Raw genomic sequence first — 53854 nt, forward strand, 5'->3', positions numbered from 1 at the left:
CCGTCACCAAGTACCGGCAGATGCTGAAGATTGATGCGGTGGACAGGCGACGCCGCGTGGCCTGACGTCGCGGCGCGTCAGCGCGGCGCCACTCTCCAGACCACGTTGCCGACGTCGTCGGCCACCAGCAGCGCGCCCTTGGCGTCGATGGCCACGCCCACCGGCCGGCCGCGGGCTTCGCCCTCAGGGCCGAGGAAGCCGGTCAGCACGTCGACCGGCAGGCCCTGTGGCCGGCCGTCCGCAAAGCGGACGTAGACAACCTTGTAGCCCGAGGCCGGCTTGCGGTTCCACGAGCCGTGCATGCCGATGAAGACGCCGCCCGGTGCCGCGCCCGCCAGTGCCGCCGGCAGCGGGCTGTTGCCCGCCGCAGCCAGGCCCAGCGCGGCCACGTGCGCGCCCAGCGCGTAGTCCGGCGCGAGCGCGCGGGCGACCAGGTCCGGCCGCTGCGGCTCGACCCGTGTGTCCACATGCGGGCCGTACCAGCTGTAGGGCCAGCCGTAGAAGGCGCCGTCGTGCACGGCGGTCAGGTAGTCGGGCACGAGGTCGCTGCCGATCTCGTCGCGCTCGTTGGCCACCGTCCACAGCAAGGTGGGGTTGTGGCTGCCAGGCCCGGGCAGCCAGGCCATGCCGTTGGGGTTGCGCAGGCCGGTGGCGAAGAGGCGCTTGGCTCCGGTGGCACGGTCGATCTCCCAGATGGCCGCGCGGCCTTCCTCGGCTTCCATGCCGTTCTCGGCCACGTTGCTGTTGGAGCCCACCGTCGCGTAGAGCTTGCGGCCATCGGGGCTGGCGATGAGGCTCTTGGTCCAGTGGTGGTTGCGGGTGCCGGCCGGCAGGTCGGTCAGCTTGCGGCCCGGGCCTGCGAGCCGGGTCTGCCCGGCGACGTAGGCGTACTCCAGCACCGCGTCGGTGTTGGCGACGTAGAAGCGGTCTCCCACCACGGCCATGCCAAAGGGCGAGTTGAGGCCCTGCACGAAGACCTCGCGCACCTCGGCGCGGCCATCGCCGTCGGCATCGCGCAGCAACGTGATGCGGTTGGCGCTGGGCGTCGCGGCGCCGGCGCGCTTCATGAACTGCTTCTGCACCCAGGCCTTGATGCCCTGGCCGTCATCCGGCCGCGGCGGCGCGTTGGTCTCGGCCACGAGCACGTCGCCGTTGGGCAGTACTTGCAGCCAGCGCGGGTGGTCGAGCCCGGTGGCGAAGGCCTGTACCTGCAGGCCGGCAGCGGGCAAGGGCGCCTGGGCATCCTTCCAAGGGCTGGGCTTGGCGACGTTGACAGTGGGCAGGAGCGACCGCTCCGGCTCCACCAGCGTGGGTCGGGGGCCGACATCGGCGTTGGCCGGCAGGCGGGCGCTGCCGCCGCAACCGGCGAGCGCGGCAAGAAGGGCGAGGATGATCGGAGCGTGAGGGTGCATGAGGGCGCCAAGGCAAGGGGCGTGCCCGCTTCATGTGGGATGCCGGGCACACCGTTTGCTGGTCCGACACCAAGCACCCTGCACGCAACGCCTTGGACAACACTGGCACCTGGCAGGTGTGGCTGACAAGAAAACCAAGGGCACCCGATGACCGAAGACCGCATCAATCAGGCCGGCTTGCACGGCCTGAGCCCATCGGAGACCCGCCAGCACGAAAGCGCCGCGACCCTGCAGGCCCTGCTGCACGGCGTCCGCGACTACGCCATCTACACCATCAACCCGCAGGGGCTCATCAGCTCCTGGCACCGCGGCGCCGAGCTGCTGAAGGGTTACTCCGCCGACGAGGCCGTGGGCATGCCCTTCGCCGCCCTCTTCACCGCCGAGGACCGCGAGTGCGGCCAGCCGGCGCTGGAACTGCGCGTGGCCGCCGAGCGTGGCGAGTACAAGGGCGAGGGTCAGCGCCTGCGCAAGGACGGCAGCCGCATCGACGTGGCCGTGGTGCTGACCGCGCTGCGCGGCCCGCACGGCGAGCTGCTGGGCTTCCTGAAGCTGACGCAGAACATCACCGCGCGCCGCGCCGAGGAGCGCGCCCGTGAGGAGGCGCTGCGCGCCTCGCAGGTGGCGCAGGCGGACGCCGAACGGGCCAGTCACCTCAAGGGCGAGTTCCTGGCCACGCTGTCGCACGAACTGCGCACGCCGCTGTCGGCCATCCTCGGCTGGGCGCATGTGCTGGAGCGCGGCGTGTTTGACGCTGACACGCTCAAGCACGGGTTGGATGCCATCTCGCGCAATGCTCGGCTGCAAGTGCAGCTGATCGAGGACCTGCTGGACATGACGCGCATCGAGTCCGGCCAGCTCCGCCTGGACAGCCAGCGCATCGAACTCGACGGCGTGCTCGCCACGGCCATCGACTCGGCTTTGCCCACCGTCACCGCGCGCGGTCTGGTGCTGAGCACCAGCTTCGGTGCCAGGAGCGGCTGCTGGGTCATGGGCGACGCCGCACGGCTGCAGCAGATCATTGCCAACCTGCTGGACAACGCCATCAAGTTCACGCCGCGCGGCGGGCGCATCGACGTATCGCTCAGCATTGTTGAGGGACAGGCCGTCATCACCGTCAGCGACAGCGGCAAGGGCATTGCGGCCGACTTCCTGCCCCACCTGTTCGAGCGCTTCCAGCAGCATGACGCGACGACGACGCGCCGCCACGGTGGCCTGGGCATCGGCCTGGCCATCGTGCGACAGCTGGTGCTGCTGCACGGCGGCGACGTGGTGGCCCGCAGCGGCGGCGAGGGGCAGGGCGCCACCTTCACGGTCAGGCTGCCCCTGCTGGCTGGGCTCGAGGCCGTTGCGCCGGCCCCTGCGCCTGGCGTGTCACTCAGTCGGCCGGGCGACACGGCGCTGGCCGGCGTGCATGTGCTGCTCATCGACGACGAGGCCGACGTGCGCGCCATCACCGCGCACATGCTGCGTGGGGCGGGCGCACGCGTGACCATGGCGTCCAACGCCGAGGACGGCCTGCAGCTGCTTCAGCAGGAGCCGCCCGCCGTGTTGCTGAGCGACATCGGCATGCCGGGGCAGGACGGCTACGAGCTGATCCGCCGCGTGCGCGCCTTGACGGCCGAGGCCGGTGGCCACACGCCCGCCGCCGCCTTCACGGCCTATGCGAGCCGGGAGGACAGCGAACTCGCACTGAGCGCCGGCTATCAGATCCACCTGGCCAAGCCGGTGGCGCCGCACACGCTGGTGGCCGCCGTCGCGCAACTCGCGGCAACGGCCACCTAGGGCCTGTTCAGGCCCTGGCTCAGTGGAAGAACAGATAGACCAGCAGCAACACGATGCCCGGAACGCCGAGCAGCCACGCGAGGAAGTACTTGCCCATGGTGAATCTCCTGAAAAAGTGGTGATGACTCAAGCATCGGTGCGACCGATGTGCACGGGGAGCAGACGATGCCCGGCGACCGCGTAGGACGGTCGGCATTGAGATGCGCCGTAGGACTTCACCCACCGTCTGATGGGGCACGCTCCGGCGCTGCCGGCGCTAAGCCGGGCCTACGCTGAAGTCAGACCGTTAGGCATCCCGCCTTGACGGCAAGCGCATAGGAGCACGACATGAACAGCGACCAAGTGAAGGGCAGCGTCAAGGACGTCGCCGGCAAGGTGCAACGCAAGGTGGGCGAAGCCATCGGCAGCACCGATCAGCAGGTCAAGGGCGCCGCCACGCAGATCGAAGGCAAGGCCCAGAAGGCCGTGGGCAATGTCAAGGAAGCCTTCAAGGACACGCACGCGACGACTCGCAAGATCTGACCCTGCCACCCCTGGCCATCCCAAGGCCGCCGCAGCCCGCCCCGGGCCGGCGGCTTTTTCCATACCGACTTCTCCATCCGGAGGCCCGCATGAATACCACCCCCTCTTCTTCCCTTCGCCGCGTCGGCGTCGTGGCGCTTGCCGCCGCGCTCGCCTTCACGGCCGGCTGTTCGTCCATGAGCGAGCGTGAGCGCGGCACCGCCCAGGGCGCCGGTGCCGGCGCCGTGGCCGGTGCCGTCATCGGCTCCATGACTGGCGGCAGCACGGGTCGCAGCGCGGCCATCGGTGGTGTCGTCGGCGCGGTGGCCGGCAACCTGTGGTCCAAGCACATGGAGGACAAGCGCGAAGCGCTGGCCCGCGCCAGCCAGGGCACCGGCGTTGAGGTCGCACGCACCGACGACAACCGTCTCAAGCTCAATGTGCCCAGCGATGTGTCGTTCGACACCGGTCGCGCGGACATCCGGCCGCAGATGCGCCCCGTGCTGGATGAGATTGGCCGCAACCTCGACGCCAACGTGCGCGTGACCGTGGTCGGCCACACCGACAGCACGGGCAGCGACCAGATCAACGACCCGCTGTCGCGCGAACGCGCGCTGGCCGTACGCGACTATCTCGGCGCCCGCGGCGTCTCGTCCTCGCGCGTCAGCATCACGGGGCGCGGCTCGCACGAGCCGGTGGCGAGCAACGACACCGACGCCGGCCGCGCGGCCAACCGACGCGTGGAGATCTTTCTGTCGGAGCCCGGCACCTCGGGCTGATGCCCTGAGCGGGGATTCCTAGGATGCGCAGTTGGCTGCGCCGAGATACAAAGGTCTCGGGCATCTCACAGGAATCTCCATGCGCAAGCTCGCTGCAATCGTCGTTGCCGGACTGGTGTCCGGCGCGCTGGACATCGTCGCGGCGTTTGCCAGCTATGCCTCCCAGGGCGCCACGCCGGAAGGCATCCTGAAGTACATCGCCAGCGGGGTGCTCGGTGCCGCTGCGATGCAGGGCGGCGTGGGGATGGCGGGGCTGGGCCTGCTGTTCCACTTTGCGCTGACCACGGGCATGGCGGCCGTCTTCCTGGCCGCGGCGTTGAAGTTGCCCGCGCTGGCCGCCCGCCCCTGGCTGTGGGGCAGCGTCTACGGCGTCCTCACCTGGGTGGCCATGGTCTATGTCATCGTGCCGCTGTCTGCGGTGCCCGGCTGGAAGCTGCCGCAGGGATGGAACATCGTCAGCGGCCTGCTGGCACACATCTTCTACGTCGGCGTTCCCATCGCCTTCATCACGCAGTACGGCTTGCGTGACGGGAAGCGGGTTTACGGCTGATTGAAGGTTGCCATCCGGCCGCACCTTCGCGCGTGTTGCTGTGGCGTGGGCAGCCTAGTCGAGCGACGCCGCCACCGCCAGCGCCTGCACAGCGGCGCGGTCGGGGAACTGCCTGACCCGGTAGCGCGCGGGGACGTGATCCGTGGGCTCCATCAGGTGGCCGAACTGTTCCTGCACCGTCGCCCACGCCAGCCGCGTATGCCAGTTGTCCTCGCCGTCGCGGTGGAGCAGCACGATGCTCTGGGCCTGGGGCAGCAGCGTGTCGACGCCGTCCGACCAGACCGAGTAGCTCGTCAGCGGCCCGCCGTCCTTCTGCATCAGCGTGTAGCTGGCGACGAAGAGGTCGATGTTCTGCGCCTTGTGCTGCCCCTCCAGCACCTGCCGCTGGCCTTCGTAGTCCTCGGCCTGACTGCGCACGAGCATCTGCGCCTGCTGCGCGGCCGCGTCGCCGGACAACTCGAAGCGCGTCCACGTCGTGCCTTGCAGGCGTAGCAGTTCGAACGAGACCCAGCGGCCCTGGGCGTCCAGCGCGTCATGGGCGATCTGCACGATGTGATGGATGCCGGGGCCGTTGGCGGCCGAGGTCACCAGCAGCGCGTTGCGGAACGGCGCCATCGCCACCTGGTCGGCGATGCCCAGCCGGTAGATGAGGTCGGGCAGCAGCAGGCGCGAACTCTCGTAGGTGTCGCCCCAGGCGCCGCTCCAGACGCCCGGCGCGATCTCCGACCAGCCGCCGTGCTCGGGCAGGCCGCGCAGGTTGTCCAGCGCGTCCTGCAGAGCTTGCTCCCAGGTGACGCCCCAGCAGGCCAAAGAGCGCTCCTGCACGTACATCATGGAGTCCGGCAGGTCGATGACCAGCGCGACCCTCAGGTCCGCAACAAGCGGGCGCTGTGCGGCCTCGGAGCCCGGCGGTGCGTCGGCAGCGGCAGTGCTCAGCCGGGCGATGCCCATGCCCCGGTGGAGCGCACGACCGGCATGATCTTTGGCCTGGCCTCGGCATAGCTGCCTGGCATTGCGTCGCTGACGAACAGGCTGGCCAGGAACTTGTTCAGCAGCGCTTGGCGCTCGCCGGGCGGCGCCTGCTCGTAGTCACGACGCAGGTTGCTCAAGGAGATGGTGTGCACGCCGCCGCGCCGGCTGGCCCGCACCTCCAGCCGCTCGGGAAAGGCCTGGATGTCGGTGCAACCCTGGCCTTCAAGCCAGCGGGTGGTGTCACGGATCAGGCTGTCGAGGGTGGGGCGGCCGAGGAGGCGGTCGAGGAATGACATGCAGTCATTCTGGAGTCCGGTCGCGTGGCGGGCGTCACCCTGATTCGGGACGACCCCCAAAGACAAAGGGCCTGATCTTTCGATCAGGCCCTTCTCTGTTCTGGTGCCGGCAAGAGGAGTCGAACCCCCGACCTTCGCATTACGAATGCGCTGCTCTACCAACTGAGCTATGCCGGCCGTGACGGTGAAGTCAGCCCAAGATTATAGCGACTAATTTTGTTCCGCTTCCCGGTGGTAGCTGGCGATGCGCTCGACCTCGTTCTTTGAGCCCAACGCCACGGCGACGCGTTCGTGCAGCTTGCCGGGCTTCAAGTCCATGATGCGCTCGGTGCCGTTGACGGCCGCGCCGCCGGCCTGCTCGACGAGGAAGGCCATGGGGTTGGCCTCGTACAGCAGGCGCAGCTTGCCGGGCTTGTCGGGTTCGCGCTGGTCCCAGGGGTACAGGAACACGCCGCCGCGCGTGAGGATGCGGTGCACGTCGGCCACCATGCTGGCGACCCAGCGCATGTTGAAGTCCTTGGCGCGCGGACCGGTGACGCCGGCCAGGCATTCGTCGATGTAGCGCGTCACAGGCGGCGCCCAGTGGCGCATATTGGACATGTTGATCGCGAATTCCTTGGTGTCCTCGGGAATGCGCACCTGGTCCTGCGTCAGCACCCAGGAGCCGGTCTCGCGGTCCAGTGTGAAGACGGCCACGCCGTCGCCCACCGTCAGAACCAGCGTGCTCTGCGGGCCGTAGACGCAGTAGCCGGCCGCCGCCTGCTGCTTGCCCGGTTGCAGGAAGTCTTCCTCCGACACGCCGCGCGAATGGCCCACCTTGCGCAGCACGCTGAAGATGGTGCCGATCGAGACGTTGACGTCGATGTTGGACGAGCCGTCCAGGGGGTCGAACAGCAGCAGGTATTCGCCTTGCGGGTAGCGGTTGGGCACGACGTAGATGCCGTCCATCTCCTCGCTGGCCATGGCCGCCAGGTGGCCGCCCCATTCGTTGGCCTCGATCAGCACCTCGTTGGCGATGATGTCCAGCTTCTTCTGGACTTCGCCCTGCACGTTCTCGCTGCCGGCACTGCCCAGCACCTCGCCCAGCGCACCCTTGTTGACCGAGATGGCGATGCGCTTGCAGGCGCGGGCCACCACTTCGATCAGCAGCCGCAGCTCCTGCGGGATGTGGCCGTGCTCGCGCTGCTGCTCGACGAGGTATTGGGTCAGGCTGGTCTGGCGGGTCATGACTGCTTAGTTTCCAGAGGCGAGGGCGCGTTCGACGATTTCTCGAACGTCGGAGGACAGGTCGGGCTTGGCGGCCACGCGGGCGATGGCTTCGCGGGCAGCGCTGCGGTAGGGCTCGGCCAGCTGGGCCCAGCGGTCCATCGCGCGGGCGATGCGGCTGGCGAGCTGCGGGTTGATGGCGTCCACGGCCAGCACCTGCTCGGCCCAGAAGACATAGCCCGCCGCATCGCTGCGGTGGAAGGCAGCCGGGTTGAACATGCACAGGGCCGACAGCAGGCTGCGCGCGCGGTTCGGGTTCTTCAGCGTGAAGTCGGGGTGCTTCATCAGCGCCTTGACGCGGGCGAACACGCGGCCGTTGCTCTCGGGTGCGCGGGCCTGCAGCGCAAACCACTTGTCGACGACCAGGGCGTCGTCCTTGAACAGCGCATGGAAGCGCTCCAGCGCGGGCGCGGCCAGCTCGGCGCCAGCGTTGACGAGGGCCGCCAGCGCGCCCATGCGCTCGGTCATGTTGGAAGCGTCCTTGAAGCGCTGGTAGGCCTTGCCGGGCCACACCGTGTCGCCCGTGGCCTGCGCGTCCAGCACGAGCATGGACAGCGCAAGGTTGGCCAGCGCGCGCTTGCCGGAGGAGACCGGATCGGGCGTGTAGCCGCCCTGTATCTGGTGCGCCTCGAAGGCCGCAGCCCAGTCGTCGCGCAGCGCGGCAGCGAGCTGGGTTTGCGCGGCGATGACGGCGGCGTGGATGGCCTGCGGGTCGACGACGTCCAGCTGCTCGGCGATGTAGGCCTCGCCCGGCAGCGTCAGCGCCAGTTCCTTGAAGGCCGGGTCCAGCTCGGGGTGGTTGAGCACGACGCGCATCGCGTCGATGAAGACGGGGCTCAGCACCAGCGGCTGGCCGGCCCGCAGCGCGTGCAGGATGCGGTTCAGCGCCAGGCGCTGGCCGGCTTCCCAGCGGTTGAAGGGGTCGCTGTCGTGGCGCATCAGCACCAGCAGCGCGGCGTCGGACAGGCCGTCGTTCAGCACGACCGGCGCCGAGAAGCCGCGCAGCAGCGAGGGCACSGGCTCGCTGGCGATGCCGTTGAAAACGAAGGTCTGCTCGGCCTGGTCCAGCACGAGAACCCGTTCAGTGGCGCCGTTCGCATCCAGCGGCAGCGCCAGGCCGTGGCGGTCCAGCAGGCCCATGACAACCGGGATGATTTGCGGCTGCTTGTCGCTCTGGCCCGGCGTGGCGGGCGTCTGCTGCGTCAGGCGCAGCGTGTAGGCCTGCGTGCCGGCGTCGTACTCGCCGTGGGCGGTCACGCGCGGCGTGCCGGCCTGCGAGTACCAGCGCTTGAAGGTGTCCAGGCGCGTGGCGAGTTCCGAGCCGGGGTTGGCGTCGGCAATCGCGGCGGCGAAGTCGTCGCAGGTCACGGCCTGGCCGTCATGGCGCTCGAAGTAGAGCTTCATGCCGGCCTCGAAGCCCTTGCGGCCGACCAGCGCCTGGTACATGCGCACGACCTCAGCGCCCTTCTCGTAGACGGTGGCCGTGTAGAAGTTGTTGATCTCGCTGTAGCTATCCGGGCGCACCGGGTGGGCCATGGCGCCGCTGTCCTCGGGGAACTGGCTGGCGCGCAGCTGGCGCACGTCCTGGATGCGGCAGACGGCGCGGGCCGACGGCGTGCCGGCCATGTCCATGCTGAATTCCTGGTCGCGGAAGACGGTCAGGCCTTCCTTCAGCGACAGCTGGAACCAGTCGCGGCAGGTGACGCGGTTGCCGGTCCAGTTGTGGAAATACTCGTGCGCAACGATGGACTCGATGCGGGCGAAGTCCGCGTCCGTCGCCGTGGCCGGCGAGGCGAGCAGGGCGGACGTGTTGAAGATGTTCAGCCCCTTGTTCTCCATCGCACCCATGTTGAAGTCGGACACGCCGACCACCATGAAGCGCTCCAGGTCCAGCGGCAGGCCGAAGCGGGCTTCGTCCCAGACCATGGAGGCGATGAGGCTGTTCATCGCGTGCTCGGTCTTCTCCAGGTCGCCCCGGCGCACATAGACCTGCAGCAGGTGATCCTTGCCGGCGCGGGTGCGCACGCGCTGCTCACGCGCGACGAGGTCACCCGCGACGACGGCGAACAGATAGCTGGGCTTGGGGAAGGGATCGGCCCAGACGGCGAAGTGGCGGCCGTTGTCCAGCTTGCCGCTGCTGGTCAGGTTGCCGTTGGACAGCAGCACCGGGTACTTGGCGGCGTCGGCGCGCAGTGTGACCGTGTAGACGGCCATCACGTCCGGGCGGTCCAGGAAGTAGGTGATGCGGCGGAAGCCCTCGGCCTCGCACTGCGTGAAGAAGCTGCCGCCCGAGGTGTACAGGCCCGACAGCGCCGTGTTCTTGGCGGGGCAGGTGGTGTTGCGGATTTCCAGCAGGAAGTCGTCGTCCGGCGGGTTGTCGATGACCAGCTCATGGCCTTCCTGGCGGAAGGACACGCCGGCACCGGCGATCAGCACGCGCAGCAGGTTCAGCTCCTCGCCGTGCAGGCGCAGCGGGCCATGCGGCACGGCGCGGTTGCGCTCGACCTGCATCTTGCTCGTGACCAGGGTCTTGACCGGGTCGAGGTCAAAGGTCAGGTCGACCTTGCGAATCCAGAACGCCGGCTGCTGGTAGTCCAGGCGTTGGATCGTGGGAGCAGTGCCTTCACGCATGAGGGGCTTCCTTGGGGGCGGAAAAAGGCCGTCGCAGCGGCAAAAAGAGAAGGGGCCGCCGTGGCGGCCCCAGGGATCAAACGCCTTGCTTCAAGCTCTCGGTGATGAAGGGGTCGAGATCCCCGTCCAGCACCTTCTGCGTGGCAGACGTTTCGTAGTTGGTGCGCAAGTCCTTGATGCGGCTCTGGTCCAGCACATAACTGCGGATCTGGTGGCCCCAGCCGACGTCGGTCTTGGTGTCTTCCAGCGCCTGTTGCTCGACCATGCGCTTCTTCATCTCATGGTCGTACAGCCGCGAGCGCAGACGCTTCCAGGCGACGTCGCGGTTGCTGTGCTGGCTGCGGCCGTCCTGGCATTGCACGACGATGCCGGTCGGGATGTGCGTCAGGCGCACGGCCGAGTCGGTCTTGTTGATGTGCTGGCCGCCAGCACCCGAGGCGCGGAAGGTGTCGGTGCGCACGTCGGCCGGATTGATGTCGATCTCGATGCTGTCGTCCACCTCCGGGTAGACGAACAGCGACGCGAACGACGTGTGCCGGCCGCCGGAGCTGTCGAACGGGCTCTTGCGCACCAGGCGGTGCACGCCGGTCTCGGTGCGCAGCAGGCCGAAGGCGTACTCGCCCTCGACCTTGATGGTCGCGCTCTTCAGGCCGGCCACGTCGCCGGGGGTCTCGTCTTCCAGCGTCGTCTTGAAGCCCTTGCGCTCGCAGTACTTCAGGTACTGGCGCAGCAGCATGCCGGCCCAGTCGCAGGCCTCCGTGCCGCCAGCGCCGGCCTGGATGTCGACGAAGCAGTTCAGCGGGTCGGCCGGGTTGTTGAACATGCGGCGGAACTCGAGTTCCTCGATCTTCTCGCGCAGCCTGCCAGCGTCTTCCTCGATGGCCAGCATGCCGGTCTCATCGCCTTCATCGCGGCTCATCTCGAACAGCTCGGCGTTGTCGGTCAGCGAGCTGGTCAGCATCGTGATCGTGTCGACCACGGCCTCCAGCGTGCGCTTTTCCTTGCCCAGTTCCTGGGCGCGCTTCTGGTCGTTCCAGACGTTGGGGTTCTCGAGGGAGGCGTTGACCTCGTTCAGTCGCAGTGCTTTGCGGTCGAAGTCAAAGATACCCCCTTAGCGCGTCGGTACGCGCTGTGAGGTCGGCCAACGAGTTGCCAATTTGGTTGATGTGTTCGATGTCCATGACAGTCGTTCTACTTCTTGGGAAAACGCGGATTTTCGCTCAAGAGAACGACGGGCCGCTCCCGAGTTCTCTTGACCCCCTCGGGGGGCCTGACGCATCGCGGCAGGTCTGGGGGTTTCAGTACGCCAGAATGGCCTCATGAAGGTTTCTCCCCCCGACGACTACTGGCGCCGCACGCGCCGCCTGACGGTCTGGCTGTTGCTGGCCTGGGGCGTTGTCGCCTTCGTGCCGGTGTTCTTCGCCCGCGAGCTGAGCGTCGAGGTGTTCGGCTGGCCGCTGGCCTTCTGGCTGGCGTCGCAGGGCGCGCTGCTGGGCTTTTGCGCCATCGTCATCGTCTATGCGCGGGCCATGGGCCGGCTGGATGCCGAAGTGAGCGTCGTCGGCGACGTCGGCGAGCCTCGGTCCTGAACTGCGGCCAGCGCAAGCAGCACGGCCGCCGCGGGGTGCTTCAGGGGCTGTCCAGAAAGGGTTCGAGCACGGCGGCCAGTGCCTCGGGCTGGTCGTGGTGCAGCATGTGGCCGGCGTCCTGCAGCACGGTGCGCGCAAGACGTGGCACCACGGCCAGGCGGGCCTCGAATTCCTCGCGCGGAAAGCGGCTGCCCCAGAAGCGCGTCAGCTGGTCGTCGCTGCCTTCGACCCACAGCGTGGGCGCGGCGATGCGCTGCCAGCAGGCCAGCACCTCGGCCTTGCGGTAGAGCACGGGGTTGGCGAGCTTGTGGGCGGGGTCGGCGTTGAGCAGGAAGCCCTCGGGTGTTTCACGCGCCCAGTGGCCGGCCAGCCAGGCGGCCTTGTCTTGCGCCAGGCGGGGGTTGTTCTTGCGCAAGCGCTCGGCCACATCGGCCAGCGTCGCGTAGGGGCGCAGCGAGGGCGGGTCCTTCAGCTCGTCCAGCCAGCGCGTCAGGCGCTCGGGCGCCGCAGCGGCGGCCACGTCGGGCATGCCGAAGCCTTCGAGATTGACGAGGCGACGCACCCGTGCGGGACGAACCCCCGCGTAGCTCATCGCCACGTTGCCGCCCATGCTGTGGCCCAGCAGGTCGACCGGCGCGCCGGGGCTCAGCAGGTCGAGCAGGGTGTCGAGATCGCCGAGGTAGTCGGGGAACCAGTAACAGTCGCTGCCTAGCGCGTCGCTGAGGCCGAAGCCGCGCCAGTCCAGCGCAATGATCTCGCGCTCGGACTGCAGCGCGTCGACGACGAACTGGAAGGACGCGCCGACGTCCATCCAGCCATGCACCATGACCAACGGCGGCTGTCCCGCGCGCGGCTCGCCCCAGCGCAGGATGTGGTGGCGCAGGCCGCGCAGGCTCAGGAATTCGTCGCGATGCGTGCGACTGGGGGTGTAGACATCGGGCATATCCGCACTTTAGGACACGGCTGTCCGCCGACAATGGCGTCACCATGCCCGCACCCCGCCACGACATTCGCGCCGCCGAGCCGCGCGACCTGCGCACCATCGTTCAACTGATCGGCGAGCTCGCCGAGTTCGAGAACCTGGCCCATCTGCTCGAGGTGACGCCCGACAAACTCGAGGCCCATCTCTTCGGCGATTCGCCGGTCGCGGAGTGCATGGTGGGCGAGGTGCACGGCGAGGTCGTTGCCTTCGCACTGTTCTACACAAACTTCTCCACCTTCCTCGGCAAGCCCGGCCTCTACCTGGAAGACCTCTACGTGCGCCCCGCCCACCGCCGCAGCGGCCTGGGGCGCGGCCTGCTCGTCTACCTTGCCCAGCTCGCCTGCGAGCGCGGCTATGGCCGTTTCGACTGGACCGTGCTGGACTGGAACGAGGACGCCATCCGCTTCTACGAGAAGCTGGGCGCCGACGTGATGCCCGAATGGCGCATCTGCCGCCTGACCGGCGAGGCACTGGAGCGCTACAGCGACGGCGACCGGCCGAGCATGTGGTCGCCCTCCGCCTGGCTGGGACTCTGAGCCCCTCGCCCAGTCTCGCATCGCTGAACGCGAGCGAGTCTGGTCGGTCTTGCAGACCGCGCTGCGGCAGTGCCGCAGCCCTTCGGCAGGCACGTCGCGCCCACTGGGCGCAATGTGTCCGGCCTCAGCCCCCGGGGGGACGGCGATGCTTGCGGCATTGAGCCGTAAGCACATCGCCAGACGGGCCGGCTTGGGAGCGGCCCGGCGCTCGGCCCGGCCCTGGGCAATCCATTAGGCCAGGGTGAGCGCCGCTGGCTAGCATCCGCCCCCTTGTCCCAACCCGGGGTGGCATATGCAAGACCGTTACGAGCAACTGCACGCCGCCTTCCGCTGGCAGGTGCCGGACGACTTCAACATCGCCGAGGCCTGCTGCGGGCGCTGGGCGCGCGACACGCCCAAGGCCACGGCCATCTATTTCGACAGCGAGAGCGGCTGCCGCACGCAGTACAGCTATGCGCAGCTGCAGCGCGCGGCCAACCGGCTGAGCAACGCGCTGCTCAACCAGGGCGTGCGGCGCGGCCACCGGGTCGCCATCCAGCTGCCGCAGCGCTTCGAGACGGCCGTGGCCCACATCGCCATCCAGCAGATCGGCGCGGTGGCGATGCCGCTGTCCATGCTGTTCGGCGCCGAGGCGCTGGAGTACCGCCTGCAGGACAGCGGCGCGGTGCTGGCCATCGCTGCCTGCGAGGCGCTGCCGGCACTGCGCGAAGTGAAAGGCCGATGCCCGACGCTGCGGCGCATCTTTGTCGTTGGCGACTGCGCGGCGGAGGCTGACGAGCTGCCGTGGATGGAAGCCCTGCAGGCCGAGGAAGCGCGCTTCAGGCCCGTTGCGACCAAGGCCGGCGACGCGGCCATCCTGATCTACACCAGCGGCACGACGGGGGCGCCCAAGGGCGCGCTGATTCCGCAGCGGGCGCTGATCGGCAACCTGACGGGCTTTGTTGCCAGCCAGAACTGGCTGGGCTTCGATCCCTTCGATGTGAAGCAGCCGAGTGACGCGATCTTCTGGAGCCCGGCCGACTGGGCCTGGACCGGTGGCCTCATGGACGCACTGCTGCCCACGCTCTACTTCGGCCGGCCCATCGTGGCCTACCAAGGTCGTTTCTCGGCTGCCAAGGCCTTCGAGCTGATGGCGGCCTACGGCGTCACGCATGCCTTCCTGTTCCCGACGGCGCTCAAGGCCATGATGAAGGCCGAGCCTCGTCCCCAGCGCCACAAGCTCAAGCTGCGCGCGCTGATGAGCGCGGGCGAGGCGGTGGGCGACGCCGTGTTCGGCTGGTGCCGAGACGCCCTCGGCGTGCCCGTCAACGAGATGTTTGGCCAGACCGAGATGAACTACGTCGTCGGCAACTGCCAGGCGCTGTGGCCGGCCAAGCCGGGCAGCATGGGTCGGGCCTACCCCGGCCATCGCGTGGCCGTCATCGACGACGAGGGCCGCGAGTGCTCGCCGGGGCAGACCGGCGAGGTGGCCGTGCATGCGCGCGACCGCCATGGCGTGCCCGACCCGGTGTTCTTTCTTGGCTACTGGAACAACCCGGCCGCGACGCAGGCCAAGTTCACCGGTGCGCCCGACGACAGCTGGTGCCGCACCGGCGACCTGGCGCGCAGCGATGCCGACGGCACGCTCTGGTACGAGGGCCGGGCGGACGACGTCTTCAAGAGCGCCGGCTACCGCATCGGCCCTGGAGAAATAGAGAACTGCCTGCTCAAGCACCCGGCGGTGGCTAACGCGGCCGTCGTGCCCAAGCCCGATGCCGAGCGCGGTGCGCTGGTGAAGGCCTACGTCGTGCTGGCCGATGGCCACAAGGGCGACGAGACCCTCGTCGCGGCCTTGCAGGCCCATGTGAAGGCGCGGCTGGCGCCCTACGAGTACCCCAAGGAAGTCGAGTTCATCGCCGAGCTGCCGATGACGACGACCGGCAAGGTGCAGCGGCGCGTGCTGCGGCTGCGCGAGCAGGAGCGGGCTGCGGCCGGCTCGTCAAGCTAGCGCGGCCGCTCAGCGCATCGCCTGCGCCACCAGCAGCGTGTCGGTGAACTGTTCGAAGCTGCGCACCAGGCCACCTTCAACGCGCCACACATGGGCGACGCGTGCGCTCATGGCCTTACCGGTCTGGCGATAGGTGCCGTGATAGCTGCCGATGCCGACGATGCAATCGCCCGCATCGATCAGCGTCTCGAGTGCGAACCGGTAGCCTTCCCATTCGCTGCCCAGCACCTTGAAGACCTTGTCGGCCACCTGCTCCGGGCCGACATGCGTGCCGGCACAGGGAAAGCCGGCCATCTCGGTCCACCGCACGTCCGGCGCCACCTCGGCCATCATGGCGACGAGGTCGCCGCGAGCTGAGGCCGCGTAATGGTCGGTAACGATCTGGTGAGCGGTGCGCAGCGGCATGTCGATCGGCAGCGCGGCTTCCCAGCGGTTCAGCTCCTCGGCCAGCGTGCCGCGGCTGCGGAAATGCTGGTTGGCTTTGCCGTACCAGTACTCGGCGTCTTCCAGGTCACCCTCCTGGATGTGCAGGATGCCGTGCAGCCAGGCGGCCTGCGGCGAGTCGTCGTGCTGCACGAGGTCGTGCGCCTCGGTCCACCGCCCGGCGCGGAGGTGGGCCAGGACCTGTCGGAGATGCGTGGCGCTCATGGCGTGCAGCCATCGAGGCCGCAGACCGGCAGCGTGCCGACCTCGGCAGCCGCATCGGTGCCGCCCAGTTGCTCGGTTAGCCAGATCTGCCATGCCTGCGGTCGGCCCAGGTAGGGACCGATGTCCACCACCGTGAAGCGGCCGGCCTGCTCCAGCGCGAAGGTCGGGAAACCGTGGCCGCCGACGCGCGCCAGCAGCGCCCGGCTCTGCTCGATATGGGCTTGCGTGGCGGCGCCCTGCAGCCGCCGGAAGGCGCTGCCAAAGGCCTCGGCGTCCATGCCCAGTTCGGCCGCCAGCCGCGTGAGCACGGCGACCTCGGCGATGCGCTGGCCTTCGACATAGTGGGCCCGCTGCAGGCGCGCCAGCATGTCCAGCCCGGCGCCGGCCAACTCGTCCGCGGCCAGCATGGCCGTGATCGGGGGCGCCGAGTCCAGCACCGCGTCGTTGTCACGCAGCAGGCCTTCGAAGTAGCCCGACCCGAAGGGCTGGCCGCTGGCCTGGGCGATGCGGCGGTCATGCGTCATGACGAAGGAGCGCAACTCGGGCGTGACCTGGCGGCGCGCGGTGCCCGCCATCATGCCGCCGCCGTGGGCCTGCACAGTCAGCGTGTCGCGGGCCACGCGCACCAGCGGCGCGGCGCCGTAGCACCAGCCGCACAGCGGGTCGTGGATGTAGTGCAGGGTCATCATGGTTCAGTCCTTCAACGGGGAAATGCCTTGCACCGGCCCGATCAGGCGTTCGAAAAGGCTCTTGAGTCGCTCGACCCGGGCGCGGTCACGCATGAATACGCGAAAGTCCTCGGGGCTGGTGTTGTACTTTTCGATCGAGCTGTAGCCGGTCGGCGGAGCGACGTCATCGCGAATCGGAAATTGACGCGGGTTGGATGCCACCGGCAGCGACAGCGTCCAGCTGACGTACAGCTTCGCTGCGGCCGGGTGCTTCGCCGCCTTGAAGATCGCGCCGGTCTGCGCCCAGGTCAGGAACGGATCGCTGGCCGGCAGCACGAAGCGCAGGCTCGACGACTCCACCGGCACGAAGCTGCCCGAGGTTCCGGTGGCCACCGCGTACTTGCCGGCTTCCACCGCATCACGCGGCGTCTGCGTGCCGCGCACCCACTGCACGCCGTTGGCCTGCAGCTTCTCGATGAAGCCGATGCCGTACTTCTGCATGATCTTGTCGAACACGTAGAGCACCGCATCGTCGTCGTGCGGGTAGGTGATGACGATCCGGTTCTTGAACTCCGGCTTCAGGAAGTCGGCGTAGTCGCGCGGCGCGTTCTCGGCCGCGACCAGCGTCTTGTTGTAGCTGTTCGCGAAGGTCAGCATGAACAGGCCCGTGAAGCGCGCCTGCGGGTCCTTGTAGGCTGCGGGAACCTGGTCCCAGCCGATCGGCTTGTAGGGCAGCAACAGGCCCCGCGCGGCCCAGTCGTCGAAGTCGTGCAGCGTCTGCAGATGGGCGACGTCGACCTTCAGGTCCCGGCGCAGCAGTTCCTCTTCGATGCGCGCATCGTGGTACTTGCTGAGGTCGACGACGATGTTCAGCGTCATGCCAGGAAACTGGCGTTCGAAGCCGGCCTTGATGCCAAAGCCTTGCGTAACCTCGTCACCGCCGGCATACACCGTCAGCTTGCCGCCTTCCTTCAGCGCGGCCTGGTAGAGGTCCTGCAGCGTCTGGCCGGCGGCGTCGCGCTCGACAACCACAGCGGCAGCGGCGGCCGGGGGCGCGCTTGCAGCCTGTGCCGCTGCGGGCAGAGGCACGGCCGTGGCGATTGACGCGATCCAGCCCAGCGCCAATAGCTTGCGAGCGATGCCGGCGGGCAGCGGAAGTCGGGTCACCATTTCATTTCGCCCTTGTTGACCTTGGCGCCGATCTCCAGCGCAAGCCCCAAGCCGGCGTCCGGGTAGGCCTTCTTCATCGCCTCGATCAGCGCGGCGCTGTTGGCGGCCTTCGGCAGCTCCTGCTCGTAGCGGCCCAGGTAGGCCTGGCTCCACGCGAGTTGCGAGGCGTCCTGCTTCTGGACGGGCAGGCTGTGACCTGGGATGACCGTCACGGGTTTCAGCGCGGCCATCGTGCCCAGCTTGCTGGCCCAGTCGGCGCGCTCCTGCACGCTCTGCGCGTCGGCCGTCCACAGATGCAGCCCGGCGTAGACGTTCACGCCGCCGGCAATCGTCTTGATGGACGGAATCCAGACATAGCTACGGTGCGGCTGGCTGTCGTCCAGCCCGCGGATCTCCAGCACCTGGTCTTCCAGCTTGATCGTGTTGCCGGCCAGCACCTCGGGCAGCGGCACCTGCCTGGGCGCGTTGGCGCCCATGCGCGGGCCCCAGACCTGCAGCTTGGTGGCCAGCGTCGCCTCGATCTTCTTCAGCGTGGGCGCGGTCGTGACGACCTTGGCGTCCGGGAAGTACTGCTTGAGCACCTCGATGCCGAAGTAGTAGTCCGGGTCGGCCTGGCTGATGTAGATGGTCTTCAGCGTCTTCTTGCTGTCCAGCACCATCGCCGCGATGCGCAGCGCATCGGCCCGGGTGAAGCCGGTGTCGAGCAGCACCGCATCGGTCTTGCCGGCCACCAGCACGGCATTGACGTGGAAGCTCGCGCCGTCCGCGTTGTAGACCTGCACGGTCAGCGGCGGCGCCGGCTGCGCTGCGGCCTCGGTGGCGACGATGCCCAGCGTCATGGCTGCGGGCAGCAGGGCCAGGGACAGGAGAGTGCGGTTTTTCATCGGGATACCTCAGCGGTGGATGGTCGATGGCCGCACTTTATTGATTCGTATTAAGGCGATAAAGCCGGAATCAATCGATAAATTGTCAACTGGACCGATGCAATAAGAGCCTCGGGTCAACGCGCCTTCTGCTGCGTGACCATGCCCTGGCCGGCTGCCCAGGCCGCGATGTCGTCGCGGCGGATGGCGGCGGCCATCAGGCCGGGGAAGGCGTCCGGCGTGCAGGCGAAGGAGGGCACGCCCAGCGCCGCCAGCTTGGCGGCGAGCTGATGGTCATAGGACGGTGCGCCCTCGTCGCTCAGCGCCAGCAGCGCCACGAACTGCACGCCGCTCTCCACCAGCTCGGCGGCGCGCTTCAGCAGGCCGGCCTCCACGCCGCCTTCGAACAGATCGGAGATCAGCACGAGGATGGTGTTGCGCGGCTCGCGGATGATGGACTGGCAATAGCCCACCGCGCCGTTGATGTCGGTGCCGCCGCCCAGCTGCACGCCGAACAGCAGCTCCACCGGGTCGTCCAGCTGCTCGGTCATGTCGACCACGGCCGTGTCGAAGACGACCAGCTTGGTCGCCACCGCCGGCAGCGAGGCCATGACCGCGCCAAAGATGCTGGAGTACACGACCGAGTTGGCCATGGAGCCGCTCTGGTCGATGCACAGCACCACCTCGCGCTGCGGCCGCCGCGCCTTGCGGCCGTAGCCGATCAGCGTCTGCGGCACGATGGTGCGGTAGGCCGGCTGCCAGTGGCGCAGGTTGGCGCGGATGGTGCGGTGCCAGTCGATCTCGGCATGGCGCGGGCGGCGGTTGCGCTGGCTGCGGTCCAGCGCACCGCTGATGGCCGAGCGCAGCGGCTCGTCCAGGCGCTTCATCAGCTCGTCGACGACGCGTTTCACGACGAGGCGGGCCGTGTCCTTGGTACCGGCCGGGATCACGCGCGACAGCGCCATCAGCTGCGCGATGAGGTGCACGTCGGGCTGCACGGCGTTCAGCATCTCGGGCTGCAGCAGCATGTCGCGCAGGTTCAGCCGCTCCAGCGCGTCGCGCTGCATGACCTGCACCACCTGGCTGGGGAAGTAGTTGCGGATGTCGCCCAGCCAGCGCGCTACGCTGGGCGCCGACTTGTCTCGGCTGCCGCGCCGCGATTGCAGGCCGCCGGGGCCTTGCGCGTCGTACAGCGCGGTCAGCGCGCGGTCCATTTCCTGCGCCGGGCCTTGCAGGCCACCACAGGCGGCCTCGGCCTCGCCGCCCAGCACCAGGCGCCAGCGGCGCAGGCGTTCGGTGTCGTCCGTGCTCATTTGTGCACCCTTCGGCCTGCGGCCTGTCCCGCCAAGCGGGAGCAAACTTGCTTGGGGCGGCCCGGCGCTGCGCTCATGAATGCAAGTCCAGCAGGCGCCGCAGCAGCGGCAGGGGGAGCACGGCGCGGGCTTCGTCCCAGTCGGCGGCGCCGCTCACTTGAGCCGTCACGGCGCCGCGCGCGGCGCGTGTGCCCAGGTCGCGCCGCTCGCCGGCGGCAAAGTGCGAGAAGCTGCGCCGCACCAGCGGCAGCACGCTGATGAAATGGTCCTCGCTCAAGGCCGCCAGCCAGTCGTCGACCAGTCGCCAGACCGCGTCGTCATGCAGCAGCACGACGGCGTTGCGGTTCAGGAAGCCGTCCAGCCAGGCCGCCGCATCGGCCGCCGGTGCGCCAGATGACAGGTGCCGCGACAGTTGCTGCGCCACACGCTCGTTGTCCCAGTCGCCGCCGTCCAGCAGCAGCCGCGTGGCCAGGCCTTGCAGCAGCTCGTGGGCGGTGGGCAGGCCGGCCAGCTGCTCCAGCGCCTGGCACCAGGCGGCGCTCTGGGCCTCTCCAGCGCGCAGGCCGATGGCGGCATGGGCGGCCAGCAGGTGCTCGCGCAGCGCCTCGGCAGCCGTGCCGTCCAGCGCGGTGCAGGCCAGCGGCAGCGCGAGGGCCGCGCGCACGATGAGGCCGTCCAGCAGATGGCCCACCATGGCGGCATCGGTCTGGCGCACATTGCCGTAGCGGAACACGTTGGCCAGCGCCGGCAGCGCGGCCAGCAGCTGGGCGGCGTCGCCGGTCAGCGCGGCGCGGTCTTCCAATGCGCGCGTCGTCGCGGCCACGGCGCCTTCCAGGTCGGCCAGCAGCACGCGGTCTACCAGCGCGGACAGGTCGGCCAACTTCTCGATCTCCGCGCTGCGCTCGATGGCGCAGTTCGTGGCGGCCTGCGCCACCGTCTGGCCCCAGCGGCTGGCCTCGATGAGGCGCAGCGCGAACTCGGGTTGCCATTGCAGCGTCCACACCTCATGGAAGCTGCCGCGCGCCGAGCGGCCCAGCCTGGCGATCGCGCCCCACGGCAGGTCCAGCAACTGCAGCCGGTGCAGCAGATGGCTGCGGGCCAGGTCGTTGGGCTGGCGCAGGTCCAGGTCCAGTGTCTTCTGCAGCGCCTCGGCCTTCAGGCGCAGGCTCTTCTGCGCCTGCTCCAGGTCGCGCTGCAGCGGCACGGTGGGCACGTCGGCCGGCACCTGGCCGAAGCGGTCGCCCACGACGAGGGCATCGGCCACAAAACGCAGCACCGTGTCATCGCCTAACGTCAATACCGTGCGTGTCGCTTCGTGCAGCTCTTCCAGCCCCGGTGCCGGCCGGCCGCGCAGGGCGGCCAGCGTGTCGGCCAGGCGGGCGGCCTCGATGAGGTGGGCGGAGGAGCAGTCCAGGTCGCGCGAACGCATCAGGGCGGCCACACGGGCCAGCCAGCCGATGGCGCGCGGCTGGTCGCCCGCCGTGCTGGCCCACAGGTGCTCGTACCAGCCGGGCGACGCGATGCCAGCGCCATAGCCGCTGGCGCGCGTCAGGTGGCGGTAGGTCCAGGGCACCCAGGTGCAGGCGATCTTGAGCTTCTTCTGGCCGGCCTGGGCGTCCTTCAGCAGCGCGGCGTCTGCTTTGGCGGTCACGTCGGCCTGCAGCGCCGGCAGGTGCCAGGCGCCGCAGACGACGGCGATGCGTTCGAATCCTTCCTTCTTGGCCGCACGCAGGCACTGGCGCATGTGGGCCTCGCGCAGCAGGTCGTGCGGGTCGCTTTCGCCGGCATCGGTACGCAGGGCGGTCATCGCTTCGGCAATCGCGGCGAACAGCTGCTCGCCGTCGCCGCGCTCCTCCACCTGGTCGTTCCACCAGGCCTCGCCGTCGCCGTAGCCGGCGGCTTCGGCCAGGCGGCTGAGCGGGTCGGCGCGCAGCTCGGTAGTGGCTTCCTCTCGCTCGCGGCCCAGCGACTGCGCGACGGGCAGGTCGATGAAGCGCGCCGGCACGGCGGCCGTGGCGGCCCAGCGCAGAGCCTGCCATTCGGGCGAGAACTCGGCGAAGGGGTGGTAGACGGCGCGGCCGGGTTCGTCCGGCGCATAACTCAGCAAGGCCACGGGGGGCGTCATGCCGTCGTGCAGCACCGCACCGAGCAGCGCTTCAGCCTCCGGCGGGCCTTCGATCAGCACGCAGTCGGGCTTCAGCGCGTCCAGCGCCCGCACCAGGCTGCGCGCGCAGCCCGGGCCGTGGTGGCGGATGCCGAAGAAGTGCTCCACGTCAGAGTTCTCGGAACGCGCGGTACAAGTCCTTCCAGTCGCTGCGCTCCTTGACCACCGTCTCCAGGTACTCGGTCCACACGGCCTGGTCCTGCACCGGGTCCTTGATGACGGCGCCGATCAGGCCGGCCGCCATGTCGGCCGGGCGCAGCACGCCGTCGCCGAAGTGGCCTGCCAGGGCCATGCCGCTGTTGATGACGGAGATCGCTTCTGCCGTGGACAGCGTCGAACTGGGCGACTTGATGCGCGTCTTGCCGTCCTCGGTCTGGCCGCTGCGCAGCTCGCGGAAGATCTGCACCACGCGCTGCACCTCCTTCAGCGCCGGCGGCTCGGCCGGCAGCTGCAGCGCACGGCCCATCTCGCCCACGCGCTTGGTGACGATGGCGATCTCGTCGGCCGCACTGGCCGGCACCGGCAGCACCACCGTGTTGAAGCGCCGCTTCAGCGCGGCCGACAGCTCGTTGACGCCCTTGTCGCGGTTGTTGGCCGTGGCGATGACGCTGAAGCCGCGCACCGCCTGGGCCTCGCTGCCGAGCTCGGGGATGGGCAGCGTCTTCTCGCTCAGCACGGTGATGAGGCTGTCCTGCACGTCGGCGGGGATGCGCGTCAGCTCCTCGACGCGAGCGATCTTGCCGGCGCGCATGGCCTGCATCAGCGGGCTGGGCACCAGCGCCGCTTCCGACGGGCCGTGGGCCAGCAGCTGCGCGTAGTTCCAGCCGTAGCGCAGCTGCTCCTCGCTGGTGCCGGCGGTGCCTTGGATCAAGCGTGTCGAGTCTCCGCTGATGGCTGCCGCGAGGTGTTCGGACACCCAGGACTTGGCCGTGCCCGGCACGCCGTAAAGCAGCAGCGCCCGGTCGGTGGCCAGCGTGGCAACGGCGATTTCCATCAGCCGTGCGTCGCCGATGTACTTGGCGCTGAGCTCGAAGCCGTTGTCCAGCCGGCCACCCATCAGGTAGCGCACCACGGCCCAGGGCGACAGCTCCCAGTTGGCTGGGCGTTGGCGGGTGTCGGCGCGCTTCAGTTCGGCCAGTTCCTCGGCGAACTGGATCTCGGCGTGCTGGCGCAGAACATTCGGGGTCATGGCGTCCTCGTCGGAGTCAAGGTGTGCAGGGCGCGACGCGCGCTCACGATGCGTTCGACCGTGAGCAGCGCCTCGGCGCAGGAAGGGGTTTCGTCCGCGCGGCGGGGCAGCGCGGCGAGCGTGTCCAGGCTGTCGGCGTGGGCCGCGCAGGCGAACTCGGTGAGCGAGCCGCGCAGGCCGTAGTCGGTGTTCAGCGCGCCGTCGCGCACCTGCGCTTGCAGCGCGCGCGCCAGCAGGCCGGACAACTCGGCCGACAGCACCTGGCCGGGCGGGCAGGCGTGCAGCGCGTGGCTGAGCACGGTCGCCGCAGGCTGCGAGCCACTGCGCGCGTATCGCAGCAGGTGGCGGTCGCGGGCGGCGGGCGCCAGCAGGCCCAGCACGCGGGCCGGGTCTTCACGCAGGCCGGGCGGCCAGTGGTCCAGCAGCGCGTCGCACCAGGCGTCGTCCGGCGCGGCGAACAGCACGTCGGCCCAGCCGCGCACCAGCGCTTCGGTCCAGTCGGTGCCGGCGGCCCAGGCCAGCAGCTCGGCCGGCGTCATGCCGGTGTGCGTGCGCCACCAGGCCAGCGGCACCTGGCCCACCAGCTGATAGAGCCACCAGGCGCGCTCGCCGAGCGCATGCTGCTGCGGCCGCGTTGCGTCGAGCTGGTCGGCCTTCCAGTCGCTGCCCGGTGCGGTGGGCGCTTCGATCACCCAGCGCTTGCGCAGCAGGCCGCGCTCAAAAGTCAGCAGCGGTGCCAGCCGGGCGGCGGCGCGCTGCGGGTGCGCGGCCTCGGGCAGGCGCAGCAGCAGTTGCAGCGCGGCCTGGCGCACCTCGCGGCTGCGGTCGTTGCGCAGTGGGTCCAGCAAGGCCTCGTCGTTGGGGCCCAGGCCGGTGGCCAGTGCGGCGACCAGGTCGGCGCGCTCGCGGGCGGGCAGCTCGGGCAGGGCCGCTTTCAATCGCTCGCGCGCGGCGGCGGGGTCGGCCTGGCGGGCCTGCGTGAACCAGGCGCGGCGCTGCTCCAGCGTGCCGTCGGTCCAGGCCGCCTCGTCGTTGCTCTCCGCCTCGCTGATGCCGGCCGCAAAGCCCCAATCGGCACGCTGCGCGGCCAGCCACAGGCCGCGCTCGCCGAGCACGGCCAGCAGCGGTGCCCGCAGTGCGATGGAGCGCCGGCCCAGCTCCAGCGCCTGCGGCAGCAGGTTCGCAGGCAGACGCAGCCCGGCTCGCGCCAGGATCAGAAAGGCCTCGTGTTGCAGCCGCTGCGGACCGTCGAACAGAACCTGCGTCAGCGCGCCGAACACCGGACCCAGGGCCAGCGCGGGCAGCGTGTCGTCGGGCGCAGCGGCCGGCAGCGGCTCGGCCCACAGCGGGCCTTGCGCGCCGGCCAGCGCACAGGTGGCCAGCACGGCGGCGGCACGCAGCAGGCCGGTGGCGGGCTCGGCGCCTTCGGCGGCCTGACGGGCCAGCGCGCCGATGTCGCCCGGCGGCAGCGGCCAGGGGCCGGGCTGGCGGTCGGTGCCGACGGTGGCGGCCGGCAGCAGGGCGGTCCAGGCGCTCATGCCAATCTCCTCAGCCACAACAGGTCCTTGCCCTGCCAGGCGGTCAGCGGTGCGAGGGCCTGGCCGTCCCATTCGCCAGCCAGGCTGAGTGGCCGGCCGCCGGAGACGGCCAGCAGCATCCAGGCGTCCGCGTCGCTCAGGGTCAGCGGCAGCGCGCGGCCGTCCGCGATGAGCAGCAGGCGCTCGCCATTGCGCAGCGGCAACGCGTCATTCAGCACCACGGGATGCAAGCTCACCCACGGGCAGCCGGCCACGCGCTGAGCCACGGCCAGGAACTCTTCGGCCGCCTGCGTGACGGGCCAGCGTGCGCTGCCGGCCGGCGTGGCGCTGTCCACCAGCAGGGCGCGCAGGCCGCTGCCGTCGCTGCTTGGGAAGAACGCGAGCGTGGCCTCGACGGCGCTGCCGGTGACCCAGGCCTGCTCGAAGCCGCGGCCGCCGAAGGCGTGGTCCAGCAGCCAGGCGCGCCGGCCGCTGCGCTCGCCCTGCAGCCAGACGCGGCGCTCGCTGAGGCGGTCGTCGCGCTCTTCGGTGACGCAGCCCAACACGGTCCAGCGGTCGGCCTGGCGCGGGCCGTGGGCCAGCACCTCGTCGCGGTCCATGGGCCACCCGGCGACGACGCGCAGGTCGGACTGTTCCCCGGCACTCAGCAGTGCGCGCCGCGCCAGCGCCTCGCAGGCGAGCTGCAGCAGGCCCAGGCGCGCCAAGGTCTGCTCGGGCCAGTCGGCGCCGCGCCGAACACCGGCTGCCGCAACCTGGACACGCTGGCCCAGGCCCGGCGCCTGTGCATCCACCATGCGGCGCGCCATCGTGGCCCAGGCTTGCAGCGCGGTGTCGTCAAGGGCGCCGAGGCCGCGGGCGATCTGGTCGGCCAGCCAGCGCTGCAGGTCTTGCGCGGCGGCCTCGATGCGCTGCCAGCGCTGGGCCTCGCGCTTTTCGGCGGCGACGGGGTCGGCCGGCGGCGCGTCGGCAGCCTTGATCGCTTGCTTCTCGGCCTGCTTCTCGGCCTTATCGGCGCGGCTGCCCAGCCATTCGGCAACCCAGGCGGGCGCGTCGCCGCTGGCGAACTCGGCTGCTTGCTGGGCGCGCATCAGCAGCAGCGCCAGGCCATGCTTGCAGGGGAATTTGCGACTGGGGCAGGAGCAGCGGAAGGCGGGGCCGGCGAGGTCGACCTGGGTCTGGTAGGGCTTGCTGCCGCTGCCCTGGCATTCGCCCCAGACGGCCGCATCGTTGGCGCCCAGCGTGGGCCATTGCGACGGCCTGACCAGGCCATGGGCGGCCTTGGCCGAGGCAGCATCCGGCGCGAGCGCGAGTACGGCTTCCGTGGTCAGCGACATGCTGGCCCTCTCCCTTGTCTTCCCTGACTTGTTTGGCGCGCAGTATGTCAGCGCCCAGGGCCCTTGCAGGTATAGGACTTGCCCACCATGGGTACCGTGCGCGGCGCGACGCTGCTGTTGAAGGGGTCGGAATCGGCGATGCGCGAGCGGAAGACCTCGACACAGGTGTTGCCGCGTCGCATGACGGTGCGGTGATCGCCCAAGGCGCCGACCACGAGAGAGTGGTTGTCGACCGGCTCCTCCACCCAGGCGCCCGCGCCGCCGGTCGCATCGGCGATGCGGTCTTCGAGCGTCGGGCGTGGCGTGTTGCTGCGCGGGTCGTTGAGCGCCGGGTTGCGCGCCGCCGCGGTCGACGCGGCATAGCCCGGCGGCAGCATGAGGCGCAGCGTGCTGCGAGGCGGCTCGGCGGGTGGCGCGGTGGCAGTCACGGGCGCGACGGCCGTGGCCGCATCGGCCGGCGGCGCCTCGATGCTGAAGGGCGGCGGCACGATGACCGGCGCGGCGGCCGGGCTCGGCGGCGGYTTCATCCGGGACGCGTCGGGCGGCGGCGGCTCGCGCAGCTTGGGCAGGATGAGCTGGACGGTGGTGGCGCGCCGGTCCCGCTCGGGGCCCAGACTGCCGGGCCGGTGCAGCCACAGCGCCGCCAGCAGCGCCGCATGCAGCGCCACGACGAGGATGCGGGCGGCCCAGCGGTGGTTCACCGGCTCTACAGCTTGACGCCGAGCTTCGTGCCAGCCGGTGGCAGCAGGCGGGCCGCGTCGGGCCAGTTCTCCTGGCCGGTCAAGACCGTGCAGGGGCGGCTCTTCTCGCCCTTCTTGGTGCTGGGCTCGCGCTCGCCTGCGGCCTGCGGCAGTGGCAGGCCCAGCAGCTTGCCGTTCTCCTGCCACTCCAGCTCCCAGGTCGGCGTGGCGCTGCAGATGAGCACGCCCTGGATGCGCGGGAACAGCCAGCGCAAATACCAGGGCAGCAGCTCCTCACGCAGCGTGCGCGCCACGCGCATGATCTGGCGCACCTTGGCCATATCCAGCTGTTCGGGCGGTGTGGTGAGTTCCAGCAGGCCCTGCACGGCCAGCTCGCCCTTGGCCGTGTTGGTGGCCAGGTCGGCGGTCTTGGCTTCGGCCTCGGGCAGCACGGGCAGGTCGAAGCGGCCTTCCGCGTCCAGCTTGAGGGGGTAGTCGGTGTCGTCGCTGCGCACGGCCATGCGCACCTCGGCCAGGGGGCGCTTGGTCTTCTCGGCGTTGACCTTGAAGTCCATGCGGAACAGGCCCTCGCCATGCTGGCGCAGCTTGCTGAGCAGGCTGTTGATCTGGCCATAGGGCAGCACGCTGCCGTCGCGCTTGAGCTCGGTCCTGACCGGAGGCAGCACTTCGTTCGGGGTCTGGGCAGATGCAGTGACGGYGGCGGTGGCGAGCAACAAGGCGGGAAGCAGCAAAGGTCGCATGGGCGGTGTCGAGTGGGGAGGCGGAATGGGTGATGTGCCGGGCGGGGTCAGTCCGGGTCGCTGTCGCCACCGGCATTGGGCTCCGGCCCGGGCTCCCAGGCGAGCAGGTCGCCGGGCTGGCATTGCAGGACTTCGCAGATGCGCGACAGCGTGTCGAAGCGCACGCCGCGCACCTTGCCGCTCTTCAGCAGCGACAGGTTCGCCTCGGTGATGCCCACCCGCTCGGCCAGTTCGCGCGAGCGCATCTTGCGGCGCGCGAGCATGACGTCGAGGGTGACGACGATGGGCATCAGATGAACTCGGCGTTCTCGTCGGCGACGCGGGCGGCTTCGTGAAGCACTTGAGCCAAAGCCAGCAGCAGTAGCCCGAACAGCAGCGCGAGGTAATGATCCGATGACAGCCCGAACCAGAACTGGCGTTCGCCCACCGGGTTGCCCCAGGTCACCGCCAGGATGGCCAGCGTGTGGCCCATCGGCTGGGCGGCCGCCGTGGCGCACAGGCCCAGGCCCAAGCGACGCAGATGCTGGGCCGGCTGGCGCGCCAGCAGCTCGCCTTGAGCAAAGCAGCCGAACAGCGCCCACATCTGCCACAGCGTGAACAAGCTGACCGTGGTTGGCACCATGGACGCCGCCAGGCCCCAGAGCCGCGAGCCCATGTCGAGCTGCAGTTTGCTGAGGTTCCAGGTGCGAGAGGCCACCTCGGCTACCCACTCGGGCTGCGCCCAGAAGATGAAGGGCAGGGTGCCGATGACCACGACGCCGAACAGGCACAGCAGCCGCACGATCCAGGCCAGGCGGCGGATGCGGCGCAGGCCGTCGGCGGAAAAGGAGTCGGGCATGGCGGCGGCGTCTGGGCAAGGGAAACTTACTGTAAAACAATAATTAGTTGCCTCGCAACAGAATCATTCACCTCTCCGAGAATGAGGGGATGAGCAAGAAGACCGCCCACGTCAGCGAGACCCCCGCCACCCAGCAGCTCAAGCGCGCCGGCATCGCCTTCACCGAGCATGTCTACGACTACGTCGACCATGGCGGCACGGCGGAGTCGGCCAAACAGCTGGGCGTGGACGAGCACGCCGTCGTCAAGACGCTGGTGATGCAGGACGAGAAGGCCGAGCCGCTGATCGTGCTGATGCATGGCGACTGCTCGGTCAGCCTCAAGGAGTTGGCGCGGCAGATCCCATGCAAGAAGGTCGAGCCCTGCAAGCCTGAGGTGGCGCAGCGCCACAGCGGCTACCAGGTGGGCGGCACCTCGCCCTTCGGCGTGCGCAAGGCCATGCCGGTGTTCGTCGAGGCGAGCATCCTGGAACTGGAGAAGATCTGCATCAACGGTGGGCGGCGCGGCTACCTCGTCGGCATCGCGCCCAGGGTTCTCACGGAGCTGCTGGGCGCACGCCCGGTGCATTGCGCCAACGGACAATGAGGCCATGCAAGAGACTCTTTTCCCCCTGCTCGCCGCCGTCGGTGGCTACCTGATCGGCTCGCTGTCCTTCGCCGTCATCGTCAGCCGCGCGATGGGCTTGTCAGACCCGCGCAGCTATGGCTCCGGCAACCCCGGCGCCACCAATGTGCTGCGCTCGGGCAACAAGGTCGCCGCCGTCCTGACGCTGGTGTTCGACGCCCTCAAGGGCTACTTGCCGGTGCTGGCCGTGCTGATCTGGGGCCCGCGCCACGGCCTGGAAGAAGGCACGGCGGCGATGGTCGGCCTGGCGGCCTTCCTGGGCCATCTCTACCCGGTGTTCTTCCGCTTCCAGGGTGGCAAGGGCGTGGCCACGGCGGCCGGCGTCATCTTCGGGCTGAACCCCCTGCTAGGGGTTGCGACGCTGGCGACCTGGCTCATCATTGCCTGGTTCAGCCGCTATTCCTCGCTCGCGGCCATCGTGTCTGCCGCGTTCGCGCCGATGTATCAGTTGCTCATTTGGGAAGCCGGCCCCACGGCGCTGGCCCTGATCATCATGGGTCTGCTGCTGGCGTGGCGCCACCAGGCCAACATCAAGAAGCTGCTGGCCGGCACCGAGAGCAAGCTCGGCGCCAAGGCCGCCACCGCAACCGTCAAACCCCACAAGACCAGGAAGAAATCATGAGCAAGCAAGRAATCGAGCGCTTCGACGTTGGCGCCCGCATGTCCGAAATGGCCGTGCACAACGGCGTGGCCTACCTGGCCGGCCAGGTGCCCGAGGACACCAGCGTTGGCATCGAAGGCCAGACGACCCAGGTGCTGGCCGCCATCGACAAGCTGCTGGAGCGCGCCGGCACGAACAAGGGCCGCATCCTGCGCGCGCAGATCTTTCTGGCTGACCGTGCCGACTTCGCCGGCATGAACACCGCGTGGGAAGCCTGGGTCTCCGCCGGCCACACGCCGCCGCGCGCCACCGTCATCGCCGGCCTGGCACGGCCGGAGTGGAAGGTCGAGATCCTCGTCACAGCGGCCGTCTAAGCGGGGAGGGCCTGCGCGCGCTGGCGCCAGAACGCCACGTCGATCAGCTGCTCCGCGCCAGTGCGCGCGTTGACCAGCCAGAACTGACGGCCATCGGCGCTGATGCGCGCCACCTCGCCCTCGTGCCGCCCGGCGCTGACGCGCTGGCCCAGTGCATTGGCCGGAAAGCCCGGCTCGCGGGCCAGCGCCAGCAGCGGCGTCACCGCCCGCGTGTCGCCCGCCAGCCGCAGTCGCTGCATCAGTGGAGCCAGCAGCGGGCTGGCCGCATCGGCGCCCGACACGAACAGCACCAGCTTGGCCTGCGCCCGGCTCAAGCCCACATTGAGCAGGCGCTGGGCCTCCTCGCCATGCAGGAAGGGCTGGGCGCCGTCGGCCGGGTCGAACAGCACCACCGGCGCCTCGCTGCCCTGGGCGCGGTGCACGGTGCTGACGCGCAACTGCTCCGGCAGACCCCGCGCGCGCAGCCGCTGGCGGATCAGCGCGCGCTGGGCGCGGAACGGCGTCAGCACGATCAATTCCTCGGGCTGCCATTGGCCGCTGGCCAGTGCCTGCTCCACCAGCGCCGCAATCGCCTCCGCCGACTCGCGCCGCACCGGCCCGCGCTCGGCGGCCACCCAGCCGCCATCGGCCTTCACGCGGTGGATGTGGACATGCACGTTGGCGGCAATGTCTCCCAAGGCGCTCTGCCGGGCCGCCTGCCAGTCGGGTGACGCCGCCGCATCGGCCGCCACCCGCAGCGCGCCGTCGTAGAACAGCTGGCTGACCAGCTCGCCAATGGGCGGCGCCATGCGCGACTGCTCGTCCAGCAGCGCCACCGACGCACCCGCGCGAGGCATCTCCGCAAACGCCGAGCGGCCCAGCCAGCGGCGCGCCAGGCGGTCGTCGCTGCGCAGCACGGGCGACAGCTGCTGCGGGTCGCCCGCGAACAGCCGCGCGCGGCCCAGTGGCATCAGCACCAGCGCATGCGCCAGGCTGACCTGGCTGGCTTCGTCGAACACCAGCAGGTCGAAGGGCGGCTCGCCGTCGGCGCTTAGCTCGCGCAGCGTCTTGAGCGTGAAGGCGGCGCGTGTGGTGGTCATGCTGGCCAGCCGGCAGCGCTGCAAGACCTTCAGCGACGCGCTGCGCAGCTCGTCGCGCAGCGCGGCCACGCGGTCGGCCCAGGCCTTCAGCGCGAGGGCGTCGCGGGCCGACGGCCGGGCGCTTTCAGCGCGCGCAAGGCGGGTGATGAGTTCGCGGTCCTGCGTCGGGATCAGGTGTTCGCGCCCGTCATAGGCGGCCGCGTCGAAGCGCGTGCCCAGGCGTTGCACCTCTGCGCGCAGAGGCTCGCGGCGGCCCTTGTGCAAGGCCTTGTCGACGGCTAGCGTGGCCTGGTCCACCGCCTGGTTGGTGGTGGACAGCAGCAGTACGCGGGCCTGCGGCTGGCGGTCCAGGTACTCGGCCAGCAGCACGCCCAGCGTGGTCGTCTTGCCCGTGCCCGGCGGGCCCCACAGGAAGCCGCTGCTGAAGCCGGCCAAGGCGAGCGCCGCGCGCTGCGCCGGACGCAGCCAGCGGAAGGGCTCGCCCGTCAATGCCGCTCCGCTGTGCAACGGCTGCGGGCTCGACAAGTCGGGCAGGCAGGCCAACGCCTGCTCGGCCCAGGGCGTGTCCCACCAGGCGTCGGCCACCGCGTTCAGGAAGCGCGTCGGGTAKAGGCGGATCAGATGCCCGGCCGGTGGCGGCGGGCCGCTGGCGTTTTGCAGCATGAGCTGGTCGTCTTCCGCCAGCACGGCCAGCACGCTGGCGCCGCCCTTGGCCGGTGCACCCCACCAGGCGCTGGCGCCGTCCAGGCTGTCGTCCAGCAGCGCCTGGGCCGAGGCGGCGCCGGGCCTCTGGCCTTCAGCAAACACATAGCCGGGCTCCAGCGTCACCCGCCACAGCACGCCGTCGCGCTCGCTGTGCAGCACCTTGAAGTCGTAGTACTCGGGCGTGGCCGACAGCTCGGCGTTCAGGGCCGAACGGAGGTCGGCGAGGCTCATCGCAAAGGGGAGGGCTGGCTTCAGGGAAGCGGCACTGTAGCGGCCTCCCGGATCAGAAGATGTTCTTCGGCGGCTGGTAGTCGGCGGGCAGCTCCGTGGGCGTCAGCTCCAGCACCAGCTTCTCGCCGGGCTCCGGCCGGCCGATCTCGATGCGCGCCTTGGTGCCCCAGGCGGACATCACACTGGGATGGCCCAGTTCCACGCCGGGGTCGCCGCGGCGGATCTGCGTCTTGATCAGGACCGCGTTGGCTTCCTTGTTGATCTGGGGCTGCAGCTCTATCCAAAGCACCTCGGTTGTCCAGTCCGGCTGGTCGGCTGGTATGGCGTCCAGACGCAGCTTCATGCGCTCGCCGTCGCGCCCGATCAGCCGAGTTTGGATGCCGGTTTTCAGGCTGTCCGTGCTGCCGGCTCTGACCAAGCTGCGCTCCACCAGGAGCTGCAGTTCGATGTAGCGCGTCCCTGCCGGTGCCGGGCTGGCAGCGGCGTAGGCCAATGACGACACGGCGGTCACCCCAAACGTGAGCAGCAATGCTTTGCGGCGGTTCAGGGGCAGGGGGCRGTTGAGCATCGCAATCCTTTCGACGAGGGGATGGGTCGTGCCCCAGCGGCTGGCTATCGGCGCGCCGTGGTGCGTGAGGTTGTGGGCCGCCAGCAGCGCTTGCGTGTAGTCAACCAGCGCGCCGGGCCGGGTGGCGAGCACCGCGGCGTCGCAAGCGAGTTCTTGGTCGGCCCGCAGCCGGCGCGCGGCCCACCAGGCCAGTGGGTTCCACCAGTGCAGCGCCGTCAGCGCGCAGGCGAGCAGGTTCCAGAGGTTGTCCAGCCGGTCGCGATGCACCTGCTCGTGGGCCAGGATCAGCTCGCGTTCGGCGGGCGAGAAGCGCTGTTCGAAGTCGACGGGCAGCGCGACCCGGGGCCGCAGCAGGCCGACGAGGGCGGGGCTGCTGCCGGCCGGCAGGTGCCGGCCCATGCGCGTCAGGCGCCATTGCCGCCAGGTTTGAGTCGCTGCAACGAGCGCCGCGCCGCCCAGCCACAGCGCCAGCCAGATCAAGGCCTGATCGGGCGGCGGCGCCGGTAGCGCGGGCCCGGCCAGTGCCTCAGTACTGCCCGTGGCTTGCAGCACCACGCGCAGCGGCTCCTGCGCCGGCCGAGGCAGCAGCGGTGCCAGCGACAGCGCCGGCACCAGCAGCCAGGCCGCGTAGACGCTGCCCGCGCCCAGGCGCTTCAGCAGCAGCGGCCGCAACGCCGCCATCAGCACGACGGCCGCGCTCAGCAGCAAGGCCTGCTGCAACAGCACTGCCAGCAGCCGCTCACTCATGCCCCTGCTCCTTCAGCAGCGCCTTCAGCGCCGCCACGTCCTCGGGCTTCAACTTGCGCTCCGACGCGAACTGCGCCACCAGCGGCGCCAGGCGGCCGCCGAACAGGCGGTCGATCAGCGACAGGCCGGTGTCGGCCAACCAGGCGTCCTCGGGCACGGCGGGGGCATACAGGAAGCGCCGGCCGTCGCGCTCGGCGGTGACGGCGCCCTTGTTGAGCAGGCGGTTCAGCAGCGTCTTCACGGTGGCCAGCTGCCAGCCCTGGCGCGGGCCCAGCGTGGCGGCGATCTCATCGGCGCCCTGGGGCGAGCGGGTCCAGAGCTCCTGCATGACCTGGGCTTCGGCCTCGCTGATGGGCGGTGGAGTGGCTTTCTTCATGATTACGCCTGTAAACGATGACCAATGATTACGGCTGTAAACGCATTCGTCAAGTCCCTTGCTGTCACAGGGTCGCCATGTCGCAGCGCTAGGCTGGCGGCATGAGCCGCTGTCGCGGCCGGGAGCCACCATGAGCCACATCGAAGACGAGCTGGTGAAGCGCATTCATCGCGACCTGCAGGACGATTTCGACGAAGAGCTGGAGCTTGAACTGGAAGACCGCGAGCACGGCGTGATGCCCAGCGACGAGGCGTCCTCTGAACGAAAGCGTTATTTCCGCGAGCTGTTCCGGCTGCAGAGCGAGCTGGTCAAGCTGCAGGACTGGGTGCAGCACACGGGCCACAAGGTCGTCATCCTGTTCGAGGGCCGCGACGCGGCGGGCAAGGGCGGCGTCATCAAGCGCATCACGCAGCGGCTGAACCCGCGCGTCTGCCGCGTCGCCGCGCTGCCGGCGCCCAACGACCGCGAGCGCACGCAGTGGTATTTCCAGCGCTATGTGTCGCACCTGCCGGCGGCGGGCGAGATCGTGCTGTTCGACCGCAGTTGGTATAACCGCGCYGGCGTCGAGCGCGTGATGGGCTTCTGCACCGACGACCAGTACGAGGAGTTCTTCCGTTCGGCGCCCGAGTTCGAACGCATGCTGCAGCGCTCAGGCATCCAGCTCATCAAGTACTGGTTCTCGATCAGCGATGACGAGCAGCGCGTGCGCTTCCTGGGCCGCATCCACGACCCGCTGAAGCAGTGGAAGCTCAGCCCAATGGACCTGGAGTCGCGCCGCCGTTGGGAGGCCTACACCCACGCCAAGGAGGTAATGCTGGAGCGCACCCACACGCCGGAGTCGCCGTGGTGGGTCGTGCCAGCCGACGACAAGAAGCGCGCGCGGCTGAACTGCATCCACCACCTGCTGAGCCAGATGCCCTACGAGGAAGTGCCGCACGCCGACATCGAGTTGCCGGCGCGCGAGCGGCGTGAGGACTATCTGCGCAACCCGGTGCCGGACAACCTCATCGTGCCCGAGGTGTATTGATCAACCTCTAGAGTCGGGCCATGAAGTGGCCACCGCTCTCGCTGTTTGTCGTCGTGGGCGCTACCGCGCTGGCCTCCTGGGCCTGGCGCGGCCATGTCGCGGTACAGGACGGCGAGTTGCTGGCCCAGCGTGCCAAGCCGGGCGACATCCGCATGATCTCGTCCGAGACCTGCCCCTACTGCCTGGCCGCGCGGCGCTGGATGACGCAGCAGGGCGTGCCGTTCAATGAATGCTTCATCGAGCGTGACGCGCAATGCCGGGCCGACTACCTGGCCCTTGGCGGCATGGGCACGCCAACGCTCGTCGTGCGCGGCCAGCGCGTCATCGGCTTTGACCGCGCGCGGCTGCTGGAAATCCTGAAATAGACCGAGCCGAATCGGCAACGCTGACTCAGCAGCGCTGGCGATTCGGCTCGGCGGCGGTGGAAAAAGGCGTCATTCGCATGGGAAGGCGCCGGTCTCAGATGCGCTTCGTGCCGGTCTTGGCGGCGGCCAGTGTGGTGTTGCGCAGCAGCGTGGCATCGCTGTAGCCGGTGACGACGACGCGCGGCAGCTGGGCCACTTCGCGGACGGCGTAGCCGGTCACCACGACGCGGGGCAGTTGGGCGATGTCCCGGGTGGCCTTGCCGGTGATGACGACACGTTCCAGCTTGACGATCTCTTGCGGTGCGGCGTGGGCAACAGCAGAGAAGGCCAGGGCCACGGTCGTAACGGCGGCGGCGAAGAAGGTGGTTTGCAGGCTCATGATGGACTCCGTTCGGTGGGTTTCGAACCGCGTGATTGCTTGTTCGATGGAGTCAGTTTCGTCATCACGGCCACTCGCTTCCAGGGGCCTGCGATCAAGCGCGGGTGGCGCTGGATGAACTGCAAGACGGATGGATGAGCTGCGGGAAACCCAGCAAACGGTACTAGTCGACGTGAATGCCGAGCCGGGCAAGGTCGCCCCGCCCCTGGCGCACCAGCACGGGCTCGTCGCCCTGGCTCAGATCCAGCACCGTCGTGGGCTGGGCAGGGCAGGCGCCGGCGTCCAGCACGAACTGGAGCTGACGGTCCAACCGGGCGCACACGTCGGCGGCGTCGTTCATCGGCTCGCTGTCGCCCGGCGGGATCAGCGTCGTCGACAGCAGCGGTTCGCCGAACAGCGCCAGCAGGTCCTGCGTGACGCGGTGGTCGGGCACGCGCAGGCCGATGGTGCGGCGGCTGGGGTGGGACAGGCGCCGCGGCACTTCCTTGGTGGCCGGCAGGATGAAGGTGTAGGCGCCGGGGGTGGCGAGCTTGAGCAGGCGGTACTGGCGGTTGTCGACCATCGCGTAGTTGGCCAGCTCGGACAGGTCGCGGCACAGCAGCGTCAGGTGGTGCTTGTCGTCCACGCCGCGCACGCGCCGCAGCGCTTCGGCGGCGGTCTTGTCGTCCAGGCGGCAGACGAAGGCATAGCTGGAGTCCGTCGGGATCGCGCCCAGGCCGCCGGCCTGCAGCATCTGCGCGGCCTGGCGCAGAAAGCGCGGCTGCGGGTTGTCGGGGTGGACTTCAAAGAGCTGAGCCATGGGAGGGAGCGGGAACTGGATGCTGATGCAAGCGTATACCGGCGCGCCGGGAGACGGGCAAGCAGTGTGCCGCCTTCCTCCGGCGCGGTGGCGCGATGTTGTCTGACGCCGGGCCCAGGGCCTGCCCGGCTACTGTGGGCCATGCCACGCTTCCTTCGTTACGAGGTCCATCCGCAGAACCCGCAGAGCCGGTTCCTGCAGTACGTTGCCAGGCAGATCCAGGCCGGCGACGTGGCGGCGGTGCCCACGGCGGCGGGCTATGGCCTGGTCTGCCGGCTGGATGACAAGTCGGCGACGGACCGGTTGCGTCGCTGCGCGGAAGCGGACCGCGCGCCCGTCGCGCTTCTCTACCGCGATCTGGCGCAGTCGGCCACCTACCTGCATGTCGATGACCGCGCCTTCCGGGCGATCCGCGACGCCGGCGACGGGACGACGGCCTTCGTGCTGCGCAGCACACGGCGTGTGCCCAGGCGCCTGGCATCCGTTGCCGGCGGCGCGAGCGTGCTGCATTTCGGCGGCCATGCGGCCGTGCAAGGGCTGCTCGACCTGCTCGACGAGGCCTTGCTGATCGCGCTGCCCGAAGCCGTTGCGGAATCCGTCGATGACCTGCCGGCCAACTGGCAAGGGGCGCTGGACGTCGCGCTGGACGCGGGGCCGCTGCCGGCAGCCCGGCCCGCCCGGGTGTTGGACCTGCACGGCTTGCTGCAGGCGCGGCCCAGCCTGTCGCGGTGGGCCGGCGCGGCGCAGGCGCAGGCTTAACCGTTGGTCAGTGGATGCGCGCGGCCAGCTCGGCCCAGACGGGCGTGAGCTTGGCAGCCAGCGGCGGCAGCGCGCCGAGGTCGATGCGGCTCTCGTCGGGGGAATGGAAGTCCGAGCCGCGCGAGGCCAGCAGGCCGAACTCCAGCGCCGTGTCGGTGTACTTCACGAACTCGTTCGGCGTGTGGCTGCCGGTGACGACCTCGATGCCGCGCCCGCCATGGCCGATGAACTCGGTGATCAGCGCGTACTCCTCCGTCGGTGTGAAGTCGTAGCGGCCCGGATGGGCGATGACGGCGACACCGCCGGCCCGCGTGATCCAGCCCACCGCGTCTTTCAGCGCGGCCCACTTGTGCGCCACGAAACCCGGCTTGCCTTCGGTCAGGAAGCGGCGGAAGACCTCGGGGATGTCGCTGCAATGGCCGGCATCCACCAGGAAGCGCGCGAAGTGGGTGCGCGAGATAAGGTCGGGGTTGCCGACGTATTTCAGCGAGCCCTCGAAGGCGCCGTGAATGCCCACCGCCGCCAGGCCCGCCGCCATCTCGCGGGCTCGCGGCTCGCGGCCACCGCGGGTGGTGCGCAGGCCGTTGATGATCTCAGGCGCTTCATGGTCGAAGCCCAGGCCGACGATGTGCACCACGCGGCCGGCGAAGCTGACCGAGATCTCGGTGCCGGTCAGGTAGGCCAGGCCGTTCGCCTTGGCCGCTGCGATGGCTCGGGCCTGGCCACCGATCTCGTCATGGTCGGTCAGCGACCAGAGCTGCACCCCGCCCGCCTTGGCGCGCTCGGCCAGCGCCTCGGGCGTCAGCGTGCCGTCCGAGACGACAGAGTGGCAGTGCAGGTCGGCGTTGAGCGAGGGATCGAGCTTCACGCCCCGAGTTTAAGGAGTCGCGGTCGTTGCCTGAGCCTCGACAAGGTATTGCACCCGCTGCTGACCCTGCCATTCGTCCAGGCTGAGCCGGTAGGCCAGCGTGGCGCGCTCGGGCAGCATGTCCACGTGGTTGAACCAGATCGCGTCGATGAGCTTGCCGCCCTGGCGCAGGCGCAGCTTCAGGTGCTTCTCGCCCACCAGCCGCTGCGAGATCACCTCGAAGCGGTCGCAGAACACCGGCGCCTCGAAGCCCTGGCCCCAGACCTGGGCGTCCAGCAGGCGCGCGGTCTCAGCCGTGGCGGCCTCGGCGGGCAGGGCTCCGTCGTGGCGTAGCGTGCGGGTCAGGTCCTGCTCGTTCAACCATTCCTCGGCGACGCGGGCGAAGGCCAGCGCGAAGCGGTTGATGTCGTCGACCGCCAGCGTCGCGCCAGCCGCCATCGCATGGCCGCCGAACTTGGCGAGCAGGTCGGGCTCGCGCTTGCTGACGAGGTCCAGCGCGTCGCGCAGGTGGAAGCCCGGGATGGAGCGACCTGAGCCCTTCAGGTGGCCGTCCGCGCCGCGTGCGAAGACGAAGGTGGGGCGGTGCACGCGGTCCTTGATACGCGACGCGACGATGCCGACGACGCCTTCGTGGAAGTCGGCGTCGAACAGCGCCACGGCCGGTGGCAGCGCGCCGGAAAGTGCCTCGATCAGCCCATCCAGCCGCGCCTCGGCCATCTCGCGCATGCCGCTCTCGATCTCGCGGCGCTCGCGGTTGATGGTGTCGAGCTGGGTCGCGAGTTCGAGCGCGCGCTCGGGGTCGTCGGTGGTCAGCGTTTCTATGCCCAGCGTCATGTCGGCCAGGCGGCCCGCTGCGTTGATGCGGGGGCCGAGCGCAAAGCCGAGGTTGTAGCTATGGGCCTTGCTGGCATCGCACTTCGCTGCCGAGAACAGGGCCATCACGCCCGGCTGGGCCCGGCCGGCCCGCATGCGCTTCAGGCCTTGCGCGACGAGGCGGCGGTTGTTGGCGTCGAGCTTGACGACGTCGGCGACGGTGCCCAGCGCCACGAGGTCGAGCAGGCCATCCAACCGGGGTACCTCGGTGAAGGCGCCACGCGAACGCAACTCCGCGCGCAGGCCCATCAGCACGTAGAAGGCTACGCCCACGCCGGCCAGCGACTTGCTCGCAAAGGTGCAGCCGGGCTGGTTGGGGTTGACGATGGCCTCGGCCTCGGGGACGACGATGACGCCGTCGACCAGGGCGGGCAGGTGGTGGTCGGTCACCAAGACCTTGAGCCCCAGCGCGCGGGCGTGGGCCACGCCGGCGAGGCTGGCGATGCCGTTGTCGACGGTGACAAGCAGCGTGGGTGATTGCTCCAGCGCGAGGTCGACGATGGTCGGCGTCAGGCCGTAGCCGTGCACGGCGCGGTCGGGGACGACGTAGCCGAGCTGGTCGGGCCGCGCGCCCAGCAGCCGCAGGCCGCGCAGCATGACGGCGCAGGCGGTGGCGCCGTCGCAGTCGTAGTCGGCGACGATGACGAGGCGCTCGCCGTTCTGGATGGCGTCGGCCAGCAGCCTGCCGGCTTCAGGCAGGCCCTTGAGGTCGGTGGGCGGCAGCAGCTGGGCCAGGCTTTCATCCAGCTCGCTGGCCTCGCGCACGCCACGGGAGGCCAGCAGGCGGGCCAGCAGCGGCGCGACGCCGGCCTGCTCCAGCGCCCAGGCGGTGCGCGGCGGGACTTCGCGTTCAACGAGCTTGGGCGAGTTCATAGCGCCTCCAACGTGGCGGCTATATCGGGCGCCTGCCAGCGGCGCTTCAGCTTCTCGATCAGCGACAGGGGCTGTGCTGTGAAGTGACGCGCGAAGCGCTCGCCGCACAGCGTCAGGCCGGTCAGTGGTTGAGCCAGTGGCCCGGCGTCCAGCCGCTGCCAGGCCTCGGCCCAGGCGGCAAGGTCGCCATTCAGCAGCGGCTCGGTCAGGCGGGCGTCGACGGTCACGTCGGCCGGCTTGCCGTTGCTTCGACCGATGTCGCCTATCCACACCGAGTTGATCGCATGCTCGCCGCGCGCCTCACGTTCCTCGTTCAGCGCATGGCCGTGCATCAGCATCTGCGCCTCGTTCTGCCAGCGGCGCAGCAGGCGGCTTTGCGGCAGCCAGGGTTCGATGGGTTGGCCCGCAGCGCGTTCGATGCTGGTGGCCTGCACGCCGTCCAGCGCCGTCGCATGGCCGATGGCCCAGTGCGTCGCGTCCAGCAGCCGCCATTGCCAGCCTTCGCTCTCGGGCCACAGCTCGCGCAGCAGCGCGGTGAAGCGGGCCGCGTCGGACTCCGACAGGTTCAGCGCGGCCGGGGGCAGCACGTCCACGCCGTCGCTGCCCACGGCCAGATGCACCGGCGTCATCAGCGCCCAGCTCAGCTCGGGCCCGGCCTCCACCGCCCAGGCCGCAGCGCTTGGCTCCGCCTGTCCGCGCAGGGCGGCCAGCGCAATGTGGTGGGGCGGTTGGGGCGAGAACTCGTCGCTGCCCCAGGTCTCGGCCGGGCTGAGCCGGTTCAGCAGCGTGGCCAGGTTGGGCAGGGCCAGGCTGGAGAACGCATGCCGCGCGGCCTCGTCAAGGGCGCTGGCATGGGGAATCATCAGGTGCATGAGCAGGATTATCCCGGGGGGTTTTTCAAGCGGTTGTCACACAACCTTCATACACTTTTCGTCATGACCGACCCGACTCCGTTGAAGCTGCTCAACCGCGAACACGCCATTCTTGAATTCAACCGCCGCGTGCTCGCCCAGGCGCAGCGCGCAGACGTGCCGCTGCTGGAACGGCTGCGCTACATCTGCATCGTGTCGAGCAACCTCGACGARTTCTTCGAGGTGCGCTTTGCCGACATGCTGGACGCGGCGCGCGACCCGCTCAGCACCGTCACAGGCCAGGACGTCGACCGTGTCGGCCGCGCCGCGCATACGCTGATCGACGAGCAGTACCACGTCTTCAACGAGCAGGTCATGCCGCTGCTGTTGAAGCAGCGCATCGTCGTGCTCAACCATGCCGACCGCGACGGACCGCAGCGGCAGTGGGTGGACAAGTACTTCGAGCGCGAGGTCAAGCCGCTGCTGGTGCCCGTGGGCCTGGACCCGGCCCACCCCTTCCCGCAGGTGRCCAACAAGTCACTTCACTTCATCGCGCGCCTGTCGGGCAAGGACGCCTTTGGCCGCGACAACCGCATCGCCATCGTCAAGGTGCCGCGCGTGCTGCCGCGCGTCATCAAGCTGCCGGCCAATCTCAGCGACGGCCGCCAGGCCTTTGCGCTGCTGACCAGCGTCATCCGCGCGCACCTGGAGGACCTGTTCCCCGGCCGCAAGGTCGAGGCTTTCTCGCAGTTCCGCGTCACGCGCGACTCCGACCTGGAGGTGGACGAGGAAGAGTTCGCCAACCTGCGCCATGCGCTGCGCTCGGGGCTGACGACGCGCCATTTCGGCCGCGCGGTGCGGTTGGAGGTTGTCAACAGCTGCCCGGCCGAGCTGTCGGAGTTTTTGCTGGAGCAATTCGGCCTGCCCAACGCAGCGCTGTACCGCGTCAACGGCCCGGTCAACCTCGTGCGCCTGAACGAGCTGATCGACCAGACCGACGCGCCCGCGCTGCGCTTCAAACCCTATGAGCCGGCCTGGCCGTCGGGCCGCCTGCCGCGCCACAAATCCATCTTCGAGAAGCTCAAGAAGGGCGACGTGCTGCTGCATCACCCCTTCGAGAGCTTCGAGCCCGTCGTGGCGATGTTGCGCGAGGCCGTGGACGACCCCGACGTGCTGGCCATCAAGCAAACCATCTACCGCGCCGGCGCCAAGTCGGAGCTGATGGACCTGCTCATCGAGGCCGCGCGGCGCGGCAAGGAGGTCATGGTCGTCGTGGAGCTGAAGGCACGCTTTGACGAAGAGGCCAACATCAACTGGGCCGAGCGGCTGGAGGCCGTGGGCGCGCAGGTGGTGTACGGCATCGTCGGCTACAAGACCCACGCCAAGCTGCTGCTCATCACGCGCCGCGAAGGCAGCAAGTTACGCCGTTATGGCCATATCTCCACCGGCAACTACAACCCCAAGACGGCGCGCCTATACACCGACCTGGGCCTGCTGACCGCCGACGGCGACCTGACGGCCGATGCCGACTCGGTGTTCCGCCAGCTCGCCTCACTGGGCAAGTTCAAGCCGCTGCGGCGCATGCTGCTGGCGCCCTTCAACATGCACAGCCGCATGGTGGAGTTGCTGGGCCTGGTGGAGGCGGCGGCGCTGGGCGGCTACAAGGGCGCGCGCGTCGTCGTGAAGATCAATGCGCTGACCGATGCCGAGCTCATCCACGGCCTGCTGCGCGCGGCCCAGGCCGGCGCCAAGGTGGACCTGATCGTGCGCGGCGCCTGCATGCTGCCGCCGGGCCTGCCGGGTGTCAGCGAGAACATCGTCGTGCGCTCGGTGGTCGGCCGCTTCCTGGAGCACTCGCGCATCTGCTATTTCCGCTGGGCTGAGCCAAGGGAAGGTGATGGCGGCGAAGCGTTGTTCCTGTCCAGTGCCGACTGGATGAGCCGCAACATGTTCCGTCGCATCGAGGTGGCCTGGCCGGTGATCGACCCCAAGCTGCGCCAGCGCGTCATCGACGAGGCGCTGACGCCCTATCTGCACGACACGATGGACGCCTGGCAGCTCGGGCCGGATGGCCGCTCGGTGCGCGTCAGCGACCACGGCGTCAGCGCTCAGCAGGCGCTGATGCGAAGGTTTTCGGAATAAGGGGCATTCGCATGGACCTGATCCTCTGGCGCCACGCCGAAGCCGAGATCATTGCCCCAGGCCAAGACGACCTGCAGCGCGCGCTGACGCCCAAGGGCGAGCGCCAGGCGCGGCGCATGGCGGCCTGGCTCAACCACCGGCTCGCAGCGACGACGCGCGTGCTCGTCAGCCCCGCGCTGCGCTGCCGCCAGACGGCCGACGCGCTGGGTCGCGAAGTGCGCGTCGTGCCGACTCTGGCGCCGGACGCGCCGATCGCGGCGCTGATCGAAGCCTCGCGCTGGCCCAAGGCCAGCGAGCCGGTGCTGATCTGCGGGCATCAGCCGACGCTGGGGCAGCTGGCGGCGCATCTGCTGGCCGGCGTGGAGCAGGACTGGCCCGTCAAGAAGGGCGCTGTCTGGTGGCTGCGCTGGCGCCAGCGCGATGGCGAGCCCGAGGTGACGTTGCACGCGGTGCAAGGTCCGGATGCTCTTTGACCCCCGCTCAGTCTCGCCACGCTGAACGCGGGCGAGCCTGATCGGCCCCCCGAGGGGGCGGCGATGCTTGCGGCATCGAGCCGCAAGCACATCGCCAAACGGGCCGGCTTGGGAGCGGCCCGGCGCTCGGCCCAAAAACCTGCAAATGCGGCGTTCAGAGGTGCCTTGTCTCTTCCGGCTTGTTCCACCAGTTGTTGTGCAGGCCGTCGAAGTACGTGACCGGCGCGGCGATCAACTCCTCGGGCGTTGCGTCGTCCAGGCAGTTGACCTTCACCGACACGAAAGGCCCGCCCATCTCCTCGATGTGACCACGGCCGAACGAGCGCACGCCGCAGGTCTTGCAGAACAGGTTGTGGATGCTGTCCGAGCCGAACTGGTAGTCGCTCAGCGCGTCTTCCGACGTCAGCAGCCGGAAGTGCTCGGGCTTGGTGCTGGCGCTCCAGTTGCGCGTCTTGAAGCAGATGGAGCAGTTGCAGCGGCCGGTGCCTTCGGCCAGGTCGAGGTCGACTTCAAAGCGCACGGCCTTGCAGTGGCAGCTGCCGGTGTAGGTCTTGAGCATGGTGGTCTCGCGTGGTTGAGGAATGACATCCTCGCGAGCATCGCTGTCAGCGTGTGACAGCAGGGCGCCTGTTGCCGGCCGTTACGCCATCGCCAGTTCCAGCAAGCCCGTTCGTGCCCAGGCCTCGGCCTCTTCCTTCAGCAGATAGCGCGTGCGCGCCTGCTCGCCGGACCAGCTCTTGGGGAATCGCAGCGTCAGCTGCCTGGCCGCACGTTCGAGCGTCGGGCTGCCCGCCTGCACCGGCGTGCGCGCGTGGCAGAGGATGACGGCCAGGCGTAGCGCGATGAGCGGGTCCAGCAGGCTGTCGTCGGCCAGTTGTGACTCCAGCTTGCGCAGCCCGCCGCGCTGGCCCAGCGCCAGCGTGGCCAGGCGTTGCAGCTGGTTCGTGGAGAAGCCCGCTGCATCGACGTGGCCGATGACGTAGGCGCTGTGGCGGTGATGGTCGTGGTGCGACACCAGCATGCCCACCTCGTGCAACGCCGCAGCCCAGCGCAGCTCGCGCAGCGGCTCGGGCAGGGGTTTGGGCACCAGCTGGCGGTAGAGCTGCTCGGCCTGGGTGGCGACGCGCTCTGCCTGGGCGGTGTCGACGCCGAAGCGCTGCTGCAGCTCGGCGACGGAACCGGCCCGCGGGTCGCGTGCGCCGCTGGGCAGCAGGCGCTCGGCCAGGTCGAAGATGACGCCCTGGCGCAGTGCGCCCTTGGTGGGCAGCAGCTCCTTGATGCCGAACTGCGTCAGCAGCGTGTAGAGGATGCACAGGCCGCCGGCCACGACGGGGCGGCGGTCGTCCTTGAGGCCGGGCAGCTGCAGCTTGTCCTGCGAGCCGGCGGCGACGCATTGAGCGATGCACCAGCGCAGCGCGTCCTGCGTGATGCGGCCGTCGGTCTGGCCCGTGGCCGCGAGGATGTGCGACACGGCGCCCACCGTGCCCGACGAGCCCAGCGCCTCTTTCCACAGCTCGGGGCGGAACAGCGTCAGCGCTTCTTCCAGCTCGGCGCCGGCCGCCACCTGGGCAGCGCGGAAGGCCTCGGCCGTGTAGACGCCATCGGCAAAGAAGCGCATGGACAGGCCGACGCTGCCGACGCCGAAGGACTCGGCCAGCAGCGGCTTGCGGCCCTTGCCGAGGATCATCTCGGTGGAGCGGCCGCCGATGTCGATGACCAGTCGCGCCTTGTCCGACGGCTGCAGGCGGGCCACGCCGGCAAAGATCAGGCGGGCCTCCTCGCGGCCGGAGATAACCTCCACAGGATGGCCCAGCGCGGCCTCGGCGCGGGCGAGGAAGGCGTTGCGGTTGCGCGCCTCGCGCAGCGTCTGCGTGGCGACGGCACGGATGCGCTCGGGCGGGATGCCGACGAGCTGCTCGCCGAAGGCCGTCAGGCAGTCCAGTCCGCGCTGCATGGCGTCCTCGGTCAGCATGCCCTCGGCATCGAGGCCAGCGCCCAGGCGCACGCTCTCCTTGATGTAGGTGACGCGCTGGTAGCGCTCGCCGCTGAGGCGGGCCAGTTCCAGCCGGAAGCTGTTGGAACCGATGTCGATGGAGGCCCAGGGTTGGCTGTTCGGGTCGGGGCGCGTCGTCATGGGCGCGGATTGTCGGGGCAAAATTTGACGCTCCTCTGTAACCCTGCCCCCCAGGAGCCCTCATGTTGAAAGAAGAGATCGACAGCCTCGCCCCCGGACGCGATTTCAGTCGCCGTGGCTTCGTGCAGACGGCCGTGGGCAGTGGCTTCGCGGCGGCCGTGCTGCCGGTGACGGCGCAGACCATCGCAACYGACGCGGCAGGCCTGGAAGCGGGCAGCGTCACCATCCCGGTGGGCGATTTCAAGATGCCGGCCTACCACGCCCAGCCGGCAGGCAAGAAGAACCTGCCGGTCATCCTGGTGGCCAGCGAGATCTTTGGCGTACACGAGCACATCGCCGACGTCTGCAGGCGCTTCGCCAAGCAGGGCTATCTGGCCATCGCGCCCGAGCTGTTCGCGCGACACGGCAATGCCGGCGCCTACACGGACATCCCTAAGCTCATCAGCGAGGTCGTCAGCAAGGCAAGCGACGCGCAGGTGAACGCCGACCTGGACGCCGCCGGCGCCTGGGCCGCAGCCAACGGTGGCGACACGGCGAAGCTGGGCATCACCGGCTTCTGCTGGGGCGGGCGCACCACCTGGGCCTATGCCGCCCACAACCCCAAGCTGACGGCGGGCGTGGCCTGGTACGGCCCGGTGGCGCGCAGCTACCACCCCGGCGACAAGACCATCGTCGAACGCGCCGCCAGCATCAAGGCGCCGGTGCTGGGTCTGTACGGCGCGGCCGACACGGGCATCCCGGTCGAGACGCTGACGCAGCTGGAAGCGGCGCTGAAGGCGGCCGGCAACCTGAAGAGCGAGTTCGTCGTCTACCCCGACACGCCGCACGCCTTCCACGCCGACTACCGGCCCAGCTATCGCAAGGCCGCCGCCGACGACGGCTGGGCCAAGTGCCTCGCCTGGTTCCGCAAGAACGGCGTCGCCTGAGCGCGCAGGGACAATGCGCGGATGACCCTTCTCTACATCGTGCTCGCCACCTTCGCGGGCGGGCTGCTGTCGGTGCTCGTCGCCGCGAGCCTGACCGTCGGCGTGCTGACCCGCCTGGTGAAGAGCCTCGTCAGCCTGTCGGCCGGCATCCTGCTGGRCACTTCGCTCTTGAACGTGCTGCCCGAGGCCTTCGAGAGCCACACCGCCGCGCCGCAGACGCTATTCGCCGTGCTGCTGGGCGGCCTGCTGTTCTTCTGGCTGCTGGAGAAGGTGGAGCTCTACCGCCACGTGCACCACCACGAGGGCGACGGCCACCACCATCACCACCACTTCGACGCGGAGCAGGCCGGGCGCGGCGGGCTGACCGTGCTGGTGGGCGACAGCATCCACAACTTCTGCGACGGCGCCATCATCGCGGCGGCCTTCTTGGCCGACACGCGGCTGGGTTTCGCGACGGCGCTGGCCATCGTTGCGCATGAGATCCCGCAGGAGGTGGGCGACTACATCGTGCTGCTGAACGCCGGGTTGAGCCGCGCCAAGGCGCTGCTGTTCAACGCCATCTCGGGCATGGCCTCGGTCGTCGGTGGCGTGCTGGGCTACTTCCTGATCGGCAGCTTCGAGTCGGCGCTGCCCTATCTGCTGGTGCTGGCGTCCAGCAGCTTCATCTACATCTCGGTGGCCGACCTGCTGCCGCAGCTGCAGCAGCGTCTGGCCTGGCGCGAGACCTTCGCCCAGGTCGCCTGGCTGGCCGTGGGCCTGGCCGTGGCCTTTGGGGTGTCCACGCTGCTGCATGGAACTCATTGACGCAGCCTTGCGCGGCGCCCTGGTGGCGCTGCTGACGCTGGTTGTCGCCATCCTCGCGCCGCATTGGCGGCATGACCGCCATGCCGACCTCGTGCGGGTCAGCCTCGCGCTGGCGCTGTCCTTGGCCGTGCAGGCGGTGTCGGCTTCACCCTGGGTCGAACACCGGCTGAGCTGCGCGGCGCAGTCGCCTGGCATCGGCATCTCGCTGGGCGCAGCGGCGCTGTTCTGGCTGTTTGCGTGCGCGGTGTTCGAGGACGGTTTCCGCCTGCGCGCCTGGCACGTCGCGCTGTGGGCGGCGGTCGTGGCGTTCGGCGCATCCATCTGCCAGTGGGCGGGCTGGTGGCCGGCAATCGCACTGCTGCGCGCCGTGCCCATTGCCTTCGTGCTGCTGGGCCTGGCCGCCGTCGTCGGGCCGTGGCGGGTGGACCTGGTTGAAAAGCGCCGGCGCTGGCGCGGTGTCGTCGTGGGTGGCGGCGCGGTCTATGCGCTCGTCATGGTGAGCCTGCGCATCCGCTCTGCCGACGGCAACCTCAGCAGCCTCGGCGCGCTGGGTGACGTGGCCATGATGCTGGCGCTGACCAGCCTCATCGCCTGGCGGCTACTGGCGCCGCGCGCGCAGGGGCTGTGGGGCGAGGACGCGCCGCCCCTTCCCGCACCTCCCGCGCCACCGGCCGCCGAGCCGCAGGACCAGGCCGTGGCCGCCGCACTCGCCAAGCTGATGGGCGAGGGCCGCGGCTACGCGCAGGAGGGCCTGAGCTTGGCCGGCCTGGCCGAGCAGTTGGCCACGCCCGAGTACCGGCTGCGCCGCGTCATCCACCAGACCCTGGGCCACCGCAACTTCACGGCCTATGTGAACGGCCTGCGCCTGCTTGAGGCCAAGCGCCGCCTGGCCGACCCCGCCCAGCGCGCGCTGCCGGTGCTAACGATTGCGCTGGACGTCGGCTTCGGCTCCATTGGCCCGTTCAACCGCGCCTTCAAGGCGGATACGGGGCTGACGCCGACCGAATTCCGCCAGAAAGCGCTGGCCGATTCATGAAATAGCGCGCCGAAACCTGCAAAGCGCGGGTTTCGGCCAGACGTGGCGGGCGCATCCGCCGAGGCTGAGGGCTTCTCAACTCCGAGGAGCCTCCCATGTTCTTCCGCCTCCTGCTGGCCAGCTTGACGCTGAGCGTCACCGCTCACGCCGCCACCATCGGCACGCTGACCCTGCCCGCCGACGAAGCAGGCGCCGCCGTCGCGCTGTTCTATCCCACCGCCGCCGCCGGCAAGTCCGAGACGCGCGGCGACCTGACACTGATGCTGGCGCACGACGCGCCGCCCGTGCTCGGCAATGGCCGCCTCATTGCCATTTCGCATGGCTCCGGCGGCGGCCCCTGGGTGCATTCCACGCTGGCCAAGGCCCTGGTCGACGCCGGCTTTGTCGTCGTGCTGCCGCTGCACCGAGGCGACAACTGGCAGGACCCAGGCCGCCCCGGCCCCGACAGCTGGAAGCAGCGCCCCGCCGAGATCAGCCACGCCATCGACCGTGTGGCCGCCGACCCGCGCTTTGCCGGGCTGAAGCTGGACCGCGTGGGCGTCTTCGGCATGTCGGCCGGCGGCCACACGGCGCTGACGCTGGCCGGTGGCGCCTGGTCGCCCGAGCGCTTTCGTGCGCATTGCGAGCGCCATCTGGCCGAGGATTTCCAGAGCTGCATCGGCCTGGCCACGCGCCTGACCGGCGGCGGGCTGGACGGCTTCAAGCTGTGGCTGGCTCAGCGCGTGCTCAACTGGAAGTTCGGTGGCGACGCCGCGCCGCAGACCCACGCCGACTCGCGCATCGCCGCCGTCGTGGCCGGCGTGCCGCTGGCGGCCGACTTCGACCTCGCCACGCTGGCCCGCCCGCGCGTGCCGCTGGGCCTCATCACCGCCAGCGACGACCGCTGGCTGCTACCGCGCTTTCACAGCGATCCGCTGCGTGCCGCCTGCCCCGGCTGCGAACTGCTGGCCGACCTGCAGGGTGCGGGCCACGGCGCGCTGCTGGCCCCTGCGCCGCGGGCCACCGAGCTGGGCTCCCTGGAATGCGCCATGCTGTGCGACCCGCCCGGCTTCGACCGCCCCGCGGCAACGGCGCTGTGGGTAGCGCGCACGGTGGCCTTCTTCCAGCGCCATCTGCTGGGCGGCGCTACTTCACGATGAGGACGGGCAGGTCGATGTGGTTCAGCACCTTCTGCGTCTCGCTGCCCAGCAGCAGGGCGGCCAGGCCGCTGCGGCCGTGGGAGGCCATGACGATGAGATCCACGTTCTCGGCCTTGGCGTGGTCGACGATGGCCTCCCAGGCGTGCAGCGCCTCGATGGTGTGACCCTTGCACGATAGGCCCTGCGCCGCTGCGGTGGCGCAGACATCTTCGACGCGCTTGACCGCGACGCGCTGCTGGGCGTCTATGAAGTCCTGCGGCGGCACGGGCTGGATCTCGGAGACCGCGCTGTAGGGGAAGGGCTCCATGACGCTGAGCGTCAGCAGCTGGGCGCCATGCACCTTGGCGAGCTCGACGGCGGTGGCGACCGCATGGCTGGTGATGTCGGAGCCGTCCGTGGGAACGAGGATGCGCTTGAACATTCGGTCCTCCAGTCGTTGCGGGAAACCGCAGTTTGGACCATCAGGCGCCGCGATGCTTGTCGGAGATCAAGCCTTTGCAATCGGTCGAGCGGGGTCGGCCGACCATTCGCTCCACGAGCCAGGGTAGAGCACGCCATCACCGAGGCCCGCGTGGCGCATGGCCAAGAGGTTGTGACAGGCGGTGACGCCGGAGCCGCATTGGTGAACGACGGTGTCCGCGGCCAGCGCTTGCAGCTCGGCGCGCAACTGGGCAGCGGGCTTGTAGCGGCCGTCGGCGCCGAGGTTGTCCTTGAAGAAGCGGTTGCTGGCACCAGGGATGTGGCCAGCGGCCTTGTCCAAAGGCTCGACGTCACCACGGAAGCGCTCGGCGGCGCGGGCGTCGATGAGACGGACCTTGCCGAGTTGCTTGAGCAGCGTGGCGGCGTCGATCTGCTGCGTCAGCGGTTCACCGGGCTGCCAGTCTGTGGGCGTGATGGTGGGTGCGTCGGTGGTGCGCTCACCGTCCCAGGCGCCGTCGAGCACGGCGACTTCGGCGTGGCCCAGCCAGCGCAGCATCCACCAGGCGCGCGCCGCGTACATGCCGCCCTGGGCGTCATACGTGACGACCTGGCGGCCTGCTGTGAGGCCCAGGCGCCGCAGCAGCGCGGCGAAGGCGTCGCGCTCGGGCAGCGGGTGGCGGCCGTGGAAGACGCCGTCGGGGCCTGTCTTGGCGCCCGCGAGGTCGCGGTCCAGGTGCAGGTAGAACGCACCGGGAATGTGGCCGGCGGCGTAGGCGCGCTCGCCAGCAGCGGTGTCGGCCAGGTCGAAGCCGCAGTCGAGGATCAGCGGGTCGCCGTGATCTTCAATGAGGGCGCGCAGCTCGGCGGGGGAGATCAGCGTCTGGTAGCTCACGGTCATGACTCGTTGGGGTTGAACTGGCTGTCTTTCGGCGGCGGCGCCACCTTGGCGCGCAACATCGTGGCGATCAGGCCGGCGCCGATGATGAGCAGCATGCCGACCGTGGCGGGCCAGGTCAGCGGGTCCTTGAACAGCAGCATGCCGTAGCCGAAGGAGAAGACGATGCCGAGGTATTGCAGGCAGGCGTTCACCAGCGGCCGGCCGATGGCGTAGGCGCGCGTCAGGCAGACCTGGGCGGTGGTGGCGAGCAGGCCGACCGCGAGCAGCAACGCAGCGCCCCACAGTGTGTGCGTCTGCAGGCCGCCCTCGGTCACGGCGGTGATGAGGGCGCCGGCGATGGCGCCGCCCATCGAGAAGTAGAAGACGACGCGCAGCTCGGGCTCGCCGGCCCGGCCCAGCGCCGTCACCTGCAGATAGGCCATGGCGGCCAGCATGCCCGACACCAGGCCGGCCAGACCGTGCCAGAGCTGCTGCTGGTCCAGCGTCGGGCGCAGGATGAGGGCGACTCCGACGAAGCCCAGCAGCACCGAGGCCATCAGCCGCCAATCAAGTTTTTGCGCGCCCATCAGCACCGCGCCGCCGAGCAGGAACAGGGCCATCCAGACGGAGGACATGTAGTTCAGCGTCATGGCGGTTGCCAGCGGCAGCTTGGCGATGGCATAGAACCACAGGCACAGCGAGGTGACGCCCGAAATGCTGCGCCACAGGTGCATGCCGGGCAGCTTGGTGCTCAGGCTGATGCCCTGCTGGCGCGTCAGCAAGGCCATGGCCGTCATGCCGACCAGGCCCCGGTACATGACGATCTCGCTGGCCGCGTAGAGCTCGCTGGCCAGCTTGACGCAGACGCCCATGGTGGCGAACAAGAGCGTCGCCAGCACCATGAGCATGGGGGCCGGCATCAGGGTGGCGTGCCGATCTCGTTGCCGATTTCGTTCCGATACCACTCGTGGAAGTGCTGCATGCCGTCTTCCATTGGGCTCTGGTAGGGGCCGGTTTCGTTGTCGCCACGCATCATCAGCGCCTTGCGGCCGGCATCCATGCGCTCTGCGATCTCGTCGTCCTCCACGCAGGTCTCCATGTAGGCCGCCTGATGGGCTTCGACGAAGTCGCGCTCGAAGGCGACGATCTCCTCCGGGTAATAGAACTCGACGAGGTTGAGCGTCTTCTGGGGGCCGAGCGGGTGCAGCGTCGACACGACCAGCACATGCGGGTACCACTCCACCATGATGTGCGGGTAGTAGGTCAGCCAGATCGCGCCGGCCTCGGGCGGGCGGCCCTCGCGGAACTTCAGCAGCTCGTCATGCCAGCGCTGGTAGACCGGCGAGCCCGGGCGCTCCAGCTCGTTCTGCACGCCGACGGTCTGCACCGAGTGGTGCTTGCCGAACTCCCAGGCCAGGTCGTCGCAGCTGACGAAGCCGCCCAGGCCGGGGTGGAAGGGGCCGACGTGGTAGTCCTCCAGATAGACCTCGATGAAGGTCTTCCAGTTGTAGTTGCACTCGTGGGCCTGGACTTTGTCCAGCACGTAGCCGGAGAAGTCGAGCTGGGCGCGTGGGCCGAGCTGGGCCAGTTCCGCAGCGACGTCATGGCCGTTGGCCTCGAACAGCAGGCCGTTCCATTCCTGAAGCTTGTAGCGGTTCAGGTTGAGGCAGGGGTCCTGCTCGAAATGCGGTGCGCCGATCAGTTCGCCCTGATGTGAATAGGTCCAGCGGTGCAGCGGGCAGACGATGTTGGCCTGGGTGTTGCCGCGCCCGCGCAACATGACCGCCTGGCGGTGCCGGCAGACGTTGGAGATCAGCTCGATGCCTTGGCTTGAGCGCACCAGCGCCCGTCCTTCGCCCTCCTGCGGCAGGGCGTAGTGGTCCCCGATTTCAGGGACGGCCAGTGCATGGCCGACGTAGCGGGGCCCCCGCTGAAAGATGCTGGCCTGCTCGCGCTGGAACAGATCGGGATCGAAATAGGCGCTCACCGGGAGCTGGGTCTGGCTGCGTTTGAGCGCCGAGACGGGAAGACTCAGGTCGGACATGATCCAGGCGGGTCTTTCAGACGGGTAGGGGTGCTGCGTCCCTCCGGCGCATCTCGTTGCCGAGTCGGCCAGGTTGCTAGGTGATGGATGGGAGGCGGATCGCGCTTGCGCGCGTCCTGCCAAAGGCCGCGCTCGCGCGACCGCGGGGAAGGGTGGGGATTCTACCCAGGGCGTCGGGCACCGGCTACCGCAAGGCCTTGGTGGCACGGGAATGTCAAAACCCGCTGACTACAATCGCTGTTTCGCGTTCTGAAATGACAAAGTCCTCCCCCCGCACCAAGGCCGCCGCGTCAGACGGCAGTGATCTCAGCTACGAGCAAGCGCTCGACGAGCTTGAGCGCCTGGTGGCGGCCATGGAGGGCCAGCAGCTGCCGCTGGACCAGCTCCTGCAAAGCTACAAGCGCGGGGCAGAACTGCTGACCCTGTGCCGTGGCCGCCTGCAGGCGGTGGAGCAGCAGGTCAAGCTGCTGGACGGTGCTGAATTGAAGGCCTGGGAGGGCTCCTGAAGATGGATGCAAAGGACTTTGACCACTGGGTGGACACGTCGCTGACCGCCTTCGAGGCGGCCATCGACAGCCTGGTGCCTGCGAATGCGCCGGCCGGTCTCGGCGAGACCATGCGTTACGCCGCGCTGGGCGGCGGCAAGCGGCTGCGCCCGCTGCTGGTGCTGGCGAGCTGCGCGGCCGTCAGCGGCGACAGCTTTGCGGCGATGCGTGCGGCCTGTGCGGTCGAGCTGATCCACGCCTACTCGCTGGTCCACGATGACATGCCCTGCATGGACAACGACGTGCTGCGCCGTGGCAAGCCGACCACGCATGTGGCCTTTGGCGAAGCCCAGGCCATGCTGGCCGGCGACGCGATGCAGGCCCTGGCCTTCGACGTGCTGACGCCGGACGACGGCATCGAGCCCGCATTGCAGGCGCGGTTGTGCCGGTTGCTGGCGCGCTCCTCCGGCTACGACGGCATGGCCGGCGGCCAGGCCATCGACCTGGCGAGCATCGGCAAGCAACTGGATGAATGCACGCTGCGCGACATGCACCGCCGCAAGACCGGCGTGCTGCTGCAGGCCAGCGTGATGATGGGCTCGGCCTGCGGGTCGGCGTCGCCGCAGGCAACGAAGGCGTTGTCAGACTACGGCGCCGCGCTGGGCCTGGCCTTCCAGGTTGTCGACGACATCCTCGACGTGACCCAGGAATCGCATGTGCTGGGCAAGACTGCCGGCAAGGACCAGGACGCCAACAAGCCGACTTATGTCAGCGTGCTGGGCCTGGAGCCGGCTCGTATCCTGGCCCAGCAACTGCGCGCCGAGGCC

Annotated in this window: 55 protein-coding genes and 1 tRNA gene (1 of these 56 cut by a window edge); 21 read left to right on the forward strand and 35 right to left on the reverse strand. The window is 69.5% G+C overall.

Annotated elements, in window-relative coordinates:
• Positions 1-77: 77 nt before the first annotated feature.
• Positions 78-1412: a PQQ-dependent sugar dehydrogenase gene (locus ACXRVZ_RS16575; protein WP_457424479.1), complete on the reverse strand. Its 1335-nt coding sequence runs from the start codon at positions 1410-1412 to the stop codon at positions 78-80.
• A 147-nt stretch (positions 1413-1559) separates the two neighbouring features.
• On the opposite strand from ACXRVZ_RS16575, the gene ACXRVZ_RS16580 reads away from it, so the two are divergent.
• The 4 genes from ACXRVZ_RS16580 to ACXRVZ_RS16595 all read left to right on the forward strand — a co-directional run bounded on the left by ACXRVZ_RS16580 (position 1560) and on the right by ACXRVZ_RS16595 (position 5024).
• Complete coding sequence (locus ACXRVZ_RS16580) at positions 1560-3194, forward strand: hybrid sensor histidine kinase/response regulator (protein WP_457424481.1); 1635 nt, start codon at positions 1560-1562, stop codon at positions 3192-3194.
• 327 nt (positions 3195-3521) lie between these two features.
• Positions 3522-3716, forward strand: coding sequence for a CsbD family protein (locus tag ACXRVZ_RS16585; protein ID WP_457424483.1), 195 nt, complete (start codon positions 3522-3524; stop codon positions 3714-3716).
• Between the two features lie 89 nt (positions 3717-3805).
• Positions 3806-4474, forward strand: coding sequence for an OmpA family protein (locus ACXRVZ_RS16590; protein ID WP_457424485.1), 669 nt, complete (start codon positions 3806-3808; stop codon positions 4472-4474).
• 79 nt (positions 4475-4553) lie between these two features.
• Positions 4554-5024 carry a hypothetical protein gene (locus tag ACXRVZ_RS16595; protein ID WP_457424487.1) on the forward strand — a complete coding sequence of 157 codons (471 nt, stop codon included), beginning with the start codon at positions 4554-4556 and terminating at the stop codon, positions 5022-5024.
• 54 nt (positions 5025-5078) lie between these two features.
• Here the strand turns inward: ACXRVZ_RS16595 and ACXRVZ_RS16600 are convergent, their stop codons facing one another.
• From ACXRVZ_RS16600 to prfB, 6 genes are all read right to left on the reverse strand, one after another.
• Positions 5079-5975, reverse strand: a complete 897-nt coding sequence (locus tag ACXRVZ_RS16600; RefSeq protein WP_457424489.1) for a hypothetical protein — start codon at positions 5973-5975, stop codon at positions 5079-5081.
• Positions 5957-6292: a hypothetical protein gene (locus ACXRVZ_RS16605; protein ID WP_457424491.1), complete on the reverse strand. Its 336-nt coding sequence runs from the start codon at positions 6290-6292 to the stop codon at positions 5957-5959. Before ACXRVZ_RS16605 ends, ACXRVZ_RS16600 begins: the two co-directional genes overlap by 19 nt.
• Before the next feature lie 101 nt (positions 6293-6393).
• Positions 6394-6469, reverse strand: a tRNA-Thr gene (locus tag ACXRVZ_RS16610).
• 33 nt (positions 6470-6502) lie between these two features.
• Positions 6503-7519 (reverse strand): class 1 fructose-bisphosphatase, encoded by a 1017-nt coding sequence (locus ACXRVZ_RS16615; protein ID WP_457424493.1) that lies wholly within the window; start codon positions 7517-7519, stop codon positions 6503-6505.
• Between the two features lie 6 nt (positions 7520-7525).
• The gene (gene pepN / locus ACXRVZ_RS16620) at positions 7526-10189 is read right to left on the reverse strand and encodes an aminopeptidase N (protein WP_457424495.1); all 2664 of its coding nucleotides are present in this window, start codon (positions 10187-10189) and stop codon (positions 7526-7528) included.
• A 76-nt stretch (positions 10190-10265) separates the two neighbouring features.
• Positions 10266-11370 (reverse strand): peptide chain release factor 2 gene (gene prfB / locus ACXRVZ_RS16625; protein WP_458232593.1). Its coding sequence is split into 2 segments (ribosomal slippage): positions 10266-11288 and positions 11290-11370, totalling 1104 coding nucleotides; the frame shifts between segments, so codons are not numbered across the junction.
• A gap of 138 nt (positions 11371-11508) precedes the next feature.
• On the opposite strand from prfB, the gene ACXRVZ_RS16630 reads away from it, so the two are divergent.
• Positions 11509-11778: a DUF4212 domain-containing protein gene (locus ACXRVZ_RS16630; RefSeq protein ID WP_457424499.1), complete on the forward strand. Its 270-nt coding sequence runs from the start codon at positions 11509-11511 to the stop codon at positions 11776-11778.
• Positions 11779-11818: 40 nt separating this feature from the next.
• Here the strand turns inward: ACXRVZ_RS16630 and ACXRVZ_RS16635 are convergent, their stop codons facing one another.
• The gene (locus ACXRVZ_RS16635) at positions 11819-12721 is read right to left on the reverse strand and encodes an alpha/beta fold hydrolase (RefSeq protein WP_457424501.1); all 903 of its coding nucleotides are present in this window, start codon (positions 12719-12721) and stop codon (positions 11819-11821) included.
• A gap of 44 nt (positions 12722-12765) precedes the next feature.
• On the opposite strand from ACXRVZ_RS16635, the gene ACXRVZ_RS16640 reads away from it, so the two are divergent.
• Together ACXRVZ_RS16640 and ACXRVZ_RS16645 are read left to right on the forward strand one after the other, a co-directional pair.
• Complete coding sequence (locus tag ACXRVZ_RS16640; RefSeq protein WP_457424503.1) at positions 12766-13296, forward strand: N-acetyltransferase family protein; 531 nt, start codon at positions 12766-12768, stop codon at positions 13294-13296.
• 292 nt (positions 13297-13588) lie between these two features.
• On the forward strand, positions 13589-15283 hold the full coding sequence (locus ACXRVZ_RS16645; RefSeq protein WP_457424505.1) for an acyl-CoA synthetase: 1695 nt from the start codon (positions 13589-13591) through the stop codon (positions 15281-15283).
• A gap of 9 nt (positions 15284-15292) precedes the next feature.
• Here the strand turns inward: ACXRVZ_RS16645 and ACXRVZ_RS16650 are convergent, their stop codons facing one another.
• From ACXRVZ_RS16650 to ACXRVZ_RS16710, 13 genes are all read right to left on the reverse strand, one after another.
• Positions 15293-15682, reverse strand: a complete 390-nt coding sequence (locus ACXRVZ_RS16650; RefSeq protein WP_457424521.1) for a nuclear transport factor 2 family protein — start codon at positions 15680-15682, stop codon at positions 15293-15295.
• A gap of 245 nt (positions 15683-15927) precedes the next feature.
• Complete coding sequence (locus ACXRVZ_RS16655) at positions 15928-16620, reverse strand: DsbA family protein (protein WP_457424507.1); 693 nt, start codon at positions 16618-16620, stop codon at positions 15928-15930.
• A gap of 3 nt (positions 16621-16623) precedes the next feature.
• Positions 16624-17769, reverse strand: a complete 1146-nt coding sequence (locus ACXRVZ_RS16660) for an ABC transporter substrate-binding protein (RefSeq protein WP_457424509.1) — start codon at positions 17767-17769, stop codon at positions 16624-16626.
• A complete protein-coding gene (locus tag ACXRVZ_RS16665; RefSeq protein ID WP_457424511.1) occupies positions 17763-18653 on the reverse strand; it encodes an MBL fold metallo-hydrolase in 891 nt (296 codons plus the stop codon). Before ACXRVZ_RS16665 ends, ACXRVZ_RS16660 begins: the two co-directional genes overlap by 7 nt.
• Positions 18654-18769: 116 nt before the next feature.
• Complete coding sequence (locus ACXRVZ_RS16670; RefSeq protein WP_457424513.1) at positions 18770-19945, reverse strand: VWA domain-containing protein; 1176 nt, start codon at positions 19943-19945, stop codon at positions 18770-18772.
• 73 nt (positions 19946-20018) lie between these two features.
• A complete protein-coding gene (locus tag ACXRVZ_RS16675) occupies positions 20019-22217 on the reverse strand; it encodes a DUF5682 family protein (RefSeq protein ID WP_457424515.1) in 2199 nt (732 codons plus the stop codon).
• A 1-nt stretch (position 22218) separates the two neighbouring features.
• Positions 22219-23298 carry an ATP-binding protein gene (locus ACXRVZ_RS16680; RefSeq protein ID WP_457424517.1) on the reverse strand — a complete coding sequence of 360 codons (1080 nt, stop codon included), beginning with the start codon at positions 23296-23298 and terminating at the stop codon, positions 22219-22221.
• Positions 23295-24836, reverse strand: coding sequence for a DUF5691 domain-containing protein (locus ACXRVZ_RS16685; protein WP_458232594.1), 1542 nt, complete (start codon positions 24834-24836; stop codon positions 23295-23297). The genes ACXRVZ_RS16680 and ACXRVZ_RS16685 overlap by 4 nt, the downstream gene beginning before the upstream one ends.
• The gene (locus tag ACXRVZ_RS16690; protein ID WP_457428172.1) at positions 24833-26170 is read right to left on the reverse strand and encodes an SWIM zinc finger family protein; all 1338 of its coding nucleotides are present in this window, start codon (positions 26168-26170) and stop codon (positions 24833-24835) included. The genes ACXRVZ_RS16685 and ACXRVZ_RS16690 overlap by 4 nt, the downstream gene beginning before the upstream one ends.
• 47 nt (positions 26171-26217) lie before the next feature.
• Positions 26218-26871 carry a hypothetical protein gene (locus ACXRVZ_RS16695; protein WP_458232595.1) on the reverse strand — a complete coding sequence of 218 codons (654 nt, stop codon included), beginning with the start codon at positions 26869-26871 and terminating at the stop codon, positions 26218-26220.
• A gap of 5 nt (positions 26872-26876) precedes the next feature.
• Entirely contained in the window at positions 26877-27611 is a 735-nt protein-coding gene (locus ACXRVZ_RS16700; protein ID WP_458232596.1) for a DUF2987 domain-containing protein, read from the reverse strand.
• A 47-nt stretch (positions 27612-27658) separates the two neighbouring features.
• Positions 27659-27901 carry a helix-turn-helix domain-containing protein gene (locus ACXRVZ_RS16705; protein WP_457425197.1) on the reverse strand — a complete coding sequence of 81 codons (243 nt, stop codon included), beginning with the start codon at positions 27899-27901 and terminating at the stop codon, positions 27659-27661.
• On the reverse strand, positions 27901-28449 hold the full coding sequence (locus ACXRVZ_RS16710) for a DUF2975 domain-containing protein (protein WP_457425199.1): 549 nt from the start codon (positions 28447-28449) through the stop codon (positions 27901-27903). The genes ACXRVZ_RS16705 and ACXRVZ_RS16710 overlap by 1 nt, the downstream gene beginning before the upstream one ends.
• Before the next feature lie 89 nt (positions 28450-28538).
• Here ACXRVZ_RS16710 and ybaK point away from each other — a divergent pair, with 89 nt between their 5' ends.
• From ybaK to ACXRVZ_RS16725, 3 genes are read left to right on the forward strand one after another with little or no spacing between them, the layout of a single operon-like run.
• Complete coding sequence (gene ybaK / locus ACXRVZ_RS16715; RefSeq protein ID WP_457425201.1) at positions 28539-29033, forward strand: Cys-tRNA(Pro) deacylase; 495 nt, start codon at positions 28539-28541, stop codon at positions 29031-29033.
• A 4-nt stretch (positions 29034-29037) separates the two neighbouring features.
• A complete protein-coding gene (plsY, locus tag ACXRVZ_RS16720; protein WP_457425203.1) occupies positions 29038-29694 on the forward strand; it encodes a glycerol-3-phosphate 1-O-acyltransferase PlsY in 657 nt (218 codons plus the stop codon).
• A complete protein-coding gene (locus tag ACXRVZ_RS16725; protein WP_458232597.1) occupies positions 29691-30047 on the forward strand; it encodes a RidA family protein in 357 nt (118 codons plus the stop codon). The genes plsY and ACXRVZ_RS16725 overlap by 4 nt, the downstream gene beginning before the upstream one ends.
• Here ACXRVZ_RS16725 and ACXRVZ_RS16730 read toward each other — a convergent pair.
• From ACXRVZ_RS16730 to ACXRVZ_RS16740, 3 genes are read right to left on the reverse strand one after another with little or no spacing between them, the layout of a single operon-like run.
• Entirely contained in the window at positions 30044-32062 is a 2019-nt protein-coding gene (locus ACXRVZ_RS16730) for a DEAD/DEAH box helicase (RefSeq protein ID WP_457425207.1), read from the reverse strand. The genes ACXRVZ_RS16725 and ACXRVZ_RS16730 overlap by 4 nt on opposite strands.
• A gap of 52 nt (positions 32063-32114) precedes the next feature.
• Entirely contained in the window at positions 32115-33377 is a 1263-nt protein-coding gene (locus ACXRVZ_RS16735; RefSeq protein WP_458232598.1) for a M56 family metallopeptidase, read from the reverse strand.
• The gene (locus tag ACXRVZ_RS16740) at positions 33370-33753 is read right to left on the reverse strand and encodes a BlaI/MecI/CopY family transcriptional regulator (protein ID WP_457425211.1); all 384 of its coding nucleotides are present in this window, start codon (positions 33751-33753) and stop codon (positions 33370-33372) included. Before ACXRVZ_RS16740 ends, ACXRVZ_RS16735 begins: the two co-directional genes overlap by 8 nt.
• A gap of 130 nt (positions 33754-33883) precedes the next feature.
• Here ACXRVZ_RS16740 and ppk2 point away from each other — a divergent pair, with 130 nt between their 5' ends.
• Together ppk2 and ACXRVZ_RS16750 are read left to right on the forward strand one after the other, a co-directional pair.
• A complete protein-coding gene (ppk2, locus tag ACXRVZ_RS16745) occupies positions 33884-34780 on the forward strand; it encodes a polyphosphate kinase 2 (protein ID WP_457425213.1) in 897 nt (298 codons plus the stop codon).
• A 20-nt stretch (positions 34781-34800) separates the two neighbouring features.
• On the forward strand, positions 34801-35145 hold the full coding sequence (locus ACXRVZ_RS16750; RefSeq protein WP_457425215.1) for a glutaredoxin family protein: 345 nt from the start codon (positions 34801-34803) through the stop codon (positions 35143-35145).
• Between the two features lie 94 nt (positions 35146-35239).
• On the opposite strand, the gene ACXRVZ_RS16755 is transcribed toward ACXRVZ_RS16750, so the two are convergent.
• Together ACXRVZ_RS16755 and ACXRVZ_RS16760 are read right to left on the reverse strand one after the other, a co-directional pair.
• Complete coding sequence (locus ACXRVZ_RS16755; RefSeq protein ID WP_457425217.1) at positions 35240-35524, reverse strand: hypothetical protein; 285 nt, start codon at positions 35522-35524, stop codon at positions 35240-35242.
• A gap of 163 nt (positions 35525-35687) precedes the next feature.
• Positions 35688-36323 carry an L-threonylcarbamoyladenylate synthase gene (locus ACXRVZ_RS16760; protein WP_457425219.1) on the reverse strand — a complete coding sequence of 212 codons (636 nt, stop codon included), beginning with the start codon at positions 36321-36323 and terminating at the stop codon, positions 35688-35690.
• A 141-nt stretch (positions 36324-36464) separates the two neighbouring features.
• Between ACXRVZ_RS16760 and ACXRVZ_RS16765 the strand changes: the two genes are divergently transcribed.
• On the forward strand, positions 36465-37082 hold the full coding sequence (locus ACXRVZ_RS16765; protein WP_457425221.1) for a Sua5/YciO/YrdC/YwlC family protein: 618 nt from the start codon (positions 36465-36467) through the stop codon (positions 37080-37082).
• Between the two features lie 7 nt (positions 37083-37089).
• On the opposite strand, the gene ACXRVZ_RS16770 is transcribed toward ACXRVZ_RS16765, so the two are convergent.
• From ACXRVZ_RS16770 to ACXRVZ_RS16780, 3 genes are read right to left on the reverse strand one after another with little or no spacing between them, the layout of a single operon-like run.
• Positions 37090-37950 (reverse strand): 3',5'-nucleoside bisphosphate phosphatase, encoded by an 861-nt coding sequence (locus ACXRVZ_RS16770; protein WP_457425223.1) that lies wholly within the window; start codon positions 37948-37950, stop codon positions 37090-37092.
• Positions 37951-37959: 9 nt separating this feature from the next.
• The gene (gene recJ / locus ACXRVZ_RS16775) at positions 37960-39696 is read right to left on the reverse strand and encodes a single-stranded-DNA-specific exonuclease RecJ (protein ID WP_457425225.1); all 1737 of its coding nucleotides are present in this window, start codon (positions 39694-39696) and stop codon (positions 37960-37962) included.
• Positions 39693-40568 carry a hypothetical protein gene (locus tag ACXRVZ_RS16780; RefSeq protein ID WP_457425227.1) on the reverse strand — a complete coding sequence of 292 codons (876 nt, stop codon included), beginning with the start codon at positions 40566-40568 and terminating at the stop codon, positions 39693-39695. The genes recJ and ACXRVZ_RS16780 overlap by 4 nt, the downstream gene beginning before the upstream one ends.
• Before the next feature lie 63 nt (positions 40569-40631).
• Here ACXRVZ_RS16780 and ppk1 point away from each other — a divergent pair, with 63 nt between their 5' ends.
• Together ppk1 and ACXRVZ_RS16790 are read left to right on the forward strand one after the other, a co-directional pair.
• Entirely contained in the window at positions 40632-42689 is a 2058-nt protein-coding gene (gene ppk1, locus ACXRVZ_RS16785) for a polyphosphate kinase 1 (protein WP_458232599.1), read from the forward strand.
• An 11-nt stretch (positions 42690-42700) separates the two neighbouring features.
• A complete protein-coding gene (locus tag ACXRVZ_RS16790; protein WP_457425231.1) occupies positions 42701-43162 on the forward strand; it encodes a SixA phosphatase family protein in 462 nt (153 codons plus the stop codon).
• 154 nt (positions 43163-43316) lie between these two features.
• Here the strand turns inward: ACXRVZ_RS16790 and ACXRVZ_RS16795 are convergent, their stop codons facing one another.
• A complete protein-coding gene (locus tag ACXRVZ_RS16795) occupies positions 43317-43721 on the reverse strand; it encodes a GFA family protein (protein ID WP_457425233.1) in 405 nt (134 codons plus the stop codon).
• Between the two features lie 81 nt (positions 43722-43802).
• Positions 43803-45296 (reverse strand): Ppx/GppA phosphatase family protein, encoded by a 1494-nt coding sequence (locus ACXRVZ_RS16800; RefSeq protein ID WP_457425235.1) that lies wholly within the window; start codon positions 45294-45296, stop codon positions 43803-43805.
• 62 nt (positions 45297-45358) lie between these two features.
• On the opposite strand from ACXRVZ_RS16800, the gene ACXRVZ_RS16805 reads away from it, so the two are divergent.
• The 4 genes from ACXRVZ_RS16805 (at position 45359) to ACXRVZ_RS16820 (ending at position 49201) form a co-directional block, all read left to right on the forward strand.
• Entirely contained in the window at positions 45359-46222 is an 864-nt protein-coding gene (locus ACXRVZ_RS16805) for a dienelactone hydrolase family protein (RefSeq protein ID WP_457425237.1), read from the forward strand.
• Positions 46223-46243: 21 nt separating this feature from the next.
• A complete protein-coding gene (locus ACXRVZ_RS16810; RefSeq protein ID WP_458232600.1) occupies positions 46244-47026 on the forward strand; it encodes a ZIP family metal transporter in 783 nt (260 codons plus the stop codon).
• Positions 47013-48062: a helix-turn-helix domain-containing protein gene (locus ACXRVZ_RS16815; protein WP_457425241.1), complete on the forward strand. Its 1050-nt coding sequence runs from the start codon at positions 47013-47015 to the stop codon at positions 48060-48062. Before ACXRVZ_RS16810 ends, ACXRVZ_RS16815 begins: the two co-directional genes overlap by 14 nt.
• Positions 48063-48157: 95 nt before the next feature.
• Positions 48158-49201: an alpha/beta hydrolase family protein gene (locus ACXRVZ_RS16820; RefSeq protein ID WP_457425243.1), complete on the forward strand. Its 1044-nt coding sequence runs from the start codon at positions 48158-48160 to the stop codon at positions 49199-49201.
• Here ACXRVZ_RS16820 and ACXRVZ_RS16825 read toward each other — a convergent pair.
• From ACXRVZ_RS16825 to ACXRVZ_RS16840, 4 genes are all read right to left on the reverse strand, one after another.
• Positions 49188-49622, reverse strand: a complete 435-nt coding sequence (locus tag ACXRVZ_RS16825; RefSeq protein WP_457425245.1) for a universal stress protein — start codon at positions 49620-49622, stop codon at positions 49188-49190. The two genes, ACXRVZ_RS16820 and ACXRVZ_RS16825, sit on opposite strands and share 14 nt — an antisense overlap.
• Positions 49623-49688: 66 nt before the next feature.
• On the reverse strand, positions 49689-50519 hold the full coding sequence (locus ACXRVZ_RS16830; RefSeq protein ID WP_457425247.1) for a sulfurtransferase: 831 nt from the start codon (positions 50517-50519) through the stop codon (positions 49689-49691).
• Positions 50516-51400, reverse strand: a complete 885-nt coding sequence (locus tag ACXRVZ_RS16835; protein ID WP_457425297.1) for a DMT family transporter — start codon at positions 51398-51400, stop codon at positions 50516-50518. Before ACXRVZ_RS16835 ends, ACXRVZ_RS16830 begins: the two co-directional genes overlap by 4 nt.
• A gap of 17 nt (positions 51401-51417) precedes the next feature.
• Entirely contained in the window at positions 51418-52542 is a 1125-nt protein-coding gene (locus ACXRVZ_RS16840) for an aromatic ring-hydroxylating oxygenase subunit alpha (protein WP_457425249.1), read from the reverse strand.
• Between the two features lie 254 nt (positions 52543-52796).
• Between ACXRVZ_RS16840 and xseB the strand changes: the two genes are divergently transcribed.
• Both xseB and ACXRVZ_RS16850 read left to right on the forward strand, forming a co-directional pair.
• A complete protein-coding gene (xseB, locus tag ACXRVZ_RS16845) occupies positions 52797-53048 on the forward strand; it encodes an exodeoxyribonuclease VII small subunit (RefSeq protein WP_457425250.1) in 252 nt (83 codons plus the stop codon).
• A gap of 2 nt (positions 53049-53050) precedes the next feature.
• A protein-coding gene (locus tag ACXRVZ_RS16850; RefSeq protein ID WP_457425252.1) for a polyprenyl synthetase family protein crosses the window boundary here: on the forward strand, positions 53051-53854 show its 5' portion. It continues 84 nt past the right edge of the window; only the first 804 of its 888 coding nucleotides appear in the window; it begins with the start codon at positions 53051-53053; its stop codon lies off the right edge, out of view.

Source organism: Roseateles sp. P5_E8 (assembly GCF_054177665.1).

What these genes read in the sequence shown, in the direction of transcription:
- ACXRVZ_RS16575 (WP_457424479.1), bottom strand. Translation starts at nt 1,412, where the DNA reads ATGCACCCTCACGCTCCGATCATCCTCGCCCTTCTTGCCGCGCTCGCC.
- ACXRVZ_RS16580 (WP_457424481.1), top strand. Translation starts at nt 1,560, where the DNA reads ATGACCGAAGACCGCATCAATCAGGCCGGCTTGCACGGCCTGAGCCCA.
- ACXRVZ_RS16585 (WP_457424483.1), top strand. Translation starts at nt 3,522, where the DNA reads ATGAACAGCGACCAAGTGAAGGGCAGCGTCAAGGACGTCGCCGGCAAG.
- ACXRVZ_RS16590 (WP_457424485.1), top strand. Translation starts at nt 3,806, where the DNA reads ATGAATACCACCCCCTCTTCTTCCCTTCGCCGCGTCGGCGTCGTGGCG.
- ACXRVZ_RS16595 (WP_457424487.1), top strand. Translation starts at nt 4,554, where the DNA reads ATGCGCAAGCTCGCTGCAATCGTCGTTGCCGGACTGGTGTCCGGCGCG.
- ACXRVZ_RS16600 (WP_457424489.1), bottom strand. Translation starts at nt 5,975, where the DNA reads ATGGGCATCGCCCGGCTGAGCACTGCCGCTGCCGACGCACCGCCGGGC.
- ACXRVZ_RS16605 (WP_457424491.1), bottom strand. Translation starts at nt 6,292, where the DNA reads ATGTCATTCCTCGACCGCCTCCTCGGCCGCCCCACCCTCGACAGCCTG.
- ACXRVZ_RS16615 (WP_457424493.1), bottom strand. Translation starts at nt 7,519, where the DNA reads ATGACCCGCCAGACCAGCCTGACCCAATACCTCGTCGAGCAGCAGCGC.
- ACXRVZ_RS16630 (WP_457424499.1), top strand. Translation starts at nt 11,509, where the DNA reads ATGAAGGTTTCTCCCCCCGACGACTACTGGCGCCGCACGCGCCGCCTG.
- ACXRVZ_RS16635 (WP_457424501.1), bottom strand. Translation starts at nt 12,721, where the DNA reads ATGCCCGATGTCTACACCCCCAGTCGCACGCATCGCGACGAATTCCTG.
- ACXRVZ_RS16640 (WP_457424503.1), top strand. Translation starts at nt 12,766, where the DNA reads ATGCCCGCACCCCGCCACGACATTCGCGCCGCCGAGCCGCGCGACCTG.
- ACXRVZ_RS16645 (WP_457424505.1), top strand. Translation starts at nt 13,589, where the DNA reads ATGCAAGACCGTTACGAGCAACTGCACGCCGCCTTCCGCTGGCAGGTG.
- ACXRVZ_RS16655 (WP_457424507.1), bottom strand. Translation starts at nt 16,620, where the DNA reads ATGATGACCCTGCACTACATCCACGACCCGCTGTGCGGCTGGTGCTAC.
- ACXRVZ_RS16660 (WP_457424509.1), bottom strand. Translation starts at nt 17,769, where the DNA reads ATGGTGACCCGACTTCCGCTGCCCGCCGGCATCGCTCGCAAGCTATTG.
- ACXRVZ_RS16665 (WP_457424511.1), bottom strand. Translation starts at nt 18,653, where the DNA reads ATGAAAAACCGCACTCTCCTGTCCCTGGCCCTGCTGCCCGCAGCCATG.
- ACXRVZ_RS16670 (WP_457424513.1), bottom strand. Translation starts at nt 19,945, where the DNA reads ATGAGCACGGACGACACCGAACGCCTGCGCCGCTGGCGCCTGGTGCTG.
- ACXRVZ_RS16680 (WP_457424517.1), bottom strand. Translation starts at nt 23,298, where the DNA reads ATGACCCCGAATGTTCTGCGCCAGCACGCCGAGATCCAGTTCGCCGAG.
- ACXRVZ_RS16685 (WP_458232594.1), bottom strand. Translation starts at nt 24,836, where the DNA reads ATGAGCGCCTGGACCGCCCTGCTGCCGGCCGCCACCGTCGGCACCGAC.
- ACXRVZ_RS16690 (WP_457428172.1), bottom strand. Translation starts at nt 26,170, where the DNA reads ATGTCGCTGACCACGGAAGCCGTACTCGCGCTCGCGCCGGATGCTGCC.
- ACXRVZ_RS16705 (WP_457425197.1), bottom strand. Translation starts at nt 27,901, where the DNA reads ATGCCCATCGTCGTCACCCTCGACGTCATGCTCGCGCGCCGCAAGATG.
- ACXRVZ_RS16710 (WP_457425199.1), bottom strand. Translation starts at nt 28,449, where the DNA reads ATGCCCGACTCCTTTTCCGCCGACGGCCTGCGCCGCATCCGCCGCCTG.
- ybaK (WP_457425201.1), top strand. Translation starts at nt 28,539, where the DNA reads ATGAGCAAGAAGACCGCCCACGTCAGCGAGACCCCCGCCACCCAGCAG.
- plsY (WP_457425203.1), top strand. Translation starts at nt 29,038, where the DNA reads ATGCAAGAGACTCTTTTCCCCCTGCTCGCCGCCGTCGGTGGCTACCTG.
- ACXRVZ_RS16740 (WP_457425211.1), bottom strand. Translation starts at nt 33,753, where the DNA reads ATGAAGAAAGCCACTCCACCGCCCATCAGCGAGGCCGAAGCCCAGGTC.
- ACXRVZ_RS16750 (WP_457425215.1), top strand. Translation starts at nt 34,801, where the DNA reads ATGAAGTGGCCACCGCTCTCGCTGTTTGTCGTCGTGGGCGCTACCGCG.
- ACXRVZ_RS16755 (WP_457425217.1), bottom strand. Translation starts at nt 35,524, where the DNA reads ATGAGCCTGCAAACCACCTTCTTCGCCGCCGCCGTTACGACCGTGGCC.
- ACXRVZ_RS16760 (WP_457425219.1), bottom strand. Translation starts at nt 36,323, where the DNA reads ATGGCTCAGCTCTTTGAAGTCCACCCCGACAACCCGCAGCCGCGCTTT.
- ACXRVZ_RS16765 (WP_457425221.1), top strand. Translation starts at nt 36,465, where the DNA reads ATGCCACGCTTCCTTCGTTACGAGGTCCATCCGCAGAACCCGCAGAGC.
- recJ (WP_457425225.1), bottom strand. Translation starts at nt 39,696, where the DNA reads ATGAACTCGCCCAAGCTCGTTGAACGCGAAGTCCCGCCGCGCACCGCC.
- ACXRVZ_RS16780 (WP_457425227.1), bottom strand. Translation starts at nt 40,568, where the DNA reads ATGCACCTGATGATTCCCCATGCCAGCGCCCTTGACGAGGCCGCGCGG.
- ACXRVZ_RS16790 (WP_457425231.1), top strand. Translation starts at nt 42,701, where the DNA reads ATGGACCTGATCCTCTGGCGCCACGCCGAAGCCGAGATCATTGCCCCA.
- ACXRVZ_RS16795 (WP_457425233.1), bottom strand. Translation starts at nt 43,721, where the DNA reads ATGCTCAAGACCTACACCGGCAGCTGCCACTGCAAGGCCGTGCGCTTT.
- ACXRVZ_RS16800 (WP_457425235.1), bottom strand. Translation starts at nt 45,296, where the DNA reads ATGACGACGCGCCCCGACCCGAACAGCCAACCCTGGGCCTCCATCGAC.
- ACXRVZ_RS16815 (WP_457425241.1), top strand. Translation starts at nt 47,013, where the DNA reads ATGGAACTCATTGACGCAGCCTTGCGCGGCGCCCTGGTGGCGCTGCTG.
- ACXRVZ_RS16820 (WP_457425243.1), top strand. Translation starts at nt 48,158, where the DNA reads ATGTTCTTCCGCCTCCTGCTGGCCAGCTTGACGCTGAGCGTCACCGCT.
- ACXRVZ_RS16825 (WP_457425245.1), bottom strand. Translation starts at nt 49,622, where the DNA reads ATGTTCAAGCGCATCCTCGTTCCCACGGACGGCTCCGACATCACCAGC.
- ACXRVZ_RS16830 (WP_457425247.1), bottom strand. Translation starts at nt 50,519, where the DNA reads ATGACCGTGAGCTACCAGACGCTGATCTCCCCCGCCGAGCTGCGCGCC.
- ACXRVZ_RS16835 (WP_457425297.1), bottom strand. Translation starts at nt 51,400, where the DNA reads ATGGTGCTGGCGACGCTCTTGTTCGCCACCATGGGCGTCTGCGTCAAG.
- ACXRVZ_RS16840 (WP_457425249.1), bottom strand. Translation starts at nt 52,542, where the DNA reads ATGTCCGACCTGAGTCTTCCCGTCTCGGCGCTCAAACGCAGCCAGACC.
- xseB (WP_457425250.1), top strand. Translation starts at nt 52,797, where the DNA reads ATGACAAAGTCCTCCCCCCGCACCAAGGCCGCCGCGTCAGACGGCAGT.